Origin of the sequence: Streptomyces sp. NPDC088124, assembly GCF_040685895.1 — a bacterium.
Taxonomy (GTDB): Bacteria; Actinomycetota; Actinomycetes; order Streptomycetales; family Streptomycetaceae; genus Streptomyces.
In genome coordinates this window covers 1-57,132 of the sequence record NZ_JBFBJB010000055.1, presented here as the reverse complement: position 1 = coordinate 57,132, position 57,132 = coordinate 1, and the positions used below count along the sequence as shown (strand labels likewise).

49 protein-coding genes, 1 tRNA gene and 1 pseudogene (1 of these 51 only partly in view) are annotated in these 57,132 nt (G+C 70.8%); 27 read left to right on the top strand and 24 right to left on the bottom strand.

What is annotated here, in order from left to right:
* A protein-coding gene (locus AB0P17_RS33840; RefSeq protein ID WP_365817070.1) for a DUF6879 family protein crosses the window boundary here: on the top strand, positions 1-9 show its 3' portion. 624 nt of this gene lie to the left of the window's left edge; only the last 9 of its 633 coding nucleotides appear in the window; its start codon lies off the left edge, out of view; the stop codon is at positions 7-9.
* Between the two features lie 180 nt (positions 10-189).
* Positions 190-2,445, top strand: a complete 2,256-nt coding sequence (locus AB0P17_RS33835) for a tetratricopeptide repeat protein (RefSeq protein WP_365817068.1) — start codon at positions 190-192, stop codon at positions 2,443-2,445.
* Between the two features lie 44 nt (positions 2,446-2,489).
* On the opposite strand, the gene AB0P17_RS33830 is transcribed toward AB0P17_RS33835, so the two are convergent.
* A complete protein-coding gene (locus AB0P17_RS33830; RefSeq protein ID WP_365817066.1) occupies positions 2,490-2,825 on the bottom strand; it encodes a hypothetical protein in 336 nt (111 codons plus the stop codon).
* 187 nt (positions 2,826-3,012) lie between these two features.
* Between AB0P17_RS33830 and AB0P17_RS33825 the strand changes: the two genes are divergently transcribed.
* Together AB0P17_RS33825 and AB0P17_RS33820 are read left to right on the top strand one after the other, a co-directional pair.
* On the top strand, positions 3,013-3,867 hold the full coding sequence (locus AB0P17_RS33825; RefSeq protein ID WP_365817092.1) for a helix-turn-helix transcriptional regulator: 855 nt from the start codon (positions 3,013-3,015) through the stop codon (positions 3,865-3,867).
* A 14-nt stretch (positions 3,868-3,881) separates the two neighbouring features.
* A complete protein-coding gene (locus AB0P17_RS33820; protein WP_365817064.1) occupies positions 3,882-4,079 on the top strand; it encodes a DUF397 domain-containing protein in 198 nt (65 codons plus the stop codon).
* A gap of 89 nt (positions 4,080-4,168) precedes the next feature.
* Here AB0P17_RS33820 and AB0P17_RS33815 read toward each other — a convergent pair whose 3' ends face one another.
* Together AB0P17_RS33815 and AB0P17_RS33810 are read right to left on the bottom strand one after the other, a co-directional pair.
* Complete coding sequence (locus AB0P17_RS33815; RefSeq protein WP_365817062.1) at positions 4,169-6,751, bottom strand: FtsX-like permease family protein; 2,583 nt, start codon at positions 6,749-6,751, stop codon at positions 4,169-4,171.
* Positions 6,748-7,536 (bottom strand): ABC transporter ATP-binding protein, encoded by a 789-nt coding sequence (locus AB0P17_RS33810; RefSeq protein ID WP_365817061.1) that lies wholly within the window; start codon positions 7,534-7,536, stop codon positions 6,748-6,750. Before AB0P17_RS33810 ends, AB0P17_RS33815 begins: the two co-directional genes overlap by 4 nt.
* A gap of 639 nt (positions 7,537-8,175) precedes the next feature.
* Between AB0P17_RS33810 and AB0P17_RS33805 the strand changes: the two genes are divergently transcribed.
* Complete coding sequence (locus AB0P17_RS33805; RefSeq protein ID WP_365817090.1) at positions 8,176-9,687, top strand: MFS transporter; 1,512 nt, start codon at positions 8,176-8,178, stop codon at positions 9,685-9,687.
* Between the two features lie 21 nt (positions 9,688-9,708).
* Here AB0P17_RS33805 and AB0P17_RS33800 read toward each other — a convergent pair whose 3' ends face one another.
* From AB0P17_RS33800 to AB0P17_RS33790, 3 genes are all read right to left on the bottom strand, one after another.
* A complete protein-coding gene (locus AB0P17_RS33800; RefSeq protein ID WP_365817059.1) occupies positions 9,709-10,566 on the bottom strand; it encodes a cellulose-binding protein in 858 nt (285 codons plus the stop codon).
* A 176-nt stretch (positions 10,567-10,742) separates the two neighbouring features.
* Positions 10,743-13,439 (bottom strand): SUKH-4 family immunity protein, encoded by a 2,697-nt coding sequence (locus AB0P17_RS33795; RefSeq protein ID WP_365817057.1) that lies wholly within the window; start codon positions 13,437-13,439, stop codon positions 10,743-10,745.
* On the bottom strand, positions 13,436-14,413 hold the full coding sequence (locus AB0P17_RS33790; RefSeq protein WP_365817055.1) for an SMI1/KNR4 family protein: 978 nt from the start codon (positions 14,411-14,413) through the stop codon (positions 13,436-13,438). Before AB0P17_RS33790 ends, AB0P17_RS33795 begins: the two co-directional genes overlap by 4 nt.
* 555 nt (positions 14,414-14,968) lie before the next feature.
* On the opposite strand from AB0P17_RS33790, the gene AB0P17_RS33785 reads away from it, so the two are divergent.
* The 4 genes from AB0P17_RS33785 to AB0P17_RS33770 all read left to right on the top strand — a co-directional run bounded on the left by AB0P17_RS33785 (position 14,969) and on the right by AB0P17_RS33770 (position 20,832).
* Positions 14,969-15,466, top strand: coding sequence for a YwqJ-related putative deaminase (locus tag AB0P17_RS33785; protein ID WP_365817087.1), 498 nt, complete (start codon positions 14,969-14,971; stop codon positions 15,464-15,466).
* Between the two features lie 5 nt (positions 15,467-15,471).
* Positions 15,472-15,981 carry an SUKH-3 domain-containing protein gene (locus tag AB0P17_RS33780; RefSeq protein ID WP_365817053.1) on the top strand — a complete coding sequence of 170 codons (510 nt, stop codon included), beginning with the start codon at positions 15,472-15,474 and terminating at the stop codon, positions 15,979-15,981.
* Between the two features lie 334 nt (positions 15,982-16,315).
* Positions 16,316-19,834 (top strand): DNA polymerase III subunit alpha, encoded by a 3,519-nt coding sequence (gene dnaE, locus AB0P17_RS33775; RefSeq protein ID WP_365817050.1) that lies wholly within the window; start codon positions 16,316-16,318, stop codon positions 19,832-19,834.
* The gene (locus AB0P17_RS33770; RefSeq protein ID WP_365817048.1) at positions 19,831-20,832 is read left to right on the top strand and encodes an ImpB/MucB/SamB family protein; all 1,002 of its coding nucleotides are present in this window, start codon (positions 19,831-19,833) and stop codon (positions 20,830-20,832) included. The genes dnaE and AB0P17_RS33770 overlap by 4 nt, the downstream gene beginning before the upstream one ends.
* A 67-nt stretch (positions 20,833-20,899) precedes the next feature.
* Here AB0P17_RS33770 and AB0P17_RS33765 read toward each other — a convergent pair whose 3' ends face one another.
* Complete coding sequence (locus AB0P17_RS33765; RefSeq protein ID WP_365817046.1) at positions 20,900-22,234, bottom strand: histidine kinase; 1,335 nt, start codon at positions 22,232-22,234, stop codon at positions 20,900-20,902.
* A gap of 156 nt (positions 22,235-22,390) precedes the next feature.
* On the opposite strand from AB0P17_RS33765, the gene AB0P17_RS33760 reads away from it, so the two are divergent.
* The 7 genes from AB0P17_RS33760 (at position 22,391) to AB0P17_RS33730 (ending at position 28,114) form a co-directional block, all read left to right on the top strand.
* Complete coding sequence (locus AB0P17_RS33760; protein WP_365817044.1) at positions 22,391-23,254, top strand: hypothetical protein; 864 nt, start codon at positions 22,391-22,393, stop codon at positions 23,252-23,254.
* Positions 23,255-23,260: 6 nt separating this feature from the next.
* Positions 23,261-23,331, top strand: a tRNA-Gln gene (locus AB0P17_RS33755).
* A gap of 109 nt (positions 23,332-23,440) precedes the next feature.
* Positions 23,441-24,889 (top strand): bifunctional UDP-N-acetylglucosamine diphosphorylase/glucosamine-1-phosphate N-acetyltransferase GlmU, encoded by a 1,449-nt coding sequence (gene glmU, locus AB0P17_RS33750; protein ID WP_365817042.1) that lies wholly within the window; start codon positions 23,441-23,443, stop codon positions 24,887-24,889.
* Positions 24,890-25,019: 130 nt separating this feature from the next.
* Positions 25,020-25,997: a ribose-phosphate diphosphokinase gene (locus tag AB0P17_RS33745; RefSeq protein WP_365817040.1), complete on the top strand. Its 978-nt coding sequence runs from the start codon at positions 25,020-25,022 to the stop codon at positions 25,995-25,997.
* Positions 25,998-26,202: 205 nt separating this feature from the next.
* Entirely contained in the window at positions 26,203-26,793 is a 591-nt protein-coding gene (locus AB0P17_RS33740; RefSeq protein WP_365817038.1) for a 50S ribosomal protein L25/general stress protein Ctc, read from the top strand.
* Between the two features lie 156 nt (positions 26,794-26,949).
* Positions 26,950-27,546 (top strand): aminoacyl-tRNA hydrolase, encoded by a 597-nt coding sequence (gene pth, locus AB0P17_RS33735; protein WP_365817036.1) that lies wholly within the window; start codon positions 26,950-26,952, stop codon positions 27,544-27,546.
* A gap of 148 nt (positions 27,547-27,694) precedes the next feature.
* Positions 27,695-28,114, top strand: coding sequence for a hypothetical protein (locus tag AB0P17_RS33730; protein ID WP_365817084.1), 420 nt, complete (start codon positions 27,695-27,697; stop codon positions 28,112-28,114).
* 119 nt (positions 28,115-28,233) lie between these two features.
* On the opposite strand, the gene ppc is transcribed toward AB0P17_RS33730, so the two are convergent.
* Complete coding sequence (gene ppc, locus AB0P17_RS33725) at positions 28,234-30,963, bottom strand: phosphoenolpyruvate carboxylase (RefSeq protein WP_365817034.1); 2,730 nt, start codon at positions 30,961-30,963, stop codon at positions 28,234-28,236.
* A 275-nt stretch (positions 30,964-31,238) separates the two neighbouring features.
* On the opposite strand from ppc, the gene AB0P17_RS33720 reads away from it, so the two are divergent.
* The 3 genes from AB0P17_RS33720 (at position 31,239) to AB0P17_RS33710 (ending at position 33,684) form a co-directional block, all read left to right on the top strand.
* A complete protein-coding gene (locus AB0P17_RS33720; RefSeq protein WP_365817032.1) occupies positions 31,239-32,228 on the top strand; it encodes a fatty acid desaturase in 990 nt (329 codons plus the stop codon).
* The gene (locus AB0P17_RS33715) at positions 32,228-32,923 is read left to right on the top strand and encodes a TetR/AcrR family transcriptional regulator (protein WP_365817081.1); all 696 of its coding nucleotides are present in this window, start codon (positions 32,228-32,230) and stop codon (positions 32,921-32,923) included. The genes AB0P17_RS33720 and AB0P17_RS33715 overlap by 1 nt, the downstream gene beginning before the upstream one ends.
* A gap of 161 nt (positions 32,924-33,084) precedes the next feature.
* Positions 33,085-33,684, top strand: coding sequence for a Uma2 family endonuclease (locus AB0P17_RS33710; protein ID WP_365817030.1), 600 nt, complete (start codon positions 33,085-33,087; stop codon positions 33,682-33,684).
* Between the two features lie 28 nt (positions 33,685-33,712).
* Here AB0P17_RS33710 and AB0P17_RS33705 read toward each other — a convergent pair whose 3' ends face one another.
* Positions 33,713-34,804: an MFS transporter gene (locus AB0P17_RS33705; protein ID WP_365817028.1), complete on the bottom strand. Its 1,092-nt coding sequence runs from the start codon at positions 34,802-34,804 to the stop codon at positions 33,713-33,715.
* On the opposite strand from AB0P17_RS33705, the gene AB0P17_RS33700 reads away from it, so the two are divergent.
* Positions 34,728-35,570, top strand: coding sequence for a helix-turn-helix transcriptional regulator (locus tag AB0P17_RS33700; RefSeq protein WP_365817026.1), 843 nt, complete (start codon positions 34,728-34,730; stop codon positions 35,568-35,570). The two genes, AB0P17_RS33705 and AB0P17_RS33700, sit on opposite strands and share 77 nt — an antisense overlap.
* Before the next feature lie 124 nt (positions 35,571-35,694).
* Here AB0P17_RS33700 and AB0P17_RS33695 read toward each other — a convergent pair whose 3' ends face one another.
* Together AB0P17_RS33695 and AB0P17_RS33690 are read right to left on the bottom strand one after the other, a co-directional pair.
* On the bottom strand, positions 35,695-35,922 hold the full coding sequence (locus AB0P17_RS33695; RefSeq protein WP_365817024.1) for a DUF397 domain-containing protein: 228 nt from the start codon (positions 35,920-35,922) through the stop codon (positions 35,695-35,697).
* Positions 35,919-36,791 carry a helix-turn-helix transcriptional regulator gene (locus AB0P17_RS33690; RefSeq protein WP_365817022.1) on the bottom strand — a complete coding sequence of 291 codons (873 nt, stop codon included), beginning with the start codon at positions 36,789-36,791 and terminating at the stop codon, positions 35,919-35,921. Before AB0P17_RS33690 ends, AB0P17_RS33695 begins: the two co-directional genes overlap by 4 nt.
* An 81-nt stretch (positions 36,792-36,872) precedes the next feature.
* Here AB0P17_RS33690 and AB0P17_RS33685 point away from each other — a divergent pair, with 81 nt between their 5' ends.
* A complete protein-coding gene (locus AB0P17_RS33685) occupies positions 36,873-37,142 on the top strand; it encodes a hypothetical protein (RefSeq protein WP_365817020.1) in 270 nt (89 codons plus the stop codon).
* Positions 37,143-37,164: 22 nt separating this feature from the next.
* On the opposite strand, the gene AB0P17_RS33680 is transcribed toward AB0P17_RS33685, so the two are convergent.
* Both AB0P17_RS33680 and AB0P17_RS33675 read right to left on the bottom strand, forming a co-directional pair.
* On the bottom strand, positions 37,165-37,776 hold the full coding sequence (locus AB0P17_RS33680; protein ID WP_365817018.1) for a Uma2 family endonuclease: 612 nt from the start codon (positions 37,774-37,776) through the stop codon (positions 37,165-37,167).
* A 106-nt stretch (positions 37,777-37,882) separates the two neighbouring features.
* Positions 37,883-38,731, bottom strand: coding sequence for a trans-aconitate 2-methyltransferase (locus tag AB0P17_RS33675; RefSeq protein WP_365817016.1), 849 nt, complete (start codon positions 38,729-38,731; stop codon positions 37,883-37,885).
* Positions 38,732-38,870: 139 nt separating this feature from the next.
* Here AB0P17_RS33675 and AB0P17_RS33670 point away from each other — a divergent pair, with 139 nt between their 5' ends.
* Positions 38,871-39,368: a MarR family transcriptional regulator gene (locus AB0P17_RS33670; protein ID WP_365817014.1), complete on the top strand. Its 498-nt coding sequence runs from the start codon at positions 38,871-38,873 to the stop codon at positions 39,366-39,368.
* A gap of 60 nt (positions 39,369-39,428) precedes the next feature.
* On the opposite strand, the gene AB0P17_RS33665 is transcribed toward AB0P17_RS33670, so the two are convergent.
* From AB0P17_RS33665 to galT, 4 genes are all read right to left on the bottom strand, one after another.
* Positions 39,429-40,316 (bottom strand): response regulator transcription factor, encoded by an 888-nt coding sequence (locus AB0P17_RS33665; RefSeq protein WP_365817079.1) that lies wholly within the window; start codon positions 40,314-40,316, stop codon positions 39,429-39,431.
* A 341-nt stretch (positions 40,317-40,657) separates the two neighbouring features.
* Positions 40,658-41,803, bottom strand: a complete 1,146-nt coding sequence (galK, locus tag AB0P17_RS33660) for a galactokinase (protein WP_365817076.1) — start codon at positions 41,801-41,803, stop codon at positions 40,658-40,660.
* A 137-nt stretch (positions 41,804-41,940) separates the two neighbouring features.
* The gene (gene galE / locus AB0P17_RS33655; RefSeq protein ID WP_365817013.1) at positions 41,941-42,918 is read right to left on the bottom strand and encodes a UDP-glucose 4-epimerase GalE; all 978 of its coding nucleotides are present in this window, start codon (positions 42,916-42,918) and stop codon (positions 41,941-41,943) included.
* Positions 42,915-43,958 carry a galactose-1-phosphate uridylyltransferase gene (galT, locus tag AB0P17_RS33650; protein WP_365817011.1) on the bottom strand — a complete coding sequence of 348 codons (1,044 nt, stop codon included), beginning with the start codon at positions 43,956-43,958 and terminating at the stop codon, positions 42,915-42,917. Before galT ends, galE begins: the two co-directional genes overlap by 4 nt.
* Positions 43,959-44,120: 162 nt before the next feature.
* Here galT and AB0P17_RS33645 point away from each other — a divergent pair, with 162 nt between their 5' ends.
* Together AB0P17_RS33645 and AB0P17_RS33640 are read left to right on the top strand one after the other, a co-directional pair.
* Complete coding sequence (locus AB0P17_RS33645; protein ID WP_365817009.1) at positions 44,121-44,558, top strand: hypothetical protein; 438 nt, start codon at positions 44,121-44,123, stop codon at positions 44,556-44,558.
* Positions 44,555-44,944 carry a hypothetical protein gene (locus AB0P17_RS33640; protein ID WP_365817007.1) on the top strand — a complete coding sequence of 130 codons (390 nt, stop codon included), beginning with the start codon at positions 44,555-44,557 and terminating at the stop codon, positions 44,942-44,944. The genes AB0P17_RS33645 and AB0P17_RS33640 overlap by 4 nt, the downstream gene beginning before the upstream one ends.
* Before the next feature lie 29 nt (positions 44,945-44,973).
* Here the strand turns inward: AB0P17_RS33640 and AB0P17_RS33635 are convergent, their stop codons facing one another.
* The 4 genes from AB0P17_RS33635 to AB0P17_RS33620 all read right to left on the bottom strand — a co-directional run bounded on the left by AB0P17_RS33635 (position 44,974) and on the right by AB0P17_RS33620 (position 51,943).
* The gene (locus tag AB0P17_RS33635) at positions 44,974-45,690 is read right to left on the bottom strand and encodes a LuxR C-terminal-related transcriptional regulator (RefSeq protein WP_365817005.1); all 717 of its coding nucleotides are present in this window, start codon (positions 45,688-45,690) and stop codon (positions 44,974-44,976) included.
* A 296-nt stretch (positions 45,691-45,986) separates the two neighbouring features.
* Positions 45,987-47,852: a PQQ-binding-like beta-propeller repeat protein gene (locus AB0P17_RS33630; protein WP_365817002.1), complete on the bottom strand. Its 1,866-nt coding sequence runs from the start codon at positions 47,850-47,852 to the stop codon at positions 45,987-45,989.
* Between the two features lie 73 nt (positions 47,853-47,925).
* Complete coding sequence (locus tag AB0P17_RS33625; RefSeq protein ID WP_365817000.1) at positions 47,926-49,863, bottom strand: PQQ-binding-like beta-propeller repeat protein; 1,938 nt, start codon at positions 49,861-49,863, stop codon at positions 47,926-47,928.
* Between the two features lie 253 nt (positions 49,864-50,116).
* Positions 50,117-51,943 carry an ABC-F family ATP-binding cassette domain-containing protein gene (locus AB0P17_RS33620; protein WP_365816998.1) on the bottom strand — a complete coding sequence of 609 codons (1,827 nt, stop codon included), beginning with the start codon at positions 51,941-51,943 and terminating at the stop codon, positions 50,117-50,119.
* A 224-nt stretch (positions 51,944-52,167) separates the two neighbouring features.
* On the opposite strand from AB0P17_RS33620, the gene AB0P17_RS33615 reads away from it, so the two are divergent.
* The 3 genes from AB0P17_RS33615 (at position 52,168) to AB0P17_RS33605 (ending at position 54,621) form a co-directional block, all read left to right on the top strand.
* Entirely contained in the window at positions 52,168-52,467 is a 300-nt protein-coding gene (locus AB0P17_RS33615) for a hypothetical protein (RefSeq protein ID WP_365816996.1), read from the top strand.
* 10 nt (positions 52,468-52,477) lie between these two features.
* Positions 52,478-54,073: an alpha/beta hydrolase gene (locus AB0P17_RS33610; RefSeq protein ID WP_365816994.1), complete on the top strand. Its 1,596-nt coding sequence runs from the start codon at positions 52,478-52,480 to the stop codon at positions 54,071-54,073.
* A gap of 119 nt (positions 54,074-54,192) precedes the next feature.
* Entirely contained in the window at positions 54,193-54,621 is a 429-nt protein-coding gene (locus AB0P17_RS33605) for a hypothetical protein (RefSeq protein ID WP_365816992.1), read from the top strand.
* A gap of 328 nt (positions 54,622-54,949) precedes the next feature.
* Here AB0P17_RS33605 and AB0P17_RS33600 read toward each other — a convergent pair whose 3' ends face one another.
* From AB0P17_RS33600 to AB0P17_RS33590, 3 genes and pseudogenes are all read right to left on the bottom strand, one after another.
* Positions 54,950-55,516, bottom strand: coding sequence for a hypothetical protein (locus AB0P17_RS33600; protein WP_365816990.1), 567 nt, complete (start codon positions 55,514-55,516; stop codon positions 54,950-54,952).
* A gap of 10 nt (positions 55,517-55,526) precedes the next feature.
* The gene (locus AB0P17_RS33595; protein WP_365816987.1) at positions 55,527-56,735 is read right to left on the bottom strand and encodes an AAA family ATPase; all 1,209 of its coding nucleotides are present in this window, start codon (positions 56,733-56,735) and stop codon (positions 55,527-55,529) included.
* Positions 56,736-56,885: 150 nt separating this feature from the next.
* Positions 56,886-57,132 (bottom strand): annotated as a pseudogene (locus tag AB0P17_RS33590) (hypothetical protein); the annotation flags it as partial.

Below are 57,132 nucleotides of genomic sequence, written 5' to 3'. Positions count from 1 at the left end.
CCGGAGTGAGTCATCGATCAGCCCAGGGGCCCATCAGATGTTCCCGACCGCTCGCACAACGAGCTGTCGGGAACGTCCCAGGACGTCGTCCAGGCCGGAAGCGTCACCGGCGGGGTCCACTTCCACCGGCACACGCCACCCGGAAGTGGCGGCCTCGGACGCGAGGGCGCGGCAGGACACAAGGGCCAGGTGCCCCGGCAGTTACCCGGTGACGTCCACCGGTTCATCAACCGCACCGCCGAACTGGGGCAGCTGAACGCCGTCCTGCCGACCGAGGAAGGCGCTCCCGTCATCGTCTCGGTCTGCGTCGTGGCGGGCACCGCGGGTGCGGGCAAGACCTCGCTCGCACTGCACTGGGCGCACCAGGTCCGCCACCGTTTCCCCGACGGCCAGCTGTACGTCAACCTGCGCGGCTACGACCCCGGGCAGCCGCTGAGCGCGCAGGAGGCCCTGCGCGGGTTCCTGCCGGCGCTCGGGGCACCCGCCGGCTCCGTACCGCAGGATCCCGACGCCGCCGCCGCGTACTACCGCTCCCTGCTGTCCGACCGCAGGATGCTGATCGTGCTGGACAACGCGGCCACCGCCGCCCAGGTCCGCCCCCTGCTGCCCGGCTCCCCGCACTGCCTGACGCTGGTCACCAGCCGCAACAGACTCTCCGGGCTCGCGATACGGGACGGGGCCCGACGACTGACCCTCGGCACCCTCCCCGAAGCGGAAGCCGTCGCGCTGCTGCGTGCCGTGACCACGGGCTACCGCGCCGAGGACGACCTGCGTGAGCTCGCGGAGCTGAGCAGACTGTGCGCCGCGCTGCCACTGGCCCTGCGCATCGCCGGGGAGCGGGCGGCGAGCAATCCGCATCTGCGCCTCACCGATCTGATCGCCGAACTGCGGGACGAGTCCGTCCTCTGGGACGCGCTCAGCGTCGGGGACGCGGAGGAGGCCGAGGCCGTACGTACCGTCTTCGCCTGGTCCTACCGCGCCCTGCCCGCACCCGGCGCGACGCTCTTCCGGCAGCTCGGTCTGCACCCCGGACCGGAGTTCGGCCTTCCTGCCGCCGCCGCGCTGGCCGCGCTGCCCGCCGTCAGGACGCGGCAGCTCCTCGACTCCCTCGTGGGCGCGCATCTGCTGGAGCAGACGGGCCCCGACCGCTACCAGTTCCACGATCTGCTCCGCGCCTACGCCGCCGGCCTCGCGCAGCAGGAAGGACCCCCGGAGGACGGACGGGCCGCGCTCCGCCGCGTCCTGATCTGGTACCTGCGCACCGCGGAGGCGGCGCGTATCAGGCTCGCCCCCGCACAGGATCCGGTGCCCCTGACGCAGGGGGAACTGGACGAGACAGCCCGGCCCCTGGATTTCGCGGACTACGACGCGGCGATGGACTGGGCGGAGCGCGAACACGCGAATCTGCTCAGGGCGGTCGGTACCGCCGCGGGAGAATACGACGAACTGGCATGGAAATTGACGGAGGTCCTGTGGTCCGTGCAGCCACACTCCGCTTCCATGACCGACTGGCTGCCCGTCGGCAACACCGGTCTGGCCTCGGCGCGCAGAGTGAACGACGCAGCCGCCGAAGCGCTGATCCTCACGCGCCTCGGTATGGCTCATCACCGAATCAACGCATGGGACGAGAGCCTGGACTGCCATCGGCGAGCGCTGGCGATTCGCCGTGCCGAGGGTGACCGCAGCGGCGAGGCGCGCTCGCTGAACCTGATCGGACTCATCCAGCTACGCCGCCGCCAACTGGACGCGGCCGCAACCCATTTCGAGGAGGCGTCGGCACTCTGGCAGTCAGTGGGTTCCGAGCACTGGGCTGCCACCGCCCTCTCGAACCTCGCCACGACCTACTGCGATGCCGGGCGCGCAGGGGAAGCCTCTGCCACCATCCAGGAAGCCCTGGCAGCTCACCGCGCACTGGAAAATCCGGGCGGCGAGGGCAACGCGCTGTGCGTACTGAGCCGTCTGCAACGCGAACGGGGCGAGTTGGAGGCGGCGCTCCATACGGCCGAACAGGCCCTGGACATCGCCCTCGCACTGCGCAACCAGGTCCTCGAAGCCTATTGGCTTCTCACCCTCGGCGACGCCCAACGGGAACTGGGCCAACTCGCGGACGCGCTCACCTCGTACCAGCGCTCCGCCGACCTGCATCGCCGCCTGGGCAATCGCAGCCGCGAGGCGATGTCCTGGCTGGGTGCCGGCCGGACGTACCAGACCCTGGGCAGACCGGAGGAGGCGGCCCACTTCCACCGCAGGGCCGCCGCGACCCACAGGGACCTCGCGGACGCCTGGCACGAAGCGCTGGCCCTGAAGGCCCTGGCCGCTGCGCTGGACGCCACCGACCCCACGGTCGCCCAGCAGCACCGCACCCGGGCGCTGCGACTCCTCGCCCCGTACGAGGACCCTCGGGCGGCGGCCGTGCGGGGACGCCTGGACGGTGCGGGCTCGTAGGCGCGCGGAGTACGGACACGGCCGCGCGCCCCCACACCCCCGTTTCAGGCGGCACACCCCTCCCGGGCGCCCGCGTCGTCGTCGGTCGGCGCGAGCCACACAAGGCGGGGCGTACGGTCTTCCGTCCGGTGGAAGTGCCGCATGACGTTCTCCGCCGACGCCAGCCGCCACCTGCGCCCGCCGCCGACACGGATGACCTCGGTCTCCCCGCTCTCGTACGCCAGGCCCCACGCGACGACCACGGCGTCCGCGTCGTCCGTGCCGGGGCGGTACTCCTCCACCACGGCGAAGAGGCGGGGCGCGGTGTCGCGTACGAGTTCGTACACCTCCTGAGTGAAGTCCGGCTCCGGGGCGGGGTCTTGCGGCGATGCGATCGGCATGCTCGTCATGGAAATCCCCTGTCTGAGTCTGAAGAAGGGTGAGCGCCTGCCCGGCGGATGTGGGCATGGCGGGGTGAAGGCGCCTGGTGGCGCGGCCGGTTGATGTGGCGTGCTTCACACCGTAGCCCCAGCAACTATGCTTCATTGAGCGAATTCTTTTAATACATCACAACGAGTGAAGGCAGCCATGAGCCGAAAGAGTCCCCCGCCGTCCGTACGACAACGGCGCCTCGGCGCCGAGCTGCGAAGGCTGCGCGAACGGACGGATCTGTCTGTGACCAAGGCGGCCTCGCTCCTCGGCTTCTCGCAACCGCAGGTCAGCGGCATCGAGACAGGACGCTTCGCGGTGAGTGCAGACCGGGTCCGGTCCATGGCCCGGAGCTACACCTGCACGGATGAAACCTTGGTCGAAGCTCTCGCGGATATGACAGGCGGACGAACGCGCGGCTGGTGGGAGGAGTACCGCGATGTGCTTCCACCCGACGCTCTCGACTTGGCAGAACTCGAACATCATGCCGTCACGCTGCGCACGGCAGCGGTGATCCATCTACCGGGACTGCTCCAAACCCGATCCCATGCCCACGCAGTCATCGGCGACGCCGTACCTCCGATTTCACCGCCCGAGGTGGAACACCGGGTCTCCTACCGGGTCAAGCGGCAGGCAGTGCTGTACCGGGAGAACCCGACGCCGCTGACAGCGATCATCCATGAGGCGGCCCTGCGTATGGGCTTCGGCGGACCGGAGGTGGCCCGCACACAGTTGGAGTCCCTCCTGGACTTGAGCGAGCACGAACACATCACCGTCCTGGTCATCCCGTTCGGCGCAGGTACGTTCCCCAGCTCCGGGCAGGGCATCCACTATCTGGCTTCCGCGAACCCCGCCCTTGACACAGTCCAGCTCGACACGGATCACGGCTCTTCGTTCCTCGATACGCAACCGCAGTTGGCCAAATACCGGAGGGTTCTGGACCGCATGGAGAGCTGTAGCCTCGAACCGACAGAGTCCCGGGATCTGATCCGCCGGGTAGCGGCAGACATCTGAGAAAAGGAACACCCGTGTCCACCCTCGACTGGCAGAAGTCCTCGTTCAGCGCCGAGGCCGCCAACTGCGTCTACGTGGCCGCTACCGACGACGGCACCATCAAACTCCGCGAGAGCGATACCCCGAACACCACCCTCACCACCACGCCCGACCGCCTCCGCGCCTTCGTCCTCGGCGTGAAGGCAGGCGAGTTCGACCGCCTCGTCGCGTAACGCGCAGCACTCCGGCCCCGATGGACGTTGGAGGGCGTCCACCGGGGCCGGAGTGACTACCGTACCCGTACGTGCGTGGTCCGTACGTTCTACTCCGTCGCGATCGCGTTCAGGACGTTCATGCGGCCCGCGCGGAACGCCGGGATCAGGGCGGCGAACAGGCCGACGAAGGCCGAGGCCACGAAGACCGTGGCGATGGTCGGCCAGGGGATTTCCAGGACCCCCAGGCCCTCCAGGGCCAGCAGCTTCTGGGCCGCCGTGCCCCAGCCCATGCCCAGGCCGAGGCCGAGCAGCGCGCCGAAGAGGGCGATGACGACCGACTCCAGGCGGATCATGCGGCGGAGCTGGCGGCGGGAGAGGCCGATGGCGCGGAGGAGGCCGATCTCCCGGGTGCGTTCGACCACCGAGAGGGCCAGGGTGTTCACGACCCCCAGCACCGCGACGATGATCGCGAGGGCCAGCAGGCCGTAGACGATGTTGAGGAGCTGGCCGATCTGGTCCTTCAGCGTCTGCTTGAAGTCCGTCTGGTTCTGCACCTTGTACTGCGGGTAGCCGGCCAGCGAGTCCTTGAGGGCCGCGTACGCCCGCTTCTCCTTGCCGTCCTCGGCCGCCGCGAACATGATCATGTTCTTGGGGACCCGGTCGGCCGGCAGATACCGCTCGACGGTCGTGATGTTGACGTACATCGCGCCCTTGTCGACGTTCACGTCGTCCGAGGTGATCGCCGCGACCTTCAGCTTCGCGGTCCGGCCGCCGTTGAAGGCCACCGTCATCTCGTCGCCGACCTCGACGCCGTGCCGCTCGGCGTAGTCGTCGCCGACCGACATCGCGTCCTTGCCGTACGCCGCCGTCAGTTCCCCGCCGACCGTCTCGCGACGCAGGTCCGTGGCGTATGACGGGGTGGCCGCCGACAGGCCCACGCGGTCCGTCTTGCCGTCCGGGGCGGTCAGCGCCACCTCGACCCACTTGTACTCCGTGAAGTGCGCGATGTCCGGCGTCTTCTCCAGCGCCGCCTGGGCCTGCGGCACGATCGGCTGGCCGTTGCTGCTCTGGATGATGAAGTCCGCGCCGACCGACCGGTCCAGCTCGTCCGTCGCGGAGGCGACCATCGACGAGCCGACGACCGACAGGCAGGCCACCAGCGCGAGGCCGATCATCAGGGCCGCGCCCGTCGCCCCCGTACGCCTCGGGTTGCGCAGCGCGTTGCGCTCCGCCATCCGGCCGACCGGGCCGAACATCCGCAGCACCGCCGCGCTGAGCACCCGGACCAGGCCGCCCGCGAGGAGCGGGCCGATCACGACGAAGCCGAGCAGGGTCAGAACCACGCCGACACCGAGGTACAGCGAACCCTCGCTCGCCTTCGCGGAGTTCGCCGCCAGGAGCAGCGCGGCCCCGCCGGCGCCCGTCAGGACCAGGCCGATGACCGCCCGTACCCACCCGGATCGCCCGTCGGCCGGGGTCCCGGCGTCGCGCAGCGCGGCCATCGGGGAGATCTTCCCGGCCCGCCGCGCCGGTACGTACGCGGCGACGACGGTGACGACGATGCCGAGGACCAGGCCGGTCACCGGGGTCGTCCACTTCACCGTCAGATCGTCCGTGGACAGGTCCATGCCGATGGAGGACATGAGCTTCATCAGCCCGACGGCCAGCCCCACCCCGGCCGCGACACCCGTCACCGAGCCGATGATCCCGAGGAGCACAGCCTCCAGCAGCACCGAGCGGTTGACCTGCCGGCGGCTGGAGCCGAGGGCCCGCATCAGGCCGATCTCCCGGGTCCGCTGCGCGACCAGCATCGAGAAGGTGTTGACGATGAGGAAGATGCCGACGAGGAAGGCGATCCCGGCGAAGCCGAGCATCGCGTACTTCATGACGTCGAGGAACGAGCCGACGTCGGAACGGTTCGCGTCCGCCGCCTCCTGCTGCGTCTGGAGCTTGTACGGGCCGGCCCCGAGCGCCGCCGCGACGTCCTGCTTGAGCCGCGCGTCGCCGACGCCCTGCTCGGCGGTGACATTGAGGTGCGTGAAGCGGCCGGTCCCGCCGAGCAGCGTCCGCTGCGAGGTGGCGGTGTCGAAGAAGACGATCGTCGCGCCCGGGTTGGTGACGGTGAAGGTCGCGATCCCGGAGATCCTCGCCTTGATGTCGCCCGTGACGGCGATGGTGCGCAGCTCGTCACCGATCGCGAGACCGTGCTTCTCGGCGGCGTCGGCGTCGATCATCACCTCGGTCGGGCCGCGCGGCGCGTGGCCGGAGGTGATCCGCATCGACCGCAGGTCGTTACGGGTCCAGTTGCCCGCGATCGTCGGGGCTCCGTTGCTGCCGCCGACGTCCTTGTTCGCGTCGTCGACGACGGTCACGCTCATGCTGCTGACGGCGCCCTCGACGGACCGTACGCCCTCCGCCTTCCGTACGGTCTCGATCGCGGCGGCGGGCAGCGACTCGGGGCGGCCGGTCTGAGAACTGCCCGAACCCCCGTCCGGCTCGGTCTCCTTCGGGCTGACCGTGACGTCCGAGGAGGTCGCGGCGAAGAGCTTGTCGAAGGTCGTGTTCATGGTGTCGGTGAAGACGAGCGTCCCGCAGACGAACGCCACCGAGAGCAGGACCGCCACGGCGGAGAGCGCCATGCGTCCCTTGTGCGCGAAGAAGTTGCGCATCGAGGTCTTGAAGACGGTCACGAGGTACGCCCCCGCGCGTCGAAGTCCTTCATCCGGTCGAGCACGGCGTCGGCGGTCGGGCGCAGCATCTCGTCGACGATCCGGCCGTCCGCGAGGTACAGCACCCGGTCCGCGTACGAGGCGGCCACCGGGTCGTGCGTGACCATCACGATGGTCTGGCCCAGGTCGTCCACCGAGCGGCGCAGAAAGCCGAGGACCTCGGCGCCGGCCCGCGAGTCCAGGTTCCCCGTGGGCTCGTCGCCGAAGATGATCTCGGGCCGCGCGGCGAGCGCGCGGGCCACGGCGACGCGCTGCTGCTGACCGCCGGAGAGCTGTGTCGGGCGGTGCGTGAGCCGGTCGGCGAGTCCTACGGTGTCCACGACCTGCTGGAGCCACGCGGTGTCCGCCTTGCGGCCCGCGATGTCCATGGGGAGCGTGATGTTCTCCAGGGCGTTGAGCGTCGGCAGCAGGTTGAACGCCTGGAAGATGAAGCCGACGCGGTCCCGGCGCAGCCGGGTGAGCTGCTTGTCCTTGAGCTTGGTTATCTCGGTCTCGGCGAGGTGGATCTCGCCGGAGGACACCGTGTCCAGACCGGCGAGGCAGTGCATCAGCGTCGACTTGCCGGAACCCGACGGGCCCATGATCGCGGTGAACTCCCCCCGGGCGATGTCCACGTCGACATGGTCCAGCGCGACGACCCGGGTGTCCCCGGAGCCGTACGCCTTGACGACCTGCCGCGCTCGCGCCGCGACGGCCGTACGCCCTCCGGTACCCCCGCGCTTGGGGATGGTCACAGCCGTTGTCACGGTAAGTCTCCTATATCGCTTGATGCATCGCATGAGTGAGTCGTGCATGCGTATGTGTGGGTACGTGTGCGTGTGTGGGGTACGGGGGCGTCGCCCGGCGCGCCTGAACGAGTCTGGTGTGTCCGAGGTATCGGCACATTGGTGCCCGGCGCAGTCTTCGCCTGGGGTTTTCCCCACCCCCCTGTCGTGGGGAAGCCCCCGGCGCGGGCCCCGTGGCGGGGCCGCCGTGTCCGTAAGAACAACCTAAGGAGCGGGGAAGGCCCGCACGTCCTCCACCGGGACGAACGGCCCCTGGGCAGAAGTAAGGAGGTACCCCTAGGGGACTACACCCGCCGGTGGAGGACTCCAATGCTCCGTTTCGTCCCCTCCCGCCGTCCGAGGTGCGGGTGAGAAGGTGTCCCCGACGAAATACGTGTACGGGGAAGGAATCTTGTGAGCGGCGCCGGAGGAAGTACCGAGGAGACGGAACCTGCCGAGGACACGGAACACGCCGACGGCGCGGAGCACTCCAGAGGCACCGAGCACGCCACAGGCACCGAGGACGCCAAGGGCGCGGGACATACGGGCGCGGGACATTTGGACGCGATACCCGCCGGCCCGCGCACCCCCGGCAAGCGCGGGCCGGTCGTCGCCGCGCTCATGCTCGGGATGGCGCTCGCCGCGCTGGACGGCACCATCGTCTCCACGGCCGTCCCACAGATCGTCGGTGACCTCGGCGGATTCGCCGTCTTCTCCTGGCTGTTCTCCGGCTATCTGCTCGCCGTCACGGTCACCCTGCCCGTCTACGGAAAGCTCTCCGACACCCTCGGCCGCAAGCCCGTACTGGTCGCCGGCATCATCCTGTTCCTCATCGGCTCGCTGCTCTGCGCCACCGCCTGGAACATGGCCTCCCTGATCGCCTTCCGCGTCGTCCAGGGGCTGGGCGGCGGGGCGCTCCAGGGCACGGTGCAGACCATCGCCGCCGACCTCTACCCGCTGAAGGAGCGCCCCAAGATACAGGCCAGGCTCTCGACGGTCTGGGCCTCGTCGTCCGTGGCGGGCCCGGCGGTGGGCGGGTTCATCGCGGGGTACGCGGACTGGCGCTGGATCTTCCTGATCAACCTGCCGGTCGGGGCGGTGGCGCTCTGGCTGGTCATCAGGTACCTCCACGAGCCGCACCGGGCGCGCGCGGCCGTCACGGGTACGGAGGCTCACGCCCGTACGCGGCCGGCCGCCCGGGCCCGTATCGACTGGGCGGGCGCCCTGGGCGTCTTCGCGACCGGGGCGCTCCTGCTCACCGCGCTCGTCCAGGGCGGGGTCGCCTGGCCCTGGCTCTCCGCGCCGTCGTTCGCGTTCCTCGGCTGCAGCGCGGTCCTCGCCGCGCTCACCGTCGTCATCGAGCGGCGGGCGGCGGAGCCGATCCTCCCGGGGTGGGTCTGGCGCCGTCCCACCATCGCGGCCGTCAACCTCGCGCTCGGCGCCCTCGGGCTGCTGATGGTCGCCCCGACCGTCTTCCTCCCGACGTACGCGCAGTCCGTCCTCGGGCTCGGTCCGATCGCCGCCGGGTTCGTGCTCTCCGCGATGACGCTGAGCTGGCCGGTCAGCGCGGCCTTCTCCAACCGGGTCTACAACCGGATCGGTTTCCGGCTGACCGCCGTCATCGGCATCTCGCTCGCGACACTGGTCCTGCTCGCCTTCCCCCTGCTCCCCTACCCGGGCCACGCCTGGCAGCCGACGCTGATCATGCTGCTGCTGGGCGCGGCGCTGGGGCTGTTCCAGCTTCCGCTGATCATCGGGGTGCAGTCGACGGTCGGCTGGTCGGAGCGGGGCACGGCCACCGCGTCCATCCTCTTCTGCCGGCTGATCGGCCAGAGCGTGGGCGCCGCGCTGTTCGGCGCGGTCGCCAACTCCGTACTCTCCGCGCGGCTCGCGAACGCGCCCACGCCCGGGCTGCCCCAGGACGTGGACGGTGTCGCGCAGGCCCTGGAGGACCCGGCGTCCCTCGGCGCCGGGGCCGCCGACTATCTGCGCCGGGCGATGGACACGGCGGTCGACCATGTCTTCGTGGGCGCGGCGGTCGCGGGCGCGCTGGCCCTGCTCGTCCTGCTCCTCCTCGCGCCGCGCCGCTTCCCGGTGATCCCGGACGCGCCCGCCGACCAGCAGGGTCCGTAGCGGCCGCGCGCGGGGCCCCCGTCACTCCTCCGTCGGCGCCCTTCCCGTCAGCGCCGCCAGGCTGTTCCGTACGTGCGCCATGTGCGCCCGCATCTCCTCGCGCGCCTCCTCGTGGAGCCGTATCTGCCGTTCCGTGTCCCGGGCCACCGAGTCCGCCCGCGCCCGGGCCCGGGCCATCAGCTCGCTCGCCTGGTCCTGCGCGTCCTCCTGGCGGTGCCGCGCCTGCTCCCCCGCCGCCGAGAGCCCGCGCTGCGCCTCCACCAGCTTCGCCTGCGCCTGCGCGACGAGTTCGGCCGACTCGGCCTCCAGCGCCGCCTCCCGCGCCGCGGACTCCCGCTCCGTCGCCGCCAGCCGCTCGGTGTGCTTCTGCTCCAGCTCCTCGATCAGCCGCCGGGTGCGCCGGCGCACCTCGTCCAGCTCCGCGACCGCCTCCGCCCGGCGCTCCGCGCCCTCGTCGCGGGCCTCACTCAGCTTCGCGTCAGCCGCGTCCCGGGCCGCCCCCACCACACGGTCGGCGTCCGCCTCCGCCGCCGCCCGTATGCCGTCGGCATGAGCGCGCGCCGCCTCGCGGATGTCCGCCGCCACCGCCTCGGCCGCCGCGATCACCGCCGCGCACTCCTCGCGCACCTCGGCCCGCAGGGCCTCGTCCTCCTGCCGTGCGAGCGCCAGGATCTGCTGGGCGCGCCGGCCGAGCGTCTCGTACGTCGGCTGCTCCAGCGTGGCGACCCGCGCCGCCAGCAGCTCCGCCTCGCCCGCCAACTGCTCGGCCTGGGAGGTGAGCCGCACGATCCGCTCCCGGGCGTCGTCGCGCTCCTTGAAGAGCTCGGCGTACTTCCGGTCGACCTGTTCGGGACGGTAACCACGACCCCATACGGGCACGAAGCCATGATCCGACAACGGTGCACCACCCATCTTGAAGCCCCTCAGGGGCAAGCCACACAGTCATGTAGTCACACAGCCACAAAAGTCAGGGTCGGATCGGGTACAGCGAGGCGCCCACCGCAACGCGGTGGGCGCCTCGGTCATCCGCCGACGCGTTCTGTTCTAACGAACGGTCACAGCAATCCGTCCCACATCTGCTCCAGCAGTACCGACCACCAGTTCTCCGGCGACGACAGCGCCGCCGGGTCCAGCGCCGCGAGCTGCGCCTGGAAGTCGACCGTCCAGCGGCCCGCCTGCTCGGGGGTCAACCCGTAGCGCAGCCGCCACATCCGCCCCAGCAGCGCCAGCGAGCGGGTGAACTCCGGCAGCCCGGTGTTCACGAACTGCGGCGGCACCGGCTGCCCGCCGGGACCCGCCTCCACCGGTACGGCCATGATGTGCGCCGTACCGTACTGGACGCAGAGCGCCCGCCCGAAGTCGCTGCCCATCACCAGGTACGAGCCCGCGTCCGCGGCCGGCTGCACCTGCCGCTGCGCGGCCAGTTCGGCCAGCGTCGGCACCACCGGCTGCGGGGGCTGCGCCCAGAAGAACGGCCCGAAGTCGGCCGGCAGCCCCGCCCACACCAGCGTGCGCGCCACCAGGTCCGGCACACCCTGCCGGGACACGGCGCGCTGGTCGAACCGGCAGATTCCCTGCGGGCCGAACGCCGCCGCCAGTTCCTGCGCGATCGCCTCCGGCGGCACCGGCGGCGCGGGCGCCACCTGCGGCAGCGGCGCCCGGACCGGCGCGGGGCGCGCGGGACCGTCCGCGACCTGGTGCAACTCACCCTGGTGGGTGAGGAGATGCTGCATGCCCTGCTGCCGGCTGGCGTGGTCCTGACCGTACGGGGCGACGCTGGTGATCCGGACCTGCGGCCAGGTCTCCCGGATCATCCGGGCGCAGTAACCGCCCGGCAGCTCGCACGACTCCAGCTCCGTGTGGAGTTCGAGCACCTGCTGCGGCGGCACGTTCATCCCGCGCAGCTCGTGCAGGATCTGCCACTCGGGGTGCGGGGTGCCGGGCGCGGAGCGCCGGATGATCTGCGCCTCGGAACCGTCGGGCGCGCGGTAGCGCAGCACGGCCTGGTAGCCCGGGCCGACGGTCGGCAGCCCGGACGGCTGGGGCGGGTAGCCGTATGCCGCGGGCGGTACGGGACCGGGCGGTACGGGGCCGGGGGCGCCCGGCGGCATCCCCGGCGGCATGCCGGGCGGGCCCGGCGGCTGGGCGGCCGACGGCGGCGGTACGGGGCCGCCCTGCTGCCCCGGTCCCGCCAGCATCGTCGCGGCGTGATGCACACCGCCGGGCGGCGTACCGGGGGCGCCCGGAGCGCCAGGGGCTCCCGGAGCGCCGGGCGGGCCCGGGGGCCGGGGCGCGCCGGGCGGACCCGCGAGCGGGTTCTGGCCACCCTGGCTCGGGTCCGCGAACATCGTGGCCGCCTGGTGCACACCGCCCGGAGGTGTGCCGGGAGGCGTGCCCAGGGGCGTACCGGGCGGGGTGCCGGGGGCGCCCGGCGGACCGGGCGGCCGCGGGACGTTGGAGCCGATGCTCGGCGCGAGCTGCGTCGGCAGATAGCCACCGGCCGGGGCGCCCGGCGTCCCCGGACCCGACGGCGACGGAGCCGGCGGGGCGGGCGGCGGGGTGCCGCCCGGGACACCCGGCGCGCCGGGCGGCGGCGGGGGCTGCACCGCGGCACCGCCGCGCGCGCCACGCGGCGGCACGGCGGCCTTGCTCGTCGCGGCGTCGGCGATGTCACCGCTGCCGGAACCCGCGCCGGGAGTCCCCGGGGCGCCCGGAGCAGCCGGAACGCCCGCCCCGGGAGTCCCCGGAGTCCCCGAGGCGCCGGGAGTCCCCGGGGTCCCCGGAGCGGCGGGCGCACCCGGCCCCGCGGCACCCGGCCCCGGGGCGCTCAGCGCGGGCGCCACCGACGTGCGCGGCAACTGGCTGCCACCGGACATCAGCGCGGTCGGCGCCTCGGCGGCCACGCTCGGCGGCGGGGTGTCATCGTCGTCGGCACCGGCGAGCGGCGGCGCGAAGACCGTCGCGGGCAGCGGTACGGAGCCGTCGTCCGACGCGGAGGACGACTCGCTCGTGTCGATCCCGGCCCAGGGCGTCGCCCCGGGCGCCGTGCCCGGCGCCGAGGCGGGCACACCGTCGTTGGCCGTGGGCTCGTACGCGGCGGCCCCGGCGGACCCGCCCCGCGAGGCACCGGTGCCGTACCCCCCGGCCTGGGAGCCACCGCCACCGCCCAGGGAGTTGTTGCCACCGCCGAGGGAGCCGCTCCCCGGACCACCGGAGCCCGCGGCGGCCGACCCCCCTGAAGAAGCAGGAGAGGCCGGAGAAGCCGAAGGGGCCGAAGGTGGCGGAGAGGCCGACGCGCCCGAAGGCGCCGAAGGGGCCGGAGAAGCCGGTGCCGACGACGCGCCCTCCGGCGTCCGGCGGTCCGGGATGCCCATCTTGTCCGCCGCGTCCTGCAGCCACTCCGGCGGCGTCAGCAGGAACGACGTCTGGTTCAGATCGATACGCGCCGGCGTCTCGGGCGCCGCGGCGGCCTGCGGCTCGCCCCGCGTCCCGTACTCCTCCTCGTACCGGCGTATCACCTCGCCCACCGGCAGCCCCGGCCACAGCGTCGCCTCACCGCTGTCCCGCGCGATCACCAGCCGCTGCCGGCCGCCGTCCGACGTCGGACCGTTCTCCCGGTCCTCCGCCCACACCACGAAGCCGAGGTCGAACTCCCGTACCCGCACCTCACGGTGCTGGTAGCCGGGCACATCGCCGTTCACCCAGTCTTCCGCGCGCTCCTGCGCCTGCGCGAAGGTCACCACCGCGCTCATCCCTCCACCGGGACGGCGCGCGCGAAGCCGCCGTCCACCATCAGGTTCGCCACGGTCTCCAGCTCCGGCGGGCTGCCCGCCAGCCGCAGCAGGAACGCGTCGAAGTCGTCGCCGCACGGCAGGAGCAGCCGCTCCACCCGCTCCTGGACGCCCCAGCCGTCCTGGTCCCGGGCGTCGTCGTACGCGGAGAACCAGACCGAACCGGTCCGCTCGCCCCGTACCTTCACCGCGAGCAGCCCGCCCTGCACGAAGGCGACCCCCAGGTAGTCCTTGGTGAGATGGTCCCGCAGACACTTGTTGACGTACACCACGTCGTTGACCGCGGCCTCGTCCCGCACCGTGAAGAACGGCTGGTCCACCAGGAGTCCCAGCTCCGCGTCGAGCGCGGCGCCCACCGGCGCGCAGCCGCCCGCCGCCTTCAGGAACGAGCGGTAGGCGCCCGGCAGCCGGTAGCCGAGGTCCTCCTCCACTCCCTGCACCTGCTGCTCACTCACCGACACCGACGCCTTCGGCAGCCCGAAGTGCACCGGCCGGGTCTCCTGGAGCGGACGCGTGCCCCGCTTGCCGTGGTCCACCGGCGAGGTCGCCAGACCGCCGTGGTGCCGCAGCAGCGCCTTCACCTCGACCGGCACCAGCTCCATCCGGCGCGAGCCCGCGACGTGGTGCCAGGTCCAGCCGTGCGGCGTCGTCACGGGCGGGATCGTGTCCCACAGTTCATGGCCCGAGGCGGCCAGCGCGGCGTTCGCGGACACGTAGTCCGTCAGCCTCAGTTCGTCCACGCCGAACCCCTCCGGAGGCTCGGCTATCTCCGCGGCCGCGCGCGCGTACGGCGCGAACTCCGGGTACCCGCCGGCATTCACCCGGACACCGCCGGGATGCCGGGAGGCCCGGACCGGGTCCGGGAAATGCACGACCTGTCCGGCGTAGGCCGCGTTCGGTGGCGCGGCTTGCTGCCCGAGCCGACCTGTCGTCATGGCGGTTGCCCCCTGCTGCGCTTCCGGCTGGTTCGACAGCCCTGGTTCAGGACAGCCTATGCGGTGAGGCAAGAGGCGGATCCGACGCTCCTCCGCTGTCCGGTTCCGGCCCCCGCGGGCGGCCCGATCCCGTCCTCGCCCCGCCTCCGTACGGTGACGGTCTGCTACGCCGCCACCGCGACGCGCCCGGGTCCGCGACCATCCCTCGCACCCGGTGACCGGCGGTCACACCCCGCGTGACGCAGCGGCGATTCCGCGTCACGATCTACGCCGATCCACGCCGATCTACGCGGATCCGCGCCCCCAGCTTCCCCACAGTGCGTCACATTTGGCAGGCTGTCCCGGCAACATGGGGGGCGTGACACCAGCGGCTACCGGCCGCCGGTGAGGGGAGGGACCAGCACCATGCACACCGCACAGCACACGGAGCGTGCCGCGTACCCGGCGCGGCGCACCGCCGCCCCGGGCATCGCCCCGGAGGCCGCCGGCACCGTCCCGGGCGGCCAGGGCACCGCCCCGGGCGCCGCCGGTATCGTCCCGGGCGAGACGGGCCCCATCCTCGGCTCCGCGGGGTTCTCCGGCGACCCGCGCCTGAGCTGGCGCTCCGCCGAGGCGCAGCTCCCGCCCGTCGTCCGGCAGCGCAGGGACGGCATCCTGCCGGCCGTCGCCGCCGCGCTCTCCGTCCGCGGCGAGACCCTCACCTGCACCGCCGGCAAGGCGGATCAGCCGCCCGCCCTCCACCCTCTCGTACAGGACTTCCTCGACACCCTCACCAGCGGCCAGCGCGAACGGTTCACCGGCCGCTGCCCCGAGGCCATCCTGCTCTCCCGCCACCTCACCGCCTCCGAGGACGCGCGCTCCAAGAGAGCCAGACGAAAACCCCTGACCCACGGCGAGGCCCGGCGCTCCCTCAAGCAGTCCAAGCTGACGGCACGCCGTATCCGCGAGGACGGCGACCCGCTGCACGGAAGCTACGCCCCGCCCTGCCGTTCCTGTACGGCGCTGCTCGCCCACTTCGGCGTACGGCCCGTCGACCCCACCGAGAACGGCTGACAGTGATGGTGCACCAGTCCGGTCATCCCCGTCCGCACACCAGCACCCGCTTCTCCGTCCCCGTCGACGCCGCGCTGCGCGACGCCGGCTGGCGGCCCGGCCGCTGGGAGATGGAGCAGGCCGAGGAGTGGGCGGACATCCTGGGCACCCACATCACCCCGGCCGGTCACCGGCTCAGCGTCTTCCCGGCCGCGGTCGAGGCGTGGGCCGAATTCGGCGGGCTGCGCATCACCGCCCCGGGCCCCGGACGGCAGATCGCCCCGGCCGCCCTCCGGATCGACCCCACGGCCGGACTCCACCACGCCCGGACCCTCGCCGATCTCGGCCGGTCGCTGGAGACGGAGCTGAGCCCGCTCGGCGAGGAGGGCGAGGGCCAGGCCGTCCTCGCCATCGACAGCGAGGGCCGCGTCTACAGCGTCGACCACACCGGGGACTGGTATCTGGGGCCGGACATCGACCAGGCGCTGAAGACACTGATCACCGGCCTGGAGCCGGCCCGGCTGACCTCCCCCTGAGCCACACCCCCTCCCGAGCATCACCCAGAGTTACTTTCGCAGAGGGTCCGGCGGTGCCGCGACCCGGTCGGCGCACGCCCTCACGCACCCTCGCCCACCCCCTCGACCACCCCCTCGCACCCTCCGTTCGCGCGCGGTCGCCCCAACTCCGCTGCCGGGGCGCGGATGTGACGGAGGGACGCCCGCCGAGCCCGCACACCCTCACCCCCCTTTATCGATCATCCGTACGAAAAAAGTCGCTGACCGGGGGAAATGCGGTTAGAGTAATCGAACGAGAGTACGACCGAGGAGTCGGCTGGATGATCACGACGGGGTGGAGTGATGGAGGTGCGGCATGGCGGGCTACACCCACCTGCACGTCGCGTCCGGCTACTCCGCCCGCTACGGCGCCGCCCACCCCGAGCACCTCGTCCGGCGGGCGGCGGAGCGCGGCCTGCCGGCCCTCGCACTCACCGACCGTGACACCGTCACCGGTACCGTGCGGTTCGCGCGGGCCTGTGCCGCCCACGGGGTCCGCCCCCTCTTCGGCATCGATCTGGCGGTGGAGGCCCTCGCGCCGCCCCCTCCGGCGCCGCGGCCCCGTACCCCCGCGCGCGGCGGCGCCCATGTCGTCGAGCCCGCCCTGCGGTTCGTCCTGCTCGCCCAGGACCGGGCCGGCTGGGCGCGGCTGTGCCGCATCACCTCGGCCGCGCACGCCGGGACCGCGAGCGGCGCGGCGCCGGTGGCCGTGGACTGGGAGGCGCTGCGCGCGTACGGCGGCCCCGGCCTGACCGTCCTGCTCGGGCCGGTCTCCGAGCCCGTACGGGCCCTCGCGGCCGGCCGCGAGGACGTCGCGGCGCGGCTGCTGGCGCCGTGGAAGGAGATCTTCGGGGACGGGGTACGGCTGGAGACCGTCCTGCACTCCGGGAACGGCACCGCCCCCGGATCACTCCGGCTGGCCGCCCGCACCCTGGCGCTGGCCGACCGCACCCGTACCACCGCCGTGCTCTCCAACGCCGTCCGCTACGCCGACCCCGACCAGCACCGGCTCGCCGACGTCCTGGACGCCGCCCGGCTGCTGCGGCCCGTCGACCGGCGCCGCCTGGACAGCGGCCAACGCTGGCTCAAGGACGAGGCGGCCATGACGGACCTCGCCCGGCGCATCGCCGCATGCGCCGGGGCCGACGCCCGGCGGGCGGAACGGCTGCTGGCGGACACCGCCGCCACGGCGGACGCGTGCGCCGTCGACCCCGCGGCCGACCTCGGCCTGGGCTCCCGGCACTTCCCGGAACCGGCCGTCTTCGGCGCCGGACCGTACACCCGCGGAGCCGACCCACGCACCCGCGGAGCCGGCCCGCGCACTCGCGGGGAGGACGGCGCCGGGCGCCTGCTGCGCCAACGCTGCGAGGCCGGCCTGGTCCGGCGCGGCCTGGACCGGGACCGGGCCGCCCGCGACCGGCTCGACGAAGAGCTGGACGTGATCTCGACGCTGGAGTACGACTCGTACTTCCTCGCCGTCGGCCAGACCGTCGCCGACATCCGCGACCTGGGCATCCGGGTCGCCGCCCGCGGCTCCAGCGCCGGCTCCATGGTCTGCCACGCCCTGGGCATCGCCACCGCCAACCCCCTCGACCACCGGCTGCTGTTCGAACGCTTTCTGAGCGTGCGCCGCGACTCCCTCCCCGACATCGACATCGACGTGGAATCCGCCAGACGGCTGGAGTGCTACGACGCGATCTTCGCCCGGTTCGGCCGCGAACGGGTCGCGGTCACCGCCATGCCCGAGACCTACCGGGCCCGCCGGGCCCTGCGCGACACCGGACTGGCGCTGGGCATCGCCCCCGCGGACATCGACCGGATCGCCAAGAGCTTCCCCCACCTGCGGGCCTCCGACATCACCAGCGCCCTCGCCGAACTCCCCGAACTGCGCCCCCTGGCCGCCGAAGCCGGCCGGTACGGGCCGCTGTGGGAACTCGCCGAGGGCCTCGACTCCCTGGTCCACGGCATGGCCATGCACCCCTGCGGAGTGATCATCAGCGACGCGACACTCCTGGACCGGCTGCCCGTACAGCCCACCCCCCAGGGCGACTACCCCATGGCGATGGCGGCCAAGGAGGAGATCGAGGCACTGGGCAACATCAAACTGGACGTCCTGGGCGTACGGATGCAGTCCGCGATGGCCCACGCCGTCGCCGAGATCGAACGGGCCACCGGCGACCGCATCGACCTGGACGACCCGGAACAGGTCCCCCTCGACGACGTCTTCGCGTTCAAACTCATCCAGGAGAGCCAGACCATCGGCCTCTTCCAGCTCGAATCCCCCGGCCAGCAGGACCTCCTCTCCCGGCTCCAGCCCCGCGACCCGCAGGACGTCATCGCCGACATCAGCCTCTTCCGGCCTGGCCCCGTCGCCGGCGGCATGCCCGAGCGGTACATCGCCGCACGCCACGGCGGTACGCCCGACTACGCCCACCCCGACCTGGAACCGGTACTCGCCGACACCTACGGCGTGACCATCTGGCACGAGCAGGTCATCGAGACCCTGACCGTGCTGACCGGCTGCGACCGCGCGATGGCCGAGATCGCCCGGCGCGCCCTCGGCGACAAGACCCGGCTGCCCAGGATCAAGGCCTGGTTCCACGACCGGGCGGCCGCCCGCGGCTACGACACCACCGTCCGCGACGAGGTGTGGCGAACCGTCGAGTCCTTCGGCGCCTACGGCTTCTGCCGCGCCCACGCGGTCGCCTTCGCCGTACCGGCCCTGCAGAGCGCCTGGCTCAAAGCCCACCACCCGGCCTTCCTCCTGGCCGGCCTCCTCGAACACGACCCCGGCATGTGGCCACGGCGCGTCATCGTCGCCGACGCCCGCCGGCGCGGCGTCCCCGTCCTGCCCGTCGACGTCAACCGCTCCACGGCACACCACACCGTGGAACGCGCCGACGGAGAACGGGACGGGGAACGGTGGGGCGTACGGCTCGCACTGTCCGCGGTCCACGGCATCACCGAGGAGGAGACCACCCGGATCGAGGAGGGCCGCCCGTACGGATCACTGTCGGACCTCTGGCAGCGGGCCCGGCCCAGCAGACCGGTCGCGGAACGCCTCGCGGAGATCGGCGCCCTCAACTCCCTCCACGACGGCCGCCTCACCCGGCGTGACCTGCTGCTACAGATCGCCGAGCTGCACCGGCAGTCCCGCCACCGGACCGCGGGCAGAAGGCAACTGCCCTTCGACACCGGCGCCGTCGGCGGGGCGGAACCCAGCGGCCTGCCGGAGATGACCGGACGCGAGGCCCTCAGCGCCGAGCTGAGCACGCTCGGCATCGACGTCTCCCAGCACCTGATGGACCACCACCACCGGCTGCTGCGCGAGATCGGCGCGACCGACGCCGCCCACCTCACCGGAGCGCGCGCGGGGCAGCGGGTCCTCGTCGCCGGAGTACGGGCCGCCACCCAGACCCCGCCGATCGCCAGCGGGAAGCGGATCATCTTCGTCACCCTGGAGGACGGCTCCGGCCTGGTCGACCTGGCCTTCTTCGAGGACTCCCACCCGGCCTGCGCGCACACCGTCTTCCACAGCGGGCTGCTGCTGGTGCGCGGCACGGTCCAGGTACGCGGCACCCGCCGCACCGTCGTCGGCACCATGGCCTGGGACCTGGACGAGATCGCCGCCGCCCGCCGCGACAACGGCCCCGAGGCCGCGCTCGCCCTCCTCGGCACCGACCGCCCGCACCCGACCCCCGCCCAGCCCCGGCGCACCCTGGTCAACGGCACCACGGGCGCCCGCCTCCACCCGTACGCCGACCTCCAGCCCGCCGGCACCCGCTCCGCCGACCTGAAGAAGTTCGGCCACCGAAGCCCCGGGAGCGCGGGATGACCAGGCGCCGACGGCACATCGCCCACCTCCATCTCCACGCCACACCGACCGGGACCCGACAGGACGATATAATCGAACTGATGTGCGGCATCACGCCCCACGTCCAGACCATCCCGCCCCACGCCGTCCAACTGGACCTGACATCGGCGCTCCGGTACTTCAGCCTGTCCCCCTACGACATGGTCCAGACGGCACAGATCAGACTGAAGGCCCTCCACGGCATCGACAGCAGCGCCGGACTCGCGGACAACCGCATGCTCGCCGCCATGGCCGCCGACGCCTCCCCACCCGGCCGCACCACCTGGGTCCCCGCCGAACAGGCCGCCGCCTGGCTGTACCCCCGCCCCCTCACCACACTGCCCGGAATCGGCCGCGCCACAGCGGCCACCCTCACCCGGTACGGCCTCCACACCATCGGCCAGATCACCGACACCCCCGCCGCCACCCTCCAACGACTCCTCGGCGCCGGCCAGGCCCGGCTGCTCGCCGAACGCGCCCGCGGCCACGACCCCCGCCCCGTCACCCCCAACGAACCAGCGGCCCACCTGACCGCCAACCTCGTACTCGACCGGGACTGCCTCGACCCGGCGCAGCACCACCGCGCCGTCCTGGGACTCGCCGACCGCACCGGCCGGCGCCTGCGCGGTGAACGCCAGGCCGCCGGCCGGCTCACCCTCACGGTGCGATACGCCGACCGCACCTCCACCACCCGCGGCCGCGCGCTCCCGGAACCCACCGACCACTCCCCCGCCCTCACCACGGCCGCCCTGGAACTCCTGCACACCCTCGGGCTCCAACGCGCCCGGGTCCGCGCCTTCACCCTCCGCGCCGACGACCTGCGACCGGCCGCCCGCACCCACCGCCAGCTCTCCCTCGACCCCGGCGAGGACCGCGCCCGGGCCGCCGAAGCCGCCGCGGACCGGGCCCGCCACCGCTTCGGCCCCACAGCGGTACGCCCGGCCGCACTGGCCGGCATGGACGAACGCGAAGCCCACTGAGCGCACGGCCCGCGAACCTCCGGACCACAGCACCCTCAGGCCGCGGCACCCTCAGGCCGCGGCACCCTCAGGCCGCGGCACCCCGCCGGTCCGGCAGCACCGCCGACACCCGGAAACCCCCCGCGTCCGTCTCCCCCGACACAAACACCCCGCCCAGCGCCGTCACCCGCTCCCGCATCCCCACCAACCCGTTCCCCCCACTCGGCAACCCCGCGTCCTGCGCCCCACCGTCCGAAGGCCCGTTCTCCACCTGCATCGCCACCTCCGCCTCCCGGTGCGCCAGCCGGACCATCACCTTCGCCCCCGCCGCATGCTTCAGCACATTCGTCAACGCCTCCTGCACCACCCGGTACGCGGTCTGCTCCACCTCCCGCGCATACGGCCGCGACTCCCCCTGCACCATCAGCTCCACCACCATCCCCGTATCCCGGGACTCACCCACCAACACCTCAATGTCCCCCATCCCCGGACCGTCCTCCGCCGCCGCCGCGGCCGCCGCCGCGGCCGCCAGCCCCACCGACGCCAACGGCACCGCCACCCCCGCCACCCCGTCCGCCTGCCGCGCCGCCACCTGCTCCCCCGCCCGCAGCACCCCGAGCATCTCCCGCAACTCCGTCAACGCCTGCCGGCCCAAGTCCCCCACCAGCGCCGCGTTCTTCACCGCCTTCTGCGGATCCTTCAACGCCACCGCCTGCAACGCCGCCGCGTGCACCACCATCAGACTCACCCGGTGCGCCACCACATCGTGCATCTCCCGCGCGATCCGCGTCCGCTCCTCCGTACGCGCCCACTCCGCCCGCTGCTCCGCCCGGTCGGCCAGCAACGACAACTCCTGCTCCAGACTGTCCGCCCGCTCCCGCAGGCTCTCCATCAGCCGCCGCCGCGCCCCCACGTACAGCCCCAGCAGCACCGGCGGCGCCGTCAGCCCGACCGACATCAGGACCGCGACCAGCGGGACGTACCAGCGCGCCGAGTCGAGCCCCGTGTCCACCACGTTCCGCGACGTCCGTACGACCGTCACGATCAGCGTCCCGGCGAACGACATCCCCGCCAGCGCCCCGATGATCCGGCGCGGCACCTCGGACGCGGCGAGCGTGTACAGCCCGACCAGGCCCATCAGATAGCCCATCTCCGCCGGGGTGATGGCGATCGCCACCAGCACCACGGCGAACGGCCACCGCCGCCGCACCAGCAGCATCGCCCCCACGATCAGCCCGAACAGCACCCCCACCGGCACCGGCAGCAGCGCGGCCTGAGCGAACCGCACCCCCTCCAGCGCGCACTCCAGCGCCGACAGGACCGCCAGCCCCACGTCCAGCACGACACTCCGCCGCCGCCCCCACCACCAGTAGCCGCGGGCAGTCATGCCCGCGGCGTCCTGATGTGCCCCCGTTGTGGTCATGCCTCCCAGCCTAAGGGGGCCCGTACCCCAATTTCCGGCGACCTTGGGACCCCGGATCACGGCATGACACGCCAGGAACACGAGTCGATCACTCGAACTGGTGAATAGCCCGAGCATTCGAGCCGGAGGCTCACGTTCCACAGGACGATATGACGCATGACGATACTTCCCGGCAAATACGCCGACTTCGAAGGACTTCGCACCCAGGTGGTGGCACTGCGCAGGGAAGGACTCAGCCGCCGCCAGATCCGCGACCGCGTCCACATCGACAACAACGACCTCCTCAACCGCCTCCTGGAGGGCGAACCGCCCCCGGAGTGGACCAAACGCCCGAACGCCAAGGACGACCAGCGGGCCAAGGCGCGCGAACTGCGCCTGAAGGGCCTCACGTACGACCAGATCCAGATCGAGCTGGGCTGCTCGAAGAGTTCGATCTCTCTGTGGGTACGGGACCTGCCGAAGCCTCCGGCGAGGACACGCGAGCAGGCGTCCGCGATCGGCAAGCGCGGCTGGGAGGCAACGATGAAGCGTCGCGAGGAGGAGCGACAGCACACGCGACAGGCAGCCTTTTCGGAAGTCGGAGCGATGTCCGATCGCGAACTGTTCCTACTGGGCGTGGGTCTCTACTGGTCCGAAGGGGCGAAGGCCAAGGGGGACCGCCCTCAGGAACGGGTGCACTTCATCAATAGCGACCGGCACATGATCGGCGTCTTTCTGGCCTGGATCGACCTGCTCGGCGTGGACAGGAACCGGTTGCGCTTCCAGTTGCAGATCCACGAGTCCGCCGACGTGACTGCCGCCGAGCACTTCTGGCAAGAAGTGGTGGGTGCCGATGGGTTCACCAAGACCACTCTCAAGCAGCACAACCCGAAGACCATCCGCAAGAACGTCGGCGAGGGCTACTACGGATGCCTCTGCGTCCGCGTCCTGCAAAGTGCCGAGCTGTACCGTCGCATCGAGGGCTGGTGGTACGGCATAGTAGGAGCCGCACCGCGAGCCGATCAATCGAATCGGGCATAAAGGCTATCCCGGGTCGTCTAAGGGCAAGACGTCAGATTTTGGATCTGATCATGGGGGTTCGAGTCCTCCCCCGGGAGCCGCTCAACACGGGTCCCGACCTCACCGGTCGGGACCCGTCCTCGTTTACGCCCCGCTACCCCCCGGTATCCTGCGATTGACCATCACCCGAAGCCGAAGGGCATCTCCGTGAGCGCCAACCGCCCGGCAGCCGTCGTCGTCCTCGCAGCGGGTGAAGGTACCCGCATGAAGTCGAAGACCCCCAAGGTCCTGCACGAGGTCTGCGGACGCTCGCTCGTCGGACATGTCGTGTCCGCCGCGCAAGAGCTCGAACCGCAGCAGCTCGTCGTGGTCGTCGGCCACGCCCGCGCACAGGTCGAGGACCATCTCTCCGCCGCGTACGAGGGCGTACGCACCGCCTACCAGGCCGTGCAGCTCGGCACCGGGCACGCCGTGCGGATGGCGCTCCAGGAGCTGGGGAGCACGCCGCACGGGACCGTGGTCGTCGTCTGCGGCGACACCCCGCTGCTCTCCGGCGGGACGCTGAACGCGCTCGCCGCGACCCATGCCGCCGACGGCAACGCCGTGACGGTGCTGACCGCCGAGGTGCCGGACGCCACCGGGTACGGGCGGATCGTGCGGGACGGGGCGAGCGGGGCGGTCACCGCGATTGTCGAGCACAAGGACGCGACGGACGCGCAGCGGGCGATCCGGGAGATCAACTCGGGTGTGTTCGCGTTCGACGGGCAGCTGCTCGCGGACGCGCTGGGCAAGGTGCGTACGGACAACAGTCAGGGTGAGGAGTACCTGACGGATGTGCTGGGCATCCTGCGTGAGGCGGGCCACCGGGTCGGGGCGTCGGTCGCCGAGGACCACCGGGAGATCCTGGGGATCAACAACCGGGTGCAGCTCGCGGAGGCGCGCCGGCTGCTGAATGAGCGGCTGCTGGTGCGGGCGATGCTGGCCGGGGTGACGGTGGTGGATCCGGCGTCGGTGTTCGTGGATGTGACGGTGACGTTCGAGCAGGACGCGGTGGTGCATCCGGGGACGCAGCTGCTGGGGTCGACGCATCTCGCGGAGGGCGCCGAGGTGGGCCCGAACACGCGGTTGAAGGATACGGCTGTGGGTGCGGGCGCGCGGGTGGACAACACGGTGGCGGACGGTGCGGAGGTGGGTGTGGGCGCGACGGTGGGTCCGTACGCCTATCTGCGGCCGGGTACGAGGCTGGGCGTGCGCGCGAAGGCGGGTACGTATGTGGAGATGAAGAACGCGACGATCGGTGAGGGCACGAAGGTGCCGCATCTGTCGTACGTGGGGGACGCGACGATCGGTGAGTACACGAACATCGGCGCGGCGAGCGTGTTCGTGAACTACGACGGTGAGTCGAAGCATCACACGACGGTCGGTTCACACTGCAAGACGGGTTCGGACAACATGTTTGTGGCGCCTGTCACGGTGGGGGACGGTGCCTACACCGCCGCCGGGTCGGTGATCACGAAGGACGTACCGGCGGGTTCGCTGGCCGTGGCCCGTGGCCAGCAGCGGAATATCGAGGGTTGGGTGGCCCGGAAGCGGCCGGGGAGCGCCGCGGCGCAGGCGGCGGCGTCGGCCTCCGGGAGTGGCGCGGGGGAAAGCTGACCGGAAAGAGGCGCACCGATCACGGCGTACCGTGATAACTGCACATCTGCACGATTCGGCTGGCTTGCAGGGACTCCTCGCAGGGACGCGCGGGCTCGGCGGCCATCAACACGTCTGAGGAGACAGTGCTGTGACCGGGATCAAGACGACCGGCGAGAAGAAGTTGATGCTCTTCTCCGGCCGCGCCCACCCCGAGCTGGCCGAGGAGGTCGCGCAACAACTCGGTGTCGGGATCGTGCCGACCAAGGCGTTCGATTTCGCCAACGGTGAGATCTACGTTCGTTATCAGGAGTCGGCCCGCGGTGCGGACTGTTTCCTGATCCAGAGCCACACCGCTCCGATCAACAAGTGGATCATGGAGCAGCTGATCATGATCGACGCTCTGAAACGGGCGTCGGCGCGGTCCATCACGGTGATCGTGCCGTTCTACGGTTACGCGCGCCAGGACAAGAAGCACCGTGGGCGGGAGCCGATCTCGGCGCGGCTGGTCGCGGATCTGATGAAGACGGCGGGTGCGGACCGGATCCTGACGGTGGATCTGCACACGGACCAGATCCAGGGCTTTTTCGACGGTCCGGTGGACCACCTCTTCGCGCTGCCGGTGCTGGCGGACTATGTGGCGGCGAAGGTGGACCGGTCGAAGCTGACTGTGGTGTCGCCGGACGCGGGCCGGGTGCGGGTGGCGGACCGCTGGTGCGACCGGCTGGGTGCGCCGCTGGCGATCGTGCACAAGCGCCGGGACAAGGATGTCGCGAATCAGGTGACGGTGCACGAGGTCGTCGGCAATGTGTCGGGGCGGGTGTGTGTGCTGGTGGACGACATGATCGACACCGGTGGCACGATCTGTGCGGCGGCGGATGCCCTGTTCGCGCACGGCGCGGAGGACGTGATCGTGACGGCGACGCACGGTGTGCTGTCGGGTCCGGCCGCGGACCGGTTGAAGAATTCGAAGGTGAGCGAGTTCGTGTTCACGAATTCGCTGCCGGATCCGGGCAATCTGGATCTGGACAAGATCACGGTGCTGTCGATCGCGCCGACGATCGCGCGGGCGGTGCGTGAGGTGTTCGAGGACGGTTCGGTGACGAGCCTCTTCGAGGAGCAGGCGTGACCGCGGGCCGCTGAAGCCGGTGGCCTGCTGAAAGATCGATTTCTGGGGCGGCCTCCCCGCCGGGTAGACTCATAGGGTTGCTCGGCGAGGGAGGCCGCACTGGTGTGCGGCTGGTCCGTTATCGACGCGCTCTTCGTAGCAGGCCCGTTGTGGCCGGGTGACGTCCCGCGTTTATCCCGCGTAACTTACGAGGAGTGCGTCAGCCATGGCTGAAGTGAAGATCAGCGCCGAGATCCGTACCGAGTTCGGCAAGGGTGTGGCCCGCCGTACGCGTGTCGCCGGCAAGGTTCCCGCGGTCATCTACGGCCACGGCGCGGACACCGTCCACGTGACCCTCCCGGGCCACGAGCTGATGATGGCGCTGAAGACGGCGAACGCGCTGATCAGCCTGGATGTCGAGGGCCGCAGCGAGCTGGTCATCCCGAAGGCCGTGCAGCGCAACGCGCTCAGGGGCGACATCGAGCACGTCGACCTGCTCGCGGTGAAGCGCGGCGAGAAGGTCACGGTCGAGGTCGCGGTGCACACCGAGGGTGACCTGGCGCCGGGTGCGAACCTGCTGGAGAACGTTCTCACCACGCTGACCGTCGAGGCCGAGGCCACGCACATCCCGGAGGCCGTGACGGTTTCCATCGAGGGTCTGGACGCCGGTGCGTCGGTCCTGGCGAAGGATGTCACGCTGCCGTCCGGCACGACGCTGGTGACGGACGAGGACGCGGTGGTCATCCAGGTCCTGGCCGCGCAGGCCGAGGAGCCGGCCGCGGGCGAGGCCGAGGCGGCCGAGGGTTCCGAGGGCTGATCCTCCGGACGGTTTCACGGGGTGGCGGGCCTGCCGGGCCGGCCACCCCGTTCGCTGTATCCACGGCCTGTTGTACGGACCCTGCTGTACGAGCCTGTTGTACGAACCCTGCTGTATGAGCCCTGCTGTACGAGTGCGCGAGGAGAGACGGCGCGGATGACCACGGATGCCAACGCCCCCTGGCTGATCGTGGGTCTGGGGAACCCCGGGCCCGGTTATGCGGCCAACCGGCACAATGTCGGGTTCATGGTGGCCGATCTGCTGGCGGAGCGCATCGGCGGTTCGTACCGGCGGGCGCAGAAGGCGCAGGCCCAGGTGGTGGAGGGCCGGCTCGGCGGTCCCGGTCCGGCGGGCCGGCGGGTGGTGCTGGCCAAGCCGGCGTCGTACATGAATCTCTCGGGCGGTCCGGTGACGGCGCTGCGGGATTTCTACAAGGTGGAGACGGCGCGCATCGTGGCGGTCCATGACGAGCTGGACATCGACTACGGGGTGCTGCGGCTGAAGCTGGGCGGCGGGGACAACGGGCACAACGGGCTGAAGTCGATGACGAAGGCGATGGGGCCGGACTACCACCGGGTGCGGTTCGGGATCGGCCGGCCGCCGGGGCGGATGCAGGTGGCGGATTTCGTGCTGAAGGACTTCTCGTCGGTGGAGCGCAAGGAGCTGGCGTACTTCGTCGACCGGGCGGCGGACGCGGTGGAGGCTCTGGTGATGGACGGGCTGGAGCGCGCGCAGAGCACGTACAACTCCTGACAAGCCTCCGCATTGCCGGGCTTTTCGGCGCCCGTGGTTTGACCGGGCGCGTTCCCATGGCCAAGGATCCCGCCCTATGAGCCAGAAGCGGAAGCCCACAGCGTCCGTCGCGTCCGCCCGTATCGTCACGTTCGGCCACCGGGTGGCGATGGGCGCTGTCGTCCTGCTGCTGCTGGTGGCGGGCGTGTGGACGTCGTGGAGCGACGCGCAGCACGTGGTGCTCTCCAAGGGCCGGGAGCACGGGACCCTGACGGTGACCGGATGCGGGGACGGCGTCTGTTCGGGGCGGTACGAGGCGGACGGGCCCGGCGGTGAGCCGGGGCGGATGACGATCGAGGAGTCCGTCGCCGTACGGAAGGGTGACCGGTTCCCGGTGGTGGTGAAGCCCGGGACGGACGAGCTGGTGCGTACGGGCACGGCGGGGCTGCTGTACGCGTGGGTGCCGCTGGGCGGTGCGCTGCTGCTGGCGTCGCTGGTGATCGGGGGCGGGCTGCGGCTGACGCGTACGGCGTGGGGCGCGGCGGTGGCGGGCGGGGTGCTGCTGGTGGCGACGTTCTTCGCGCTGTGAGGAGCCGGGGCCGTACGGGTACGGACCCCCCACGCCGGGCCCTACGGGACTGCCCCTGTGCCGGATCCCTGGGATCCGGCACAGGGGCAGTCGTATGTCGGCCCGCGTGAACGGCTGTGTCAGCCGGTGTTGCGGAGTCCCGCCGCGACCCCGTTGACCGTGAGCAGCAGGGCCCGGCCCAGCAGCGGGTCCGGCGGCGCGCCCTGCTCGGCGGCGGCGCGCTGGCGGGCCAGCAGCGAGACCTGGAGGTAGGAGATCGGGTCGAGGTAGGCGTCGCGGATGGCGAACGTCTGCTGGAGCACCGGGTTGGAGTCGAGGAGCTTCTCGCCGCCGGTGATACGGAGGACTTCCTGGACGGTGAGGGCGTGTTCGGCCTCGATCGCGTCGTAGACGTGCTTGAGGTGGTCGGGGACGAGGGTGTCGACGTAGTGGCGGGCGATCCGGAGGTCGGTCTTGGCGAGCGTCATCTCGACGTTCGAGAGGAAGTTCCGGAAGAAGTGCCAGTGTTCGTGCATCTCGTCGAGGACGGTGTCGGGGCCGGCCGCGCGCAGCGCCTTGAGGCCGGAGCCGACGCCGAACCAGCCGGGCACGATCTGCCGTGACTGGGTCCAGCCGAAGACCCACGGGATGGCGCGCAGGCCGTCGAGGCCGGCGCCGGAGTCGGGCCGCCGGGAGGGGCGGGAGCCGAGGTGGAGGTCTGCGAGCTGGTCGACGGGGGTGGAGGCGAAGAAGTAGGCGGGGAGGTCGGGGTCCTCGACGAGGGTGCGGTACGCGCCGTGCGCGGCGTCCGAGACGATGTCCATGGCGGAGTCCCAGCGGGCCAGGGCTTCGTCGGACTGGCGGGGCGCGGTGTGCAGGGCGGATGCCTGGAGGGTGGCGGCGACGGTCAGTTCCAGGTTTTCCCTGGCGAGGGAGGGGATGAGGTACTTGTCGGAGATGACCTCGCCCTGTTCGGTGACCTTGATCTCGCCTTCGAGGGTGCCCCAGGGCTGGGCGAGGATCGCGTCGTGGGAGGGGCCGCCGCCGCGGCCGACGGTGCCGCCGCGGCCGTGGAAGAGGCGCAGCCGTACGCCGTGCCGGTGGGCGACGTCGCGGAGGCGGCGCTGGGCGCGGTGGATCTCCCACTGGGAGGTGGTGATGCCGCCGAACTTGGAGGAGTCGGAGTAGCCGAGCATGACCTCCTGGACGTCGCCGCGCAGGGAGACGAGGCGCCGGTAGGAGGGGTCGGCGAGCATCTCGTCGAGGATGACGTCGGCGGCGCGCAGCTCGTCGGTGGTTTCGAGGAGCGGCACGATGCCGATCTTGGCCCAGCCGCCGTGGAGGTCGAGGAGTCCAGCCTCACGGGCGAGGACGGCGGCGGCGAAGACGTCGTCGGCGCCCTGGCACATGGAGATGATGTAGGACTCGATGACTTCGGGTCCGAAGCGTTCGAATGCCTGGCGGACGGTGTGGAAGACGCCGAGGGTCTTCTCGCCGGCGGCGTCGAGCGGGGCCGGGGTGGGGGCGAGGGGGCGGCGGGAGCGGAGTTCCTTGGCGAGGAGCTTCTGCCGGTATTCGCGCGGCATGTCGACATAGCGCCAGGATTCCTCGCCGAGGCGGTCGAAGAGCTGGCCGAGCGCGTGGTGGTGGGCGTCGGCGTGTTCCCGTACGTCCATGGTGGCGAGCTGGAGGCCGAAGGCGGCGAGGGTGCGGATGGTGCGGTCCATGCGGCCGTCGGCGAAGAGGCCGCCGCGGTGTTCGCGCAGGGAGGTCTGGATGAGGGTGAGGTCGTCGAGGAGTTCGGCGGTGCCGAGGTAGTCGCGGCCGTTCTCGTGGGGGATGTTCCTGGCGAGGCGCTCGCGGGTGTTGACGAGCTTCTGCCGGATGCAGGTGGCCTTGAGGCGGTAGGGCTCTTCGGCGTTGAGGCGCTTGTAGCGGGGGCTGATCTCGGGGAGCCGGACGAGGTCGTTCTGGAGGGAGTCGAGGAGCTCGTCGGTGGCGCCGGTGTAGCGGATGGAGTTGGAGAGCTGGCCGCGGAGCTGGTCGACGAGTTCGAGGGCGTCGGTGATGCCGTGCTCGTGCTGGAGGATCAGGACTTCGCGGGTGACCTCGGGGGTGACGTTGGGGTTGCCGTCGCGGTCGCCGCCGATCCAGGTGCCGAAGGTGAGGGGGCGGGTGCCGGGGGGCAGCTCGACGCCGACGCGTTCGAGTTCGGCGACGAGGTCTTCGAGTACGTCGCCGACGGCGCCGACGTGCAGTTCGTCCAGGTAGTAAATGGCGTTGCGGGCTTCGTCGGCGGGTTCGGGCCGTACGACGCGCAGCTCGTCGGTCTGCCAGATCAGGTCGATGGACTCGGCGAGCCGCAGGTCGTGGCGGCGCCGGTCGGAGGCGAGGGTGGGGGCGTCGAGGAGCTCGGCGATGCGGCGGAGCTTGTTGAGTACGGAGCGGCGGGCGGCTTCGGTGGGGTGCGCGGTGAAGACGGGCCGTACGTTGAGGTTCTTGACGGTCTCGCGCAGGTGCTCGGGGTCGGCGTCCTTGAGCCGGTCGGCGGTGCGGGAGAGGAGGCCGCCCTCGGCGGCGCGGCGCTCGCGCAGCTCGCGGCCGCGGTGGACCTGCTCGGTGACGTTGGCGAGATGGAAGTAGGTGGAGAAGGCGCGGACCAGCTTGCCCGCGGTTTCCAGATCGGTGTCCCCGAGAAGCTCGGCGGCGGCTTCGCCGTTCTCGCGCGTGAGGGCACGGACCCGTTCGACGAGCTCAAGGAGCTCCGGGCCTTCCTGCCGTACGAGGGTTTCGCCCAGGAGGTCACCAAGACGGCGGATGTCTGAGCGGAGCTCCGCGCTGGCGGATGGGGTCTGGTCGGCACTGCTCACAGGTGCGGCTCCTTGCAGTGTTTGAGCACGTCTGGAGGGGTTCTGGAGACTTTGCGGACCGCGCTGTCCGACGGTCCAAGGATAGGTGGCCTTCGCCTGACGTTATCCACAGCCCTCTTGCCTCGTGGTTCGGCACTGCCATACTTACGTTGCCGTAGGTTACGCACCTGTATCCGGGCTTCTGTCCGATTTCCCCCCACCATCACCCCGCACCCCCCACCTCCCCACCCTCACCCCCTACCTCCCCGCCTCCCCACCTCACCCCAGGGATCCCCATGTCCACGCCTCCCGACGTGATGAACGATTCCCCTCAGCCGTCACCCTCCGGATCCACTCCACTACCTTCCGCCACGATCGGCGGGGAGAGCAAGGGCTCTCTTGAGCAGTTCGCGCTGCTGCTCTTCATCGTGGTGCCGTTCCTGGCCCTGCTGGCGGCGGTGCCGCTGGCCTGGTCGTGGGGTGGTGTGAGCTGGCTGGATCTGGGCCTGATGGTGGCGATGTACTACATCGGCTGCCATGGCGTGACGATCGGCTATCACCGTTACTTCACCCACGGCGCGTTCAAGGCGAAGCGTCCGCTGCGGATCGTGCTCGCGGTGGCGGGGTCGCTGGCCGTGGAGGGGCCGCTGGTCCGCTGGGTGGCGGACCACCGTAAGCATCACAAGTTCTCCGACGCGGAGGGCGACCCGCACTCGCCGTGGCGGTTCGGCGAGACGCTGCCCGCGCTGCTGAAGGGGCTGTGGTGGGCCCACATCGGCTGGCTGTTCGACGAGGAGCAGACGTCGCAGCAGAAGTACGCCCCTGATCTGATCAAGGATCCGGTGATCCGGGCGGTGTCACGTCAGTTCGGGCTGTGGACGGCTGTCTCGCTGCTGGTGCCGCCGCTGGTGGGCGGCCTGGTGACGATGTCCTGGTGGGGCGCGTTCACCGCGTTCTTCTGGGGATCGCTGGTGCGGGTGGCGCTGCTGCACCACGTCACATGGTCGATCAACTCGATCTGCCACGCGGTCGGCAAGCGGCCTTTCAAGTCGCGGGACCGCTCGGGCAACGTGTGGTGGCTGGCGGTGCTGTCCTGCGGTGAGTCCTGGCACAACCTGCACCACGCGGACCCGACGAGCGCCCGGCACGGCGTGGAGCGGGGGCAGCTCGATTCGAGCGCGCGGCTGATCCGCTGGTTCGAGATGCTGGGCTGGGCGAGCGACGCCCGCTGGCCGAGCGCCTCGCGTCTGGACTCCCGGCGCAAGAGCGCACCCGCCAAGGCATGATGGGCACCGTGGCGATCGACGGCGGTACGAGCAAGCAGTCCAGCACGGAGAAGTCCCGTCCCGCGACGGGCCGGCGGACCCGCCGGGTCCGGATGACCGGAGCGGAACGGCGCGAGCAGCTTCTCGACATCGGCCGGACGGTCTTCGCGGAGAAGGGCTTCGAGGCGACGTCGGTGGAGGAGATCGCGGCGAAGGCCGGGGTCTCCAAGCCCGTCGTGTACGAGCACTTCGGCGGCAAGGAGGGCCTGTACGCGGTGGTCGTGGACCGCGAGATGCGCCAGCTCCTGGACATGGTCACGAGCGCCCTGACCGCCGGCCATCCGCGGGAGCTGCTGGAGCAGGCGGCGTTCGCGCTGCTCGACTACATCGAGACGTACACGGACGGCTTCCGCATCCTGGTCCGCGACTCGCCGGTCGCCCAGTCGACGGGCACGTTCGCGTCGCTGATCAGCGACATCGCCACGCAGGTCGAGGACATCCTCGGCACGGAGTTCAAGAACCGCCGCTTCGACCCGAAGCTGGCCCCGCTGTACGCGCAGGCCCTGGTCGGCATGGTGGCCCTGACGGGCCAGTGGTGGGTGGACGCGCGCCGCCCGAAGAAGTCGGAGGTGGCGGCGCACCTGGTGAACCTGGCGTGGCACGGCCTGGAGAACCTGGAGCCGAAGCCGAAGCTGATAGGCAGGCGAAAGATCTGAGCGGGGGCGGAGCGGGGCTCGGCGGGGCGGGGACGCAGGAAGGGCGCGGAACCGCCGTTGGTGTCAGCCTTACCGGAGCGGTCACTCATTGTGATGACATCAATCCGACTGCGCCGCTACGGTGGAAAAAGAGGACCATTATTCCGTCCATGGGAGGAATCATGACCGCCGAGCCGGTCAAGGCCGCACACCAGTGGCCTGTGCCCCCTCAGGACGGCTACACCGTGGACGATCTGTTCACCCTGCCGGGACTCCCGCCTCACACCGAGTTGATCGACGGGATCCTTGTCTTCGCGAGTCCGCAGCGCGATTTCCACACCATTGTCATCGACATGTTGGTGACCGGCCTGCGTCGCACCGCGCCGGCGGAGGTGAAGGTGCGTCGCGAAATGACAGTGGTACTGGATCGCCGTAACGGTCCGGAACCCGACGTGTCCGTCGTTCGCGCCGAGGCGGTGACGAGCCGCAGCGTGACCCGCTTCCAGGCAGCCGACGTCCTACTGGCCGTGGAGGTCGTCTCGCCGGACTCCGAGGCCCGTGACCATGAAAGCAAGCCGCAGAAGTACGCAGCCGCCGGTATCCAGCACTTTTGGCTGGTGGAGATGGCCGGTGCGGACGAGCACCCGGTCGTACGGGTCTACGAGCTGGACCCGGTGACGAAGTCGTACGCGCTGACGGGGATCCATCATGACCGTCTCAAGACCGGCGTCCCGTTCACCGTCGACATCGACATCACGGGAGAGGCGCTGGACGCGCTCTGAGCACACCACACGCCCGGCTTCCGCCGCTTCACCGTGGAGCGGGCAGTGCGGTACGGGTGGCGAGCAGGGCCGCGAGAGCGCACGGTGCGAGCAGCAGCGCGAAGGCGGAGCCGTAGCCGACGGCGTCGGGCGCGCCCGTGGCCAGGGCGGCGTTGAGGACGGCGGAGGCGAGGGCCAGTACGGTCGTCTGCCCCAGGTTCTGCGTCGTCTGCATCGCGCCGCTGGCGTAGCCCTGCCGGCCGGGCGGGGCGTGGGCCAGCGAGAGCACGGTGAGGGAGGGGGCGTACAGGCCCATACCAACAGCCGCGACGACCATGGCCGGCGCGGCGGCGTACGCGGGCGTCCCGGGAAGCGTCCCGCAGACGGCGAGCCCGACCGCCCCGGCCTGCACCAGCGCACCGGCCGCGACCAGGTGGTGGCGCGGCCGGTGCGCCAGCAGTCGGCCCTGCACCCAGGAGGATCCGGCCCAGGCGATCGCGGCCCCGGTGAAGGCCAAGCCGATCACCCAGGGAGGCGCGCCCCGCTCGGTGACGAGCAGCAGGGGTACGTAGGCCTCCAGGGTGAAGAAGACTCCTGAGCCCAAAGCACAGAGCAGCACCGTGGCAGGCAGCCCGCGCACCGCGCGCCAGGTCCCCGACGGCAGCAGCCTGTACGCGAACGCAGCCAGCAGCGCGAATCCGCCCGCCGCGAAGGGCAGATGTGCCGCGTCCCACCCCGACACCCCGTACTGCCCCAGCGCCGCCCCCAGACTCACCGCCGTCGCGACCGCCACCGCGGGGCACGGCACCCGGCCGCCCGAAGCCCCGGTCCCCGTGCCGGTCGCGGTCCCGGTCCCCGTCGCCCACGCGGGGCCGCGCAGTACGGCGACCACGGCCAGCGCGGGCAGTGCGGTGAGCGCGGCCAGGCCGAGAAACACCACGCGCCAGGACCACCACTCGGCGACCAGTCCGGCCAGCGGGGGCCCGACCAGCGACGGAACGATCCAGCAGGTGCTCATCAGGGCGAGTACACGGGGCCGCAGACGCTGGGGATACGTCTGGCCGATGGCGGTGTTGATCGACACCGCGACCATGCCGCCCGCCAGCCCGTCCAGGAAGTCCAGCCCGGGGGGCCGGCTCACCGGGTCGGCACTCGCTGTCCGACTTGGCTGGACACAGTCCAAGGTAAGCAAATTGGAAACCGGCCGACAGACCGCCACAGCCGACGATTTGCGTCAGTGGACGGAAGCAACCGGTCACCCCGATGCCCTTGAGGACCTGCACAACCGTCTGCGAGGGCTTGAGTCTCACGTGCGGTCATGGCGTCGACAGCTTGCGTCCGGGCACAAGGCTGTGCAGGACGCCATGAATGCCGAACACGCTCGCACCGCCACCTTCCGAGTGTGGGAGAACTCAGCGATCCCGGGCATCCTCCAGACCCCCGAGTACGCGCGGCATATTTTCACCCGGTACTCCGAACTCATAAGGTCACCGCGCGACACCGAAGCAGCGGTTCGCGCTCGGATAAAGAGGCAAGCAGGACTGTACGAGGCCGGGAAGAAATATCGCATCATTGTCTGGGAGGCCGCCCTGTACGCCTTGGTCTGCCCGGCCTCAACACTTTCCACACAGCTCGACAGGCTGACCGGCGTGGTTGGCATGGACACAGTTGAACTCGGTGTCGTCCCGTTCGGCGCGGTGCTGAGGATTCCGCCGTCCAACGGTTTCTGGATCTATGACGACCGGCTCGCCGTCGTCGAGGACTGGCATGCACAGCTGTGGCTGGACAGTACCGACGCAATCGCCACATACACCAGGGCGTGGGAAATGCTACGAGAGTCCGCCGTCTACGGCGCCGACGTCCACTCCGTCATCACCCGTGCAGCCCGCACGTTCTCTGCGTCATAGCATGTGGGCGCACCTCCGAGGACCGGACAGCTCGGCCTGCTCGACAACCCGCGACGCAACGCGGCCACCGGCGAGGACTTGCGCAACCTGTGGCGAACCCGGCCCCCGGCCCGGAAGCACAGAGTCAGGCTGTACGGTCCAGGCTGCCGGCCTTGACGCCGACCAGGAAAGCGGTGAAGGTGCGGGCGGGGAGGGCCAGTACGGGGCCTTGGGGCAGCTTCGAATCGCGTATCGCGACGGCGGTGGGGAGGTCCGCGACCTCCACGCATTCGTTTCCTTCGCCGCCGCTGTAACTGCTCTTGAACCACAGCGTCTCGCTGGGTCCGCCTACGGAAATCACGCGATCACTCATGAGGACAGCTCCTGTCTCGCTTCGGCGAGCAGCCTCAACGACGGGGACGTGTCGGCCGCCTGAGAACGAAGGTAGTCGAATGTCAACTTGTAGGCACTGACGTCCTCGGCGTCATCGAGGTAGAGACCGCGTCGGCGCAACTCGATGTAGACCACGGCCATCGAGTTGAGCGGACTCCGTTCGTCATCCCGGCCCAGGATCACGAAGTTGCCTGCCCCGGCGGCATGCGCCCCCGCACGGAACGGCAGGATCTGGATGTCCACGAAAGGGTTCTCGGCAACTTCCTGGAGGTGCGTCAGTTGGCGCTCCATCACAGCGTCGTCTCCGACAGTCCGGCGAAGGACGGCCTCGTCCAATACCGCCCACAGGTGCAGCGGAGCCGCTCGCCGGAGAACGAGCTGCCGCTGCATCCGAGCCTCGACCATGCGGTCGATCTCGTCGTTGGAGCTGCGGACTTCACGAGCCTGATGAACCGCCAACGCGTACTCCCTGGTCTGCAACAGCCCTGGGATCACCGTGCTCGCGTACAGGTTCTCGTACTGGGCTTCCTGCTCGAACGAGACCAGGGGATCCATCCATTCAGGCACGGCGCCGTTGCCCACCCACCAGCCGTCCGCCTGCGATTTCGCGAGGGCTATCAGAGCGTCCCGCTCAGCTGAGGAGGCGTCGCAAGCGTCCGCGATCGCGCGAACGGTCGCCCAGCGAATGCGCGCACGGTCCTGCCACGTCTCGTACCTGCTGACCGTCGCCTTGCTGACTCCGGCCCGCTCCGCGACATGCGCTTGCGTCAACCCGCAGCGCTCACGCAGGGCGATCAGTCCTCGTGCGATCTGCATGCGACCTGCTGGTCCGGTCAGGGTCGCCGTCATCCTCGCCGCCTTTCTCGAAATCACGAGTGTCAACGCCTGGAGAGTAGGCGGACGTTGTGCAGCGCCGTCCGGCAAGTTCGAGTGGCCACTCACCTCGCCTCGGGCGGCACCGGACGCGTATCCCAGTTGGCCGACCGGATCGAGACCGCTCAGCTCCAGATGGCCGACCGGCTGCACACGCACGCGCTGGATGTGCTCGCCGGGCCCGGGTGGGACAAGAGGGTGGCCACGGAGCCCGAGTCGCTGGCCGTCGACCTCACGGACGCCCTCCGCGAGGTGCTGCTCATCGCCGAGAGCAGGGGACTGCGGCTCGGGCTGCCCGGGCTACCGGGGCACGCGGCGGAGGGGTGATCCCCCCGAAGGCCCAGCGGGGTCACAGGCGGGTGATCTCCTCGCCGATGGCGAAGCCCTTGGCGGGGCCGTCCGGGATGATCGCGTCCGTGCCGTAGGGGACGCGGTGCTCGTCGGCGTAGGTGGCCTTCCCGGGGTTGGGGGCCGTCAGGATGACCACCGTTCCGTCGCTGTCGTGGTCGTCGATGAGTACGTAGAGCGGGATGCCCGCGCGCGCGTACTCGCGGCGCTTGCGGTCCCGGTCGCGGGCGGTGTTCTGGTGCCCGGGGGAGACGACCTCGACCACCAGGGCGACGCCCGCCGCGTTCACGCCGAGATCCTCCTCCTCGTCGGGGATCTCGTCCAGGTCCAGCGGCGCCACGACGAGGTCCGGGCGCCATGCCTTCCGGCGGTGCAGGATGTCGATGCCCTGGTACGGGGCGAAGACGCCGCCCTTCAGATAAGCATTCAGTGCTCGCCAGAGACGGTTGGCGAGGACCGCATGGCGGCGGTGACCGGTCGGTGAGACCTCGATGGATCCCTCGATGATCTCGGCCCGGCAGCCCTCGGGGCATTCCAGCGCCTTCCACGTCCGCCACAGGAACTCGTCCAGCTCAGCCGTCGCCTGCGGCACCTCGCTCGCGGGAGCAGTCATCGGGCGGCACCTCCGCCCCAGTGTGGACACAGGCGCCGCCCGCCATGGGCGGGATATCCGCGGCGTCAGCCGAATGGGGGACCGCCGGAGGCCGCCAGGCGCAGGTTCACTCCGCCTTGCGGGCGACCGCGAAGATGCGGCGGAAGGGGAAGACCGTGCCGTGGGGGCCCGGGGGGTAGGCGGCGCGGAGGAGGTCCCGGTAGGCCGTGGTGAACTCCTCGGTCGCCGCCGGGTCGTCGGCGAGTGCCGTGAGGACCGGGCGCAGGGTGGTGCCCTTGACCCAGTCGAGGACCGGGTCCTCGCCGGGGAGGAGCTGGAGGTAGGTCGTCTCCCAGACGTCCGTCTCGCAGCCGAGGTCCATGAGGCGGGTGAGGTACTCCTCGGGGGTGCGGACACCGGGAGCGGAAAGGTCCGGAAGGTCCCGCCAGCGGGGGGTGGCGCGCAGGTCGGCGAGGAGGGTGTGGCTGGGGGCCGTGAAGTTGCCGGGGACCTGGAAGGCGAAGGTGCCGCCGGGGGCGAGGGAGTCGATCCAGGGTGCGAAGGAGTCGGGGTGGTTCGGGACCCACTGGAGGGCGGCGTTGGAGACGATCAGGCCGTACGGTTCGCCGGGCGTCCAGTGCGCCGCGTCACCGGGCCGGAAGTCCAGGGTGCCGCCGCCGGGGGTGGGGCCCGCGTACCCCTCGGTCGCGCGGGCCAGCATCTCGGGCGAGTTGTCGTAACCGGTGATGCGGGCCGTGGGCCAGCGGTCGGCGAGGAGCACGGTGACGTTGCCCGCGCCGCAGCCGAGGTCGGCGATCCTGGGGACGCCGCCGGGACCGTCGGGGAGGTCGGGGATGCGGGCCAGCAGGTCCAGGAAGGGGCGGGTGCGGTGGCCCGCGTGCCTGAGGTACTGGGACGGGTCCCAGGCCGGGGCGGGAGGCACGGGGTGCGCGGGAGACGAGGACGGCGACGGCATGGCTGTGTTCCCTCACTGGTGCGGAGTGGGCAGGCGAACAGGCGGGGCAACGGGGCCCGGTGGATCTTTTCCAGCCTGTACCCTCAGATCTCTTGACGTCAAGAGACTTCATGTCGAGGGACCCTCTACACTGATCGGCATGGAGGATGAGGTCGACCGACTGGTGGCGGCATGGCGCCGAGAGCGCCCCGACCTCGACGTGGAGCCGCTGGAGGTGCTCAGCCGCGTGAGCAGGCTGGCGCGCCACCTGGACCGCGCGCGCCGGATCGCCTTCTCCGAGCACGGCCTGGAGCCGTGGGAGTTCGACGTGCTGACCTCGCTGCGCCGCGCCGGCGACCCGTACCAGCTCTCCCCCGGTCAGCTGCTGACCCAGACGCTGGTCACCTCGGGCACCATGACCAACCGGATCGACCGGCTGACGAAGAAGGGCCTGGTCGAGCGGTTGCCCGACCCCAGCGACCGGCGCGGGGTGCTGGTCCGGCTCACGCCCGAGGGGCGGGACCGCGCGGATCAGGCGCTCGCCGGGCTGCTCGCCCAGGAGCGCGCGATCCTCGCCGAGCTGTCCGGCGCGCAACGGGGCGAACTGGCGCGGCTGCTCCGCCAGTTGACCGCCCCGTTCGACAACATCCCCGGCTAGGGCCTACGCGCTCCGGCGCCCCGGCCCGGGCGCTCCGGCGCCCCGGTCCGCCCCGCCTCGTCAGCCCGCCGAGGTGATCTGGCGCGGCACCAGGTCGACCGGGCCGACCCCCGCCCTGCGGGCCAGCGCCACCGCCGCCAGGGTGGAGTGCACGCCCAGCTTCCCCAGCACGTTCTGCATGTGCGTACGTACCGTGTGCGGGGAGAGGAAGAGGCGCTCCGCGACGGCCTTGCGTCCCAGGCCCGCGACCATGCAGCGCAGCACCTCGCGTTCGCGCGGGGTCAGCGACTCGACCAGGCGCTCGCTCTCCGTACGGTGCTTGCGCGCGGCCGTCAGCTCCCGCAGGACGCCCGTGAGCAGCGCGGGCGGCAGATGCGTCTCGTCGCGCAGGACCCCCCGGACGACCGTGAGCAGGCGCTGCAGCGAGCAGTCCTTCGCGACCCAGCCGGAGGCACCCGCCTGGAGCGCCAGTGCGGCGCGGCGCGGGTCGTCCCTCTCGGCGAGTACGACCGTACGGACGGACGGCTGGCCCGAACGGACCCCGGCGACCAGGGAGATGCCGTCGACGGGCGCGCTCTCCCCGTGGTCCGGCACGGCGCGCGCGACCGGCGCAGGCAGGGCGGGCAGAGCCGTCGCCGCAGGCAACTGGACGGGCCCGCCGGGCCCGTGACCGTTCAGATGGCCGCCCGCCGCGCCGTTCGCGAGGCCGCCTGCCCGCGCGCCGCTTCCGGCCGGGACGACCCCGCCCGTCGCCGCGCCGAGATCGGCATCGACCAGCATCACGTCGAATGTGCGCCCCTCCGCCGCCGCGCGGTCGAGACAGCGCATCGCCGCCGGACCGCTGCCGGCCGCCGCGACGTCGACATCCGGCTCGGCCGCGAGTGCGGCTGCCAGCGACTCCGCGAAAATGCGGTGGTCGTCCACCACCAGAACCCGGATACGTACCATGGACACCCCCTCAAGGTGGGGAGCGGACGGTGCGGGCACGGCGCCCGGCGTACGAGGATGCGTCAATGACGCGGCCGCCGCCACGTGTTGACTGATACCCCACCCCGGGCGTCGCACCCGCTTGTCTCCACCCCTGATCAGCACCGGCCCCCACCGGTGCTATGTGCATCAGCGTACGGGCGTCCGCCAGGAGGGGAAGGAATTTCGCAGAACTCGTTGGCCTCGTTGTTTACAGTGAGACTGAAGTTTCGTATCGAGACAGAAGTCGACAAATATCGACGCCTGTTGTTCGACGGACGACCGATCCCGCGGAGGGAGACCGGGCGGCCGCTCCGACCTGGTCACCCGCGGTACGCACCTCGCGACGGGATCGCCGGGAAGATGCGCGGCGCCGCGTAACCCGCCGCCGCGAACGCCTCGGTGACCGACTTCGCCGTCGCGTCGGCCGCGTCCGCCTCGACCAGGACGATCGCCGAGCCGCCGAAGCCGCCGCCCGTCATCCGGGCGCCGAGCGCGCCGGCCGCCGTCGCCGAGCTGACCACCAGGTCCAGCTCCGCGCAGGAGACCCGCAGGTCGTCGCGGAGCGAGGCGTGCCCCTCGGTGAGCACCGGGCCGACCGCGCGGACGTCGCCCGCGTCGAGCAGGGCGATGACCCGCTCGACCCGGTGGTTCTCGGTCACGACATGGCGGGTGTAGGCGCGTACGGTTGCGCTCTCGCCCAGCGCCGCCAACCGGTCGAGGGCGGCGGGCAGTTCCGCGTACGCGATGTCCCGCAGGGCGGGCACCCCGAGCGCCCGCGCGCCCGCCTCGCACCCGGCGCGCCGCTCGGCGTACGCGCCGTCGCCCAGTTCGTGCTGGACCCGGGTGTCCACGACGAGCAGCCGCAGCCCCTTCGCGGCGAGGTCGAACGGCACCTGCCGCTGGGTCAGGTCACGGGTGTCCAGGTGGAGGGCGTGCCCCTCGGCGCAGCAGGCCGAGGCCATCTGGTCCATGACGCCGCACGGCACGCCGACGAAGTCGTTCTCGGCGCGCTGCGCGAGGACGGCCAGTTCGGTCGCGGTCAGGCCCAGTTCGTACAGGTCGTTCAGGGCGAGCGCGGTGACGACCTCCAGCGCGGCGGAGGAGGAGAGCCCGGCGCCGGTCGGGACGGTCGAGGCGAGGTGGATGTCGGCGCCGGCGACGGGGTGGCCCGCCTCGCGGAGCGCCCAGACGACGCCCGCGGGGTAGGCGGCCCAGCCGGTGTCGGAGAGCGGGACGAGAGCGGCGGCGTCGAGCTGGACGATGCCACCGGGGATGTCGGCGGAGTGCACGCGCAGGACGTGGTCGGTCCGGCGGGACACGGCGGCGACGGCCCGGTGCGGCAGGGCCAGCGGCATGACGAAGCCGTCGTTGTAGTCCGTGTGCTCGCCGATCAGGTTGACCCGTCCCGGGGCGGCCCAGACGCCGTCGGGGGCGGCGCCGTAGAGCTGCTGGAACTGCTCGACCACCCTCGCGCCGGTGTCACCGGCCTCACCGGTCGTGCCGGCCTCACCGGTCGCGCCGGTCACCGTGCTGACGTTGGTGCCGCTCTCGCTCACCCTGGTTCTCCTTCGTTCGTGCGGGCTCGTGGCAGCCCTGGTGCTCGTCAGTGCTCGGGGCGCGCGAACGCCCACGCGTCCGCGACGATGCCCGCCAGGTCGGCGCGGCTCGGGGTCCAGCCCAGGCGGCGGTGCGCGGTCTCGGCGGAGGCGACGAGGACGGCCGGGTCGCCGTCCCGGCGCGCGGCCATGACCTCGGGGATCGGGTGGCCGGTGACCTTGCGTACGGTCTCGATGACCTCGCGGACCGAGAAGCCGTTGCCGTTGCCGAGGTTGCAGATCAGGTGCTCGCCCCCGGTGGCGGCGTCCAGCGCGAGCAGGTGCGCCTCGGCGAGGTCCGCGACGTGGATGTAGTCGCGTACGCAGGTGCCGTCCGGCGTCGGGTAGTCGTCGCCGTAGACGGAGATCGACGGGCGGGTGCCGAGGGCGACCTGGAGGACGAGCGGGATGAGGTGCGACTCGGGGTCGTGGCGCTCGCCCGCCGTCACGCCGGAGCGCGCGGCGTACGCGCCGGCGACGTTGAAGTAGCGCAGCGAGACCGCCGCGAGGCCGTGCGCGGCGCACTCGCCGCCGATCATGTGGTCGACGGCGAGCTTCGTGGCGCCGTACGGGCTGGTGGGGGCGGTCGGGTCGGTCTCCGTGATGGGCGTGGAGACGGGCTCGCCGTAGGTCGCGGCGGTGGAGGAGAAGACCAGCTTGCGCACGCCGGCGGAGCGCATGGCGGAGAGCAGCGCCATGGAGCCGCCGACGTTGTTCTCCCAGTACTTCTCGGGCTTGGCGACGGACTCGCCGACCTGCGAGGACGCGGCGAAGTGGAGCACGGCGTCGTACGAGGAATCGAGGTACTCGGCGGCGTCCTGGATACGGCCCTCGATGAACTCGGCGCCCTCCGGGACCCCGGCGCTGAAGCCGGTGGAGAGGTCGTCGAGCACCGTCACCGCGTGCCCCGCCTCCAGCAGATGTGCGGCGACCACGCTGCCGACATATCCCGCACCGCCCGTGACCAGGTACTTCTTCGCGCTCACTCGCTTGCTACCTCTCGCAGTCGCTCGGCCGCGGCCTCCGGCGGCACATCGTTGATGAACACACTCATGCCGGATTCGGAACCCGCGAGGAATTTCAGCTTGCCGGAAGTGCGGCGGATGGTGAAAAGCTCAAGGTGAAGCGCGAAATCGTCCCGTCCGGCGGCCCGGAAGGGGGCCTGGTGCCAGGCGGCGATGTAGGGCGTGGGCGGTTCACCTTCGCCGAAGATCCGGTCGAAGCGCCTCAAGAGTTCCAGATAGATCTGTGGGAATTCTGTGCGCGCCGCGTCGTCGAGCCCCCGCAGGTCGGGGACGCGCCGCTTGGGGTGGAGGTGGATCTCGTACGGCCAGTGCGCGGCGTACGGCACGAACGCGACCCAGTGCTCGCCGTCGAGCACGATCCTGGACCCGTCCGCGACCTCCTTCGCCACGAGGTCGTCGAAGAGGTTGCGGCCCGTCGCCTCGCGGTGCGCGGCCACGGAGCGGAGCATCAGCGCGGAGCGCGGGGTGACGAAGGGGTACGCGTAGATCTGCCCGTGCGGATGAGCGAGCGTCACGCCGATCTCGGCGCCGCGGTTCTCGAACGCGAAGACCTGCTCGACCTGGGGGAGTTCGGCCAGCTCGGCGGTGCGGTCGGTCCAGGCCTCAAGGACGAGGGCGGCCTGTTCGTCGCCGAGGTCGGCGAAGGACGCGTCGTGGTCGGAGGTGAAACAGACAACCTCGCACCGCCCGGAGTCCCCGGCGAGGGACGGGAAGCGGTTCTCGAAGACGGCGACGTCGTACTCCGGCTCGGGGATCTCGCTGAGCCGCCCGTCCCGGGACGGGCAGAGGGGGCACTCGTCGGCGGGCGGGTGGTACGTACGGGCCTGCCGGTGCGAGGCGATGGCGACGGAGTCGCCGAGGAGGGGGTCGTGGCGTATCTCGGAGGTGGTGGCGACGGGGCCGAGCGGACGGCGGTCGGGGGCGTCGCGGACGGCGTCGTCCCGGGAGTCGTAATAGACGATCTCGCGCCCGTCGGCGAGTCGGGTCGACGTCTTCTTCACTACGGGACTCCCTCGCGCTCCAATCAAACAAAAGCAAACACAATAAATCACAAATCGACAGTCGAGGTCAAGAGGGAAGGGCCTTGAGATCAGGAGAGGAGAGTTCGGATCGGAAATGAAGAACGGACGCGACGGGGCGTATACGCGCCGTATCCTGGCCGCGTGAAAGACGCAAAAGACGTGATGATCCGTGTCCCCGATACCGTCCGCGACCGCCTCGCCGTACTGGCCGAGGCCCGCTCGATCTCCATCAGGGCCCTGCTCCAGGAGTTCGCGGAGTCCACGCTGACGCCCGAGGAACGGGAGGAGAGGGCAGCGCAGGCGAGGCAGTACCTCTCCGAACACTTCGGGGTGCTGGTCAGCGACGCCGACGAGACCGCGATGCAGCGGAAGATCGACGCGGCCTTCCACCGCGCGTACGCCGGCGGAACGGCGGAGGCCACCGAGCCCGCCGGAGCGGCCGGGACCAACGGCGGGGCCGGAGCAGCCGACACCGACGGCGGGGCCGGAACCGCCGGCGCCGACGGCGGGGCCGGAACCGCCGACGCCGACGGCGGGGCCGGAACCGCCGGAACGAACGAGATCCAGGACGCCGCGTGAGCCTTCAGCACCTCATCCTCGACGATCCGACCCTGCTGGCCCTGGGCGGCGGGAACAGGCCCGCCTCGACCCTCGTCATGCGCGGTTACCGCGACCCCGATGTGCGCCTCCTCGTACCCACGCTCTGCCTCCTCGAAGCCGATCGCAAACGGGAGGGAGTCGGGGTCCACGCCGGCTCTCTGGACGCGTTACACACCGTCGACCTGGACTTCCCCGGAAGTCTCCAGGTCGCCGAACTGGCCCGGACAGGCGTGCCGATCGGGATCGCGCACGCCACGGTCACGGCCACGCCGACAGCCGACCGGCCGGCCGGCGCGATCGTCGCGACGGTCGCGCCCGAGAACTACGAGGGCCTGCGCGTCGCCGTCCTGGACCTCAACAAGTAGCCCGCCGGGCATACTTCCGGGCCCGGCCCTCACCCGGTCGGGCCCGGGTCCGGGTCTGTCGGCGTCCGGGGGCGCGTCGTCAGTACGGCGGCGCGGTCCAAGAGGCCCGTGCGGGCCGCCAGGGCCGCGGCCTCCAGCCGGGAGCCGACGCCCAGTTTCATCAGGACCCGCTGCACATGCGTCCTGGCCGTGCTCGGCGCTATGCCCATGCCCGCCGCGATCAGCCGGGTGTCCTCGCCCTCCGCGACCCGGACGAGGACCTCGATCTCGCGCGGGGTGAGTATCCGCAGCAGCCGCTGGCCCTCGTCGTCCGGCTGGGCCGCCGGGTTGAGCAGTTCCGTGAACGCGCCCTGGAGGAGCTGCGGCGCGACCGCCGCCTCCCCCGCCCGCGCCTTGACCATGGCCCGCTCGACGCCCTCGATGCGCTCGTCGTGCCGTACGTAGCCCGACGCGCCGGCCGCGAACGCCGCCGCGATGCCGCGCGGGCTGGGCACCGGGCCCAGCACCACGACCGCCACCTGCGGGCGCTCCCGCTTGATCCGTACGATCGGGTCGAACGCGCCCGGCTCCGCCGGTGCCGCCGTACCCATCAGGCACACCTCCGGCGCCCTGCTCACCACCAGCTCCGCCACGCCCGCGGTCGGCGCCGCCGCCGCGAGCACCCGGTGCCCGCGCAGTTTCAGTGCGGAGGCGAGCGCCTCGGCAAGCAATCTGTGATCGTCGACCACCATGAGCCGCACGCCCATCGAGCAACCCCCATCCCCGCTGGTCCCTGGCCCCCCGGCCTCTGACCCGGCAAGCTACACGCTTGTTCGACATCGCGCGCCCCTTACCGGTCAGAAGCCCCCCGGATCAGCGAAATTCGTCCTGTTCAGGGCAAGTTGACCGCACATTCAGCCGTTCCGGGGACGCGAAAGGATCACTCTCTGATCATGCGTGAGCGGCCCCGCCGTCCTCCGGCGGGGCCGCTCATCATGTCGTACGACGCGGGTCGTGAGCGCCGGGTCGGCGCATCCCGTCAGTGCGTCCGTCAGTGCGTCCTTCAGTGCACCGAGAACATCACCGCGAGGTATTCCTTCCGGTCGCTCGCGGTCGACGGCTTGCTCAGCATGACGTCCGAGATGAACAGTCGGCCGTCGCCGTAGAGGACCTCCGAGTAGTCCTCGCTGAAGCCGGTCTCCGCGTCACGGACCGACTCGTCGGACGGGTTCTTCATCAGCACCGTCTGCTTGAAGCTGCCGCCGTCGATGGAGACGATCTCACCGCCCTTGTCGTACGGGGGCCGCTTGTAGGCGATGATGTTGTTGCCGTCCATGCGCAGCGGGGAGATCGTGTACGTACCGCCCGCGTCGGCCCGGTCCGAGGTGGTCTTCCCGGTGGCGAGGTCGTACGAGATGATCTCGTTCGTGTCGCCGTAGTCCTCGCCCGGCGCGTCGTGCTCCTCGGTCGGCAGGTAGAGCCGGTCGTTGCCGACCGCGAGGTGCTGGCACTTCTCGACCTCGGTGGCGCCGCACTCCGCCGCCATGTTCCCCGCCGGGAACTTGGCGCGCAGCTTGCCGGTCTTCTCGTCGATCGAGAAGAAGTCCGAAATGCTGCTGCCGCCACTCGCGGTGTCACCGACGTCGGCCGCGACGACGAGCGGCTTGGTGGAGATGATCCCCGCGTAGCTGACCCCGGCGGGCATCTTGAACGTCGAGATCACGGCACCCGTGAGCGGGTTCACGTTCTGGATCGAGACCTGCGGGTCGTCGTACGAACCGCACTTGCGGGCCGCGACCAGCCCCTCGCCCCCGCCGTACCCCATGTCGTAGCAGCCCTCGGCGCTCACCTCGGGCTTCCAGCGAATTTTGCCGTCGGCGACGGCGAACGCCGCGCCACCGTCCGTGCCGCCCGCCGCGACGGTGTCTCCGCTGAGGGTGACCTCGCTGAAACGCACCTTGTCGTCACCGGAGTTGGACCCCTGGACGGACTTGCTCCAGACCAGCTTGCCCGCCGCCAGGTCGATCACGCCGACCTCGGTGCACTGCTGGTAGTCCTTGCTGCTGGTGCGCTTGGCGGGCTCGAACGCGATCGCGGTCAGCTTCTCGTCCGTGACGTGCTTGGTCGCCGCGCAGACCTGGCCGGCCAGCGGGATCGTCCAGAGCTGGGTGCCCTTGTCGCGGTCGTACCCGACGATCTGGTTGAGGCCCGTCTTCACATAGGCGGTGTCGGTGAGCCAGGAGCCGGTGACATCGGTGATGTCGGTGACCTTGGGCAGCGGGATCTGGTAGCCGACCGTGGACTTGGTGTTGGACGACGCCTTCTCCGAGCCGCCGCCCTCGACACCCTTGCCGCCGCCGGTGCCGCCCTCGGTGGCGCCGGACGAGCCGCCCTTGGCGTCGTTGTCGGAGTCACCGCCGGAGGACGCGAACCAGATGCCGCCGCCGATGATCAGCACGACGGCGACGGCCGCGGCAACGATGATCTGCAGCTGCCGGTTCGGCTTCTTGCCGCCCCCGGGCGCGGCGGGGCCGCCGGGCCCACCGGGCATGCCGGGGGCACCGTACGGACCTTGCTGAGCGTACGGACCCTGCTGGGCGTAGGGGCCCTGCTGCCCGTACGGAGCCTGCTGCCCGTACGGAGCCTGCTGGGCGTACGGGCCTTGCGGCTGCCCCGGCTGCCCGGGCTGGCCCGGCTGGCCCGGGTAGCCGTACCCCTGCGGGGGCGGGGGCGTCTGGGGCGGCGTCTGCGGATACCCGTACGCCGGATCCTGCGGCGGCGGCGGCGCGCCGAAGCCACCGGGCGGCGGGTCCTGCGGGGCGCCGAACCCGCCCGCGGGCGGTTCCTGCGGGGCGCCGAATCCGCCCTGCGGGGGCTGACCCGGCGGGGTCGGGGGCTGGTTGGGCGGCGGTGGAGGTGGCTGCGTCATGGCGTACGTACCTCGGGAAAGTCAGAAGGGAGAGGAGTGAGGAGGGCCCGCGAACGGGGCTCGACGCGTGACGTCAGTCGTCGAAGGCCATCATGGTCTTCGTCTGCAGTTCCTCTTCGTCGTTGCTCGCGCTGACCCGGCCGCTGGCCAGATAGAACCGGCCGTCCGCGTAGAGGTACTTCGCCGAGTAGAAGGAGCTCTCGATCTGGGACGTCGACGCCGGGTGCTGCTGGATCGTCTTCGGGTCGCCACCGGTCGGCTCGATCGTCGCGACCATTCCGCCCTTGTCGTACCGGGCGTCCATGTAGAGGAGGACCTTGCCGCCCTCCATCCGCAGCGGCGTCATCGTCCGGCCCTCGGGCGCCTTGGAGCGCCACTTGGGCTTTCCGGTGTCCAGGCTGAAGGCGATGACCTCGTTGGTACGCGAGGTGGAGTCCGACTCGGGCGCGGTCGCGATGTAGAAGTTGTTCGCGTCCGCGGCGACCCCGACGCAGCCCTCCAGGTTCTGACCGAAGACGATGAAGCCGCCGCCGCAGTTGGGCTGGAACTTGTCCTTGCCGCCGTCGAGCTGTGAACGCAGGGAGCCGTTCGCATTGAGCCCGAGGATGCTCCAGGTCTTCTCGTCGCTGTTCTCCACCGAGATGACCAGCGGGTTGATGGAGTAGACCTTCTGGAGGTCCCAGCCCTTCTTGAGCCGGTACGACCACTTGGCCTTGCCGGTGGTCGGGTCCAGCTCCGAGACCCGCTTGTCCTCCAGGCCGCAGTCCATGCCGGCGATCAGCTTGGCGCCGCCGGCGAACGACTCGGGCTGGCAGTCGCCGTCCTGCTTGCCGAAGAGCTCCTTGCCGTCGCTGACGCGGTAGCCGTCGGAGTTGCTGGAGCGGCCGACGGCGACGGTGTCCCCACTGATCGCCAGCGTCAGTTCACTGACGAAGTCCCAGGTCCCGTGCTGGGCGACCGTCTTCTTCCAGCCGGCCTTGCCGGTGGTGAGGTCGATCATCTGGAGCTGTGTGCACTTCGCCTTCTCGGTGTTCGAGTCCTCGAAAGCGATGACGATCTTGCCGTCGTCCGTCGCCGAGTGGGGCGCGGCGCACACGGGGGCGCTGGTCGGGATCGTCCACTTCTTCTTGCCGTCGCTCGCGGAGTAGCCGACGACCGACTTGTACATGGCCTTGACGACGGTGTCGCCGACGAGCCACGGGCCGTACACGTCGGAGCCGTTCTTCGGGAGGTCCACATCGTTGGTCTGGAGCCAGGCGATCTTGGACTCGCCGTCCTTGCGACCGGCGTTGAGGTCGTCGTTCGCCTCCCGGCCGCTGCCGCTGCCGTCGCCCGTGTCGACGTCGTCGTCGGAGCCCGAGCCGGAGGAGCCGTCGGTCTTCGCGTCCTCGCTCTTGTTCGCGACCGGGTTCTTCCCCTGGCCGCCGTCGTCGCCGCTGAGGGCGAACCACGTACCGCCGCCGACCACCAGGAGCCCGGCCACGGCCGCCGCGACGATGACTCCGGGCTTCCCCTTGAGGAAGTTCTTGCCACCGGGGCCGCCGGGACCACCGGGGTTGCCGCCGTAGGGCGCGGTGGGCGCGCCGGGCTGGGAGGGATAGCCGTATCCGGGCTGTGGGTTGTACGGGCCCGGCTGCTGACCGTACGGACCCGGCTGCTGCTGGTACGGCCCCGGCGCCTGGTTGTACGGTCCCGGCTGCTGGTACGGGCCCGGCGCCTGGCCGGGTGCCTGCGGGTAGCCGTATCCGGGCTGACCGCCGGGCGGCGTCTGCGGGTATCCGTATCCGGGCCCCGCGGCGGGCGCGGGCGGCGCCTGGGGCGGCTGCGCGGGCGCCTGCGGCGGCTGGGCCGGCATCTGCGGCGGCTGCGCGGGCGGCGTCGGCGGCTGGGCCGGCGGCTGCGCTCCCCCGTACGGCGAACCCTGTGGCGGCCCCTGAGGCGGACCCTGTGGTGGATCCTGCGGAGCTCCGAAGCCCCCCTGCGGCGGTTGCTGGCTGGGTGGCTGGGTCATCAGCGCTTTCCCCCTGTTTTGCTGCGGATCACGACCCGGTCGGACTCCCCCGCGATCCCGGCGGCCGGACAGAACGGTCGGCCGGAATGGAGCGATTCGGGCATGGGTTCCGCATCGTCACATCAGTCGAGCGGGGCTTCTTTCTATCACTCGGACGGACGTACGGGACGGGCCGGTCCGCCCCTGTTCCCAAGGGAGGACCGGCCCGTGACGCGCTCGTTATGCGCTCTGCACACCGTCTCTACGCATCCTGCTAGGCGTCCTCCGCCAGCTCCAGCCAGCGCATTTCCAACTCGTCGCGCTCGGCCTTGAGTTCACGGAGCTGCGCGTCCAGTTTCGCCACCTTCTCGAAATCTGTGGCGTTATCGGCGATCTGCTGGTGGAGGGTCTTCTCCTGGCCGTCCATCTTGGCGACCTGCCGCTCGATCTTCTGGAGCTCCTTCTTCGCGGCACGGTTGTCCTTGGCCGAAACCGCCCCACCGTCGGCCGCCCCGGCCGTCGCGGCAGCCGCGGAGTTGGACGCGGACGCCGGGACAGCGGACTCGACGAGCCTGCGGCGGCGCTCCAGGTACTCGTCGATCCCGCGCGGCAGCATCCGCAGGGAGCGGTCCCCGAGGAGCGCCATCACCTTGTCGGTGGTCCGCTCGATGAAGAACCGGTCGTGCGAGATGACGACCATGGAGCCGGGCCAGCCGTCGAGCAGGTCCTCCAGCTGGTTGAGCGTCTCGATGTCGAGGTCGTTGGTGGGCTCGTCGAGGAAGAGGACGTTCGGCTCGTCCATCAGCAGCCGCAGCAGCTGGAGCCGGCGCCGCTCACCGCCGGAGAGGTCACCGACCGGCGTCCACTGCTTCTCCTTCGTGAAGCCGAACTGCTCGCAGAGCTGGCCCGCGGTCATCTCCCGGCCCTTGCCGAGGTCGACCCGGTCCCGTACCTGCTGGACCGCTTCGAGCACCCGCAGGGTCGGCTTCAGCTCGGTGACCTCCTGCGAGAGGTACGCGAGCTTCACCGTCCGCCCGACGACGACCTTCCCCGCCTCCGGCTGTACGTCACCCTGGCTGCGCGCGGCCTCGGCGAGGGCGCGCAGCAGCGAGGTCTTGCCCGCGCCGTTGACGCCGACCAGGCCGATCCGGTCGCCGGGGCCGAGCTGCCACGTGAGGTGGGCGAGCAGCACCTTGGGGCCGGCCTGGACGGTGACGTCCTCCAGGTCGAAGACGGTCCTGCCGAGCCGGGCGTTGGCGAACTTCATCAGCTCGGAGGTGTCGCGCGGCGGCGGCACGTCGGCGATCAGCTCGTTGGCCGCCTCGATCCGGAAGCGCGGCTTGGACGTACGGGCGGGGGCGCCGCGCCGCAGCCAGGCCAGCTCCTTGCGGACGAGGTTCTTACGCTTGACTTCCTCGGTCGCCGCGATGCGCTCGCGCTCGGCGCGGGCGAAGACGTAGTCGGAGTAGCCGCCCTCGTACTCGTGGACGGCGCCGCGCTGGACGTCCCACATCTTGGTGCAGACCTGGTCGAGGAACCACCGGTCGTGGGTGACGCAGACAAGCGCGGAGCGGCGGGCGCGCAGATGCTCGGCGAGCCAGGCGATGCCCTCGACGTCGAGGTGGTTGGTGGGCTCGTCGAGCACGATCAGCTCCGGCTCGCCGATCAGCAGCTTGGCGAGCGCGATCCGCCGCCGCTCACCGCCGGAGAGCGGCGCGATGACGGTGTCGAGCCCCTGCGGGAAGCCGGGCAGGTCGAGCCCGCCGAAGAGCCCGGTGAGCACATCGCGGATCTTGGCGTTCCCGGCCCACTCGTGGTCGGCGAGATCACCGATGACCTCGTGCCGGACGGTGGCGGTGGGGTCGAGGGAGTCGTGCTGCGTCAGCACACCGAGCCGCAGCCCACCACTGTGGGTGACCCGCCCCGTATCGGTCTCCTCCAGCTTGGCGAGCATCCGGATGAGGGTGGTCTTGCCGTCCCCGTTCCGCCCGACGACGCCGATCCGGTCCCCCTCGGAGACGCCGAGAGAGACACCGTCGAGCAGCGCACGGGTGCCGTACACCTTGGTGACTGCCTCGACATTGACCAGATTGACCGCCATCAACGCTCCTGTACGGGGGAAACTCGACCGGTGGTCGACCGACCCGCCGGAGGGCGGGTCGACGTCCCAGCGTAATCGCCCCGCGCGCTACGGCCGTCTGCGGTGGCTCACAGCCCCCGCTCCCCCTCTCTTGTCCACGTCTTTCCCGGCTCAGGGGAGGGCTCTCCTGAATATGATCACGCGTAAGCACACAGTTACTTGACGACATCGGAGAGTGAGAACGCGTGGTCTACGACCTCAACATTTCCGCGGGCGAGTTGAGAGCCTCGGCCGGGGCGGCGGACACCCTGGTGACGGATCTCCGGCCGGTCCTGAAGAAGGCGGTGGACGACTTGACCGCCGCTTCGTCCTCCTTACGCCACTGGACCGCCGGCCCGCGAATGGCGGAGACCGGCGAGGGCTGGGGCGGCGCACTCGGCGCGCTGCGCGACAACCTCACCGAGCACGCGCGGGGGCTGCGGCTGCTGGCGAACGGCCGCGACATCATGGAGCAGGAAGTTCTCAGCTCCTTCAAGGGCTGGTGAGGCGGGCGCGATGCCGGAGAACTTCAGGCGGCTGTTCACGCAGGACTTGTCGGATCTGGAAGCGGCGGTCTCCTCCTGGCAGAAGCTCGCCGAGGCGCTGGGAAGGACCCGGACCAACAGCGGCAAGCGGGTAACGGGACCACTCCACAGAGCGAACTGGACCGGGCTCGGCGCCACCTACGGCTTCGGCGCGATGGAAGCAACGGAGACCAAGCTGGGCACAGCGCAGCTCGATGCCCAGCTGATCACCACCACCCTGGACACCCTCCGGACCAAGATGGAGGCGGCTCAACGCACACTGCGCAACGCGGTGACCGACGCGGAGGCGGCGGGGCACACGGTCCGGGACGACGGCTGGGTGGAACCGAGGCAGGCCCTCGACCCCGCGTACCGCAACGACCCCGACTACGCGGGCCTCCAGCAGCAGGCCAACACCGGGCTCGGCGGCTTCCGTTCCCGTATCGAGGAGGCCCTCACCGAAGCCGAGACCGCCAGCTACGAGGCGGCCGAACTCCTGCACCGGATCGACCCGTTCGACCTGGACAAGCGGTACGGCGGCGCACAGGCCCAGGAGGACGCCGCGCGGGTCGCCGAGTTCGCCGGGATCGACCGGAAGGACTTCCCGGACGGCAAGGACCCGGCACAGGCGGCGAAGTGGTGGGCCGGCCTGGGCGAGGACGACCAGCACCTCTACCTGGCCGCGCTCCCGGAACAGCTCGGCGCGCTGGACGGCCTCCCCGCGACCACCCGGGACCAGGCCAACCGGACGGTGCTGGATATGCGGCTCAATGACTACGCGCTGCGGGAGGGAGACCTGGGCTACCAGGAGAGGAGCCACTTCCGGTCCTTGAGCAGCCTCAAGGACAGCCTGGAGAAGATGGATACCGGCCGTGCCCACAAGCGGCAGTATCTGCTCGGCCTGAGTACGCAGGGGGACGGGCGCGCGATCGTGGCGATCGGTAACCCGGACACGGCCAAGCACACGGCCGTCCAGGTTCCCGGTACGGACAACCAACTGGACAACTTCGGAGGTCAGATCAACCGCATCAACAAGTTGCAGGATGTGGCCAGCTCACGAACCGGAGAAGGCGGAAAGGACGTCTCGGTCATCGCCTGGCTCGGTTACGACGCTCCCGAGTTGAACAACAGCGTCGCTTCCAAGGACCGGGCACAGGTCGGGGGCGGAGATCTGCGCGGCTTCACACACGGTCTCCGCGCCGCCCATGAGGGTGAACCCACCCATCTGACTGTCCTCGCGCACAGTTACGGCTCCACGACCGCAGGGGCAGCGGACGCCGGGGGCCAAGGGCTGGACGCGGACGACATGGTGATGCTCGGCAGTCCCGGGCTGACCGTCGACCGGGCCGATCAGCTCCAGATCGACCCCGAGCACCTGTGGGTGGGCGCCGCCGACAATGACCCGATCTCCAACGTGGCCTCGGGCCTCACATTGGGCGCCGACCCGAAGGAGTCGGAGTTCGGCGCCCAGAGAATGTACGTGGACACCAGCGGGCACAGCGGCTACTGGGACGACGGCAGTCAGAGCCTGGAGAACCAGGGACGCATCATCGCCGGTAAGACGCCGAAAGACGGAGGACCGGGCTGATGGCCCTCAAGCACTCCCCTTCCTCATCCGTACTGCGCCGGGGCACTACGGCCCTGGTTCTCGCCCTGCTCCTGGGAGGCTGCATGTCCAACAGTGCGATCAACGATCCTCTGCCCCGTATGAGCAAGGAGAAGGCCGAGGAGTGGGCACGGCACTGGGCCGAATCCATGGCGCGCACCGCACAGGCCGAGATCGAGCCCGAGACCGACCCCGATCTGCCCGCCGCGAAGTTCACCGACTGCGTAGGCAAGAACAACGAGGTCGCCGACGATGGCCGGTTCACACTGCGCTACAGCGTGCGGGCCAAGCTGCCCAGGGAACGGCAGGCTGCGGCCATCCGCACGATCAGAGACACGCTAAAAGACAAGGGCTTCGAGATCCAGGGCTACCGGTCCGATCCGAGCAAGGACCCTATCAACCTGGTAGACGCCAAACATCCGAAGGACCACCAGTTTGTCTCCGTCGAAGACCTCGATGCGCAAAGCATCGTGCTGATCGCCGTCACCCCCTGCCTCCTCCCGCCCGGTGTCAAACAGCAAGAACTCTGAGCTGAGACCACCACGCCGGCCCCCCTTCAGCGCACAAGGTTCCAACCGGTGGCCCGGCAGTGGCGGCACGGGATGATCGCGGCTTGCCCCCGGCGCAGGGAGCGCAGCAGGCGGCGACCGTCGCAGTTCCCGCAGAGGGCGATTCGCGGACTTCCGGACCGTAGCGCGGGCGCGGGGCGGCGCTTTTGCGCGTGCAGCTTGGCGAGGGCGGCGAGCTGGCGCCGTTCCCACGGGGTGGCGGGGCGTACGGAGGTCCGGGGTGGCCAGCGCTTGATCGTCTGACGGGGCCCTCCCGCACCTCGGTGTGGGAGGGCCCCGGACAGTCGCCTCAGAGAAAGCGTAATTCCCGCATCGCTGTGGCCAATTCGCTGAACCAGCGACGGTATGCGGGGAGTTTCAGCAGCTTTTCGAGGGCTACCGTCTGCCCCAACCGATCGAAGCTGCTTTCGACATCCCTGCGGCCCCCCAACGCCGCTTTCAACGCGGCCTTCGGATCCGCGATCTTCTCCACATCGTGGGGAACCTCCCACGCGGAGTCGCTGCCGGGTGACGCCCTCCGCAGCGCATCGGTATCCGCCAGCATCCACGCCTCGGTCTCGCGTACGGGAACCAGACCCACGATGCGGGAGGCGTCGGCCGCGAAGTGTTCCCTGATGGCATCGACCTTGGCACGCTCGTTGTGATCGTGGTGAATCATCACTACGTCGAAGTACTGAAGAAGGTCGGCCACTTCGCGTACCACCGCGACCCGTGGTGCCACCGTGAAGCATTCACCGGTGACGACGCCTGAGTAGTCGAAACCGACCGCGGGTCGCTGCGCCAACGCGGCGATCTGCCGGTCGATGAGCGGACCGAGAAACCATTGGTCGCTGGCGCCCTCGGTGAGCAGGGCCAAACTGAAATATCTACGCCCCACGCGTGAACCGCCCCACTGGATCGAGGTATTTGCGCACCTCAAGGGGTGTCACGAAGGTCCCCCGTTCGCCACTGGTGGCGACCTTCCTGGCCCGGGTCAGACGACGGGGCGGCAGCCCGTCACCGAAGCGGGTCACCGAGTCGAGGAAGACGACCGACTCCGGTACCTCCTCCAAGGCGGCGGCGAGGGCAACAGGAGAGTGCGAGGTGACCAAGGTCTGCCGGCCATTGCCCGACGCGAGAGTCGAGAGGTCGCTCGTCCTTCCCCTCAGCCTGGACAGCAACTGCGGGACCCTGCCCGGATGGAGGCCGTTCTCCGGCTCCTCGAACATGAGAATCCCCTCGTGAGCGGGGTCGTGGGCCGCCACCAGCAGTGCCAGCACGCGCAACGTGCCCGCCGATGCGGTGCTCGGGCTGACGCGGTGCTCGTGCAGGTGCTGGATCCAGACATCCCACTGATCCCATGAGGTGTTGGCCTCGACGGTGATGTCGACGAGATCGGGAAGCAGCGCCACCGCATCCGCTGTGAAGTCGTACCAGCGCTCGGGATCGCGGGAGATCCGTCCCAGAACGGCGCCCAGGTTCTTGCCGTCCTCCGCGAGAGGAGCGGTGTCGTACGTGGAGGAGACGACACGCATCGCCTTGGGGGAGGGCTCGATGATCCGCCAGTTCTTGGTGGCTTCGGCCAACTCATCGCCGTAGAAGCTCTCCCGCACCGGCGTTTCACTTCTGTGAAACTTTCCATTGTCCGTATACCGCACTGCGGGAGACAGGGAGGACACCGTGCGGAAGTAGCGTTCATCGACATCGGGGTGGCAGTCATGGTGCTCGTGGACGTTGGAGACCTCGACAAGCACCCGCAACGGGTCGGGCGGGTCCGCGTACCCCACGGTGGCTTCGACTCTGAGATGGCAGTAGCCGACTTGGCCGTCCACGATGACATCGGCCGCGATCCGCATGGCCTCCGCCGGATCGCCCTTCGGGCCTCGCCGGAACAGCTCCTTCGGGCCGCCTCTGCGTGCGTGATCGACCAGTGTCTGTCCGGTCGGCTCCCGGATCAGGTGCGCCAGCAGATCGACGGCCTCCAGCAGGTTCGACTTGCCGGAGGCGTTGGCCCCCATCAGAACGGTGAACGGTGCCAGATCCAGGGTGAAACCGTCGAAGGACTTGTACCCGTCGATGTCGATCCGGGTGATCACCTCGGGACCTCCTCTCCGCTCTCTCTCATGTGCACTGCGCCACCGTATCCACTTTCGGTCCCCCTCAGTCCGCAGGCGTGTCAGCGGCGCCGACGCGCGGTTCCGGCCGCGCATAACGGCTGTCGGAACACGGCAGCCCGCGGGAGCCGGTCACTCCGGCGCGGGCTCGGTGGCCCTGGGTGTGGCGGGTGCGTCGGCCTCTCGTACGGTCAGGGGCTCGCGGGAGCGGACCCGTAGCGGCGGGCCCTCGTCCAGTTCGATGACGACGTGGAGTGTGCCGTCCGGGTCCAAGTCGCCGCGTGCGCCGAGCGCCGTGCGCCAGCAGCCCCACACCCGTACGCACTGCCCCGGTCGGACCATCGCCGCCGGGACCTCCACTGGAGGTGCGGGGGCCGGT

Excerpts from the sequence above, each read along its gene's own strand:
- AB0P17_RS33740 (WP_365817038.1), top strand. The coding sequence starts at position 26,203 with ATGGCTGAAGTGAAGATCAGCGCCGAGATCCGTACCGAGTTCGGCAAG.
- AB0P17_RS33790 (WP_365817055.1), bottom strand. The coding sequence starts at position 14,413 with ATGACGACAGGTCGGCTCGGGCAGCAAGCCGCGCCACCGAACGCGGCC.
- AB0P17_RS33830 (WP_365817066.1), bottom strand. The coding sequence starts at position 2,825 with ATGCCGATCGCATCGCCGCAAGACCCCGCCCCGGAGCCGGACTTCACT.
- AB0P17_RS33720 (WP_365817032.1), top strand. The coding sequence starts at position 31,239 with ATGTCCACGCCTCCCGACGTGATGAACGATTCCCCTCAGCCGTCACCC.
- AB0P17_RS33620 (WP_365816998.1), bottom strand. The coding sequence starts at position 51,943 with ATGGCGGTCAATCTGGTCAATGTCGAGGCAGTCACCAAGGTGTACGGC.
- AB0P17_RS33695 (WP_365817024.1), bottom strand. The coding sequence starts at position 35,922 with ATGAGTGATCGCGTGATTTCCGTAGGCGGACCCAGCGAGACGCTGTGG.
- AB0P17_RS33780 (WP_365817053.1), top strand. The coding sequence starts at position 15,472 with ATGGTGCACCAGTCCGGTCATCCCCGTCCGCACACCAGCACCCGCTTC.
- AB0P17_RS33605 (WP_365816992.1), top strand. The coding sequence starts at position 54,193 with ATGAGCAAGGAGAAGGCCGAGGAGTGGGCACGGCACTGGGCCGAATCC.
- AB0P17_RS33825 (WP_365817092.1), top strand. The coding sequence starts at position 3,013 with ATGAGCCGAAAGAGTCCCCCGCCGTCCGTACGACAACGGCGCCTCGGC.
- AB0P17_RS33610 (WP_365816994.1), top strand. The coding sequence starts at position 52,478 with ATGCCGGAGAACTTCAGGCGGCTGTTCACGCAGGACTTGTCGGATCTG.
- pth (WP_365817036.1), top strand. The coding sequence starts at position 26,950 with ATGACCACGGATGCCAACGCCCCCTGGCTGATCGTGGGTCTGGGGAAC.
- AB0P17_RS33730 (WP_365817084.1), top strand. The coding sequence starts at position 27,695 with ATGGGCGCTGTCGTCCTGCTGCTGCTGGTGGCGGGCGTGTGGACGTCG.
- AB0P17_RS33700 (WP_365817026.1), top strand. The coding sequence starts at position 34,728 with ATGGCGGTGTTGATCGACACCGCGACCATGCCGCCCGCCAGCCCGTCC.
- AB0P17_RS33715 (WP_365817081.1), top strand. The coding sequence starts at position 32,228 with ATGGGCACCGTGGCGATCGACGGCGGTACGAGCAAGCAGTCCAGCACG.
- AB0P17_RS33765 (WP_365817046.1), bottom strand. The coding sequence starts at position 22,234 with ATGACCACAACGGGGGCACATCAGGACGCCGCGGGCATGACTGCCCGC.
- AB0P17_RS33630 (WP_365817002.1), bottom strand. The coding sequence starts at position 47,852 with ATGACGCAGCCACCTCCACCGCCGCCCAACCAGCCCCCGACCCCGCCG.
- AB0P17_RS33680 (WP_365817018.1), bottom strand. The coding sequence starts at position 37,776 with ATGACTGCTCCCGCGAGCGAGGTGCCGCAGGCGACGGCTGAGCTGGAC.
- AB0P17_RS33675 (WP_365817016.1), bottom strand. The coding sequence starts at position 38,731 with ATGCCGTCGCCGTCCTCGTCTCCCGCGCACCCCGTGCCTCCCGCCCCG.
- dnaE (WP_365817050.1), top strand. The coding sequence starts at position 16,316 with ATGGCGGGCTACACCCACCTGCACGTCGCGTCCGGCTACTCCGCCCGC.
- AB0P17_RS33670 (WP_365817014.1), top strand. The coding sequence starts at position 38,871 with ATGGAGGATGAGGTCGACCGACTGGTGGCGGCATGGCGCCGAGAGCGC.
- AB0P17_RS33760 (WP_365817044.1), top strand. The coding sequence starts at position 22,391 with ATGACGATACTTCCCGGCAAATACGCCGACTTCGAAGGACTTCGCACC.
- AB0P17_RS33795 (WP_365817057.1), bottom strand. The coding sequence starts at position 13,439 with ATGAGCGCGGTGGTGACCTTCGCGCAGGCGCAGGAGCGCGCGGAAGAC.
- AB0P17_RS33805 (WP_365817090.1), top strand. The coding sequence starts at position 8,176 with ATGCTCGGGATGGCGCTCGCCGCGCTGGACGGCACCATCGTCTCCACG.
- AB0P17_RS33770 (WP_365817048.1), top strand. The coding sequence starts at position 19,831 with ATGACCAGGCGCCGACGGCACATCGCCCACCTCCATCTCCACGCCACA.
- AB0P17_RS33710 (WP_365817030.1), top strand. The coding sequence starts at position 33,085 with ATGACCGCCGAGCCGGTCAAGGCCGCACACCAGTGGCCTGTGCCCCCT.
- AB0P17_RS33690 (WP_365817022.1), bottom strand. The coding sequence starts at position 36,791 with ATGACGGCGACCCTGACCGGACCAGCAGGTCGCATGCAGATCGCACGA.
- AB0P17_RS33665 (WP_365817079.1), bottom strand. The coding sequence starts at position 40,316 with ATGGTACGTATCCGGGTTCTGGTGGTGGACGACCACCGCATTTTCGCG.
- AB0P17_RS33635 (WP_365817005.1), bottom strand. The coding sequence starts at position 45,690 with ATGGGCGTGCGGCTCATGGTGGTCGACGATCACAGATTGCTTGCCGAG.
- AB0P17_RS33625 (WP_365817000.1), bottom strand. The coding sequence starts at position 49,863 with ATGACCCAGCCACCCAGCCAGCAACCGCCGCAGGGGGGCTTCGGAGCT.